Source organism: Falsiroseomonas bella (assembly GCF_003173615.1).
Lineage (GTDB): Bacteria > Pseudomonadota > Alphaproteobacteria > Acetobacterales > Acetobacteraceae > Falsiroseomonas > Falsiroseomonas bella.
This window is the reverse complement of sequence record NZ_QGNA01000003.1, coordinates 840,018-894,875: the sequence shown is the minus strand read 5'-3', so window position 1 is coordinate 894,875 and position 54,858 is coordinate 840,018. Positions and strand designations below refer to the sequence as shown.

Annotated in this window: 53 protein-coding genes and 1 tRNA gene (1 of these 54 cut by a window edge); 27 read left to right on the top strand and 27 right to left on the bottom strand. The window is 70.9% G+C overall.

From position 1 onward, the window contains the following. A protein-coding gene (locus tag DFH01_RS16825; RefSeq protein ID WP_109871584.1) for a CBS domain-containing protein crosses the window boundary here: on the bottom strand, positions 1 to 330 show its 5' portion. It extends 114 nt beyond the left edge of the window; only the first 330 of its 444 coding nucleotides appear in the window; it begins with the start codon at positions 328 to 330; the stop codon falls past the left edge of the window. A gap of 154 nt (positions 331 to 484) precedes the next feature. After that, positions 485 to 2,068 (bottom strand): ABC transporter substrate-binding protein, encoded by a 1,584-nt coding sequence (locus DFH01_RS16820; RefSeq protein ID WP_109871583.1) that lies wholly within the window; start codon positions 2,066 to 2,068, stop codon positions 485 to 487. A gap of 201 nt (positions 2,069 to 2,269) precedes the next feature. Between DFH01_RS16820 and DFH01_RS16815 the strand changes: the two genes are divergently transcribed. The 5 genes from DFH01_RS16815 (at position 2,270) to DFH01_RS16795 (ending at position 7,133) form a co-directional block, all read left to right on the top strand. Next, positions 2,270 to 2,650, top strand: a complete 381-nt coding sequence (locus DFH01_RS16815; protein WP_109871582.1) for a hypothetical protein — start codon at positions 2,270 to 2,272, stop codon at positions 2,648 to 2,650. A 1-nt stretch (position 2,651) separates the two neighbouring features. Then, positions 2,652 to 2,954 (top strand): hypothetical protein, encoded by a 303-nt coding sequence (locus DFH01_RS16810; RefSeq protein ID WP_109871581.1) that lies wholly within the window; start codon positions 2,652 to 2,654, stop codon positions 2,952 to 2,954. Between the two features lie 96 nt (positions 2,955 to 3,050). Further along, positions 3,051 to 4,058 (top strand): TAXI family TRAP transporter solute-binding subunit, encoded by a 1,008-nt coding sequence (locus tag DFH01_RS16805; protein WP_158287793.1) that lies wholly within the window; start codon positions 3,051 to 3,053, stop codon positions 4,056 to 4,058. Between the two features lie 139 nt (positions 4,059 to 4,197). Next, positions 4,198 to 6,105, top strand: coding sequence for a TRAP transporter permease (locus tag DFH01_RS16800; protein ID WP_109871579.1), 1,908 nt, complete (start codon positions 4,198 to 4,200; stop codon positions 6,103 to 6,105). Then, entirely contained in the window at positions 6,102 to 7,133 is a 1,032-nt protein-coding gene (locus tag DFH01_RS16795; protein ID WP_109871578.1) for an amino acid ABC transporter substrate-binding protein, read from the top strand. Before DFH01_RS16800 ends, DFH01_RS16795 begins: the two co-directional genes overlap by 4 nt. A 22-nt stretch (positions 7,134 to 7,155) precedes the next feature. Here the strand turns inward: DFH01_RS16795 and DFH01_RS16790 are convergent, their stop codons facing one another. From DFH01_RS16790 to DFH01_RS16745, 10 genes are all read right to left on the bottom strand, one after another. Continuing rightward, a complete protein-coding gene (locus tag DFH01_RS16790) occupies positions 7,156 to 8,130 on the bottom strand; it encodes an ABC transporter ATP-binding protein (RefSeq protein WP_109871577.1) in 975 nt (324 codons plus the stop codon). Then, positions 8,127 to 9,113 carry an ABC transporter ATP-binding protein gene (locus DFH01_RS16785; RefSeq protein WP_109871576.1) on the bottom strand — a complete coding sequence of 329 codons (987 nt, stop codon included), beginning with the start codon at positions 9,111 to 9,113 and terminating at the stop codon, positions 8,127 to 8,129. Before DFH01_RS16785 ends, DFH01_RS16790 begins: the two co-directional genes overlap by 4 nt. 46 nt (positions 9,114 to 9,159) lie before the next feature. Further along, positions 9,160 to 10,092, bottom strand: a complete 933-nt coding sequence (locus DFH01_RS16780; RefSeq protein WP_109871575.1) for an ABC transporter permease — start codon at positions 10,090 to 10,092, stop codon at positions 9,160 to 9,162. Further along, the gene (locus DFH01_RS16775) at positions 10,058 to 11,017 is read right to left on the bottom strand and encodes an ABC transporter permease (protein ID WP_109871574.1); all 960 of its coding nucleotides are present in this window, start codon (positions 11,015 to 11,017) and stop codon (positions 10,058 to 10,060) included. Before DFH01_RS16775 ends, DFH01_RS16780 begins: the two co-directional genes overlap by 35 nt. A 10-nt stretch (positions 11,018 to 11,027) precedes the next feature. Beyond that, complete coding sequence (locus DFH01_RS16770; RefSeq protein WP_109871573.1) at positions 11,028 to 12,824, bottom strand: peptide ABC transporter substrate-binding protein; 1,797 nt, start codon at positions 12,822 to 12,824, stop codon at positions 11,028 to 11,030. Between the two features lie 131 nt (positions 12,825 to 12,955). Beyond that, the gene (locus DFH01_RS16765) at positions 12,956 to 14,152 is read right to left on the bottom strand and encodes a M20 aminoacylase family protein (protein WP_109871676.1); all 1,197 of its coding nucleotides are present in this window, start codon (positions 14,150 to 14,152) and stop codon (positions 12,956 to 12,958) included. Positions 14,153 to 14,219: 67 nt separating this feature from the next. Then, positions 14,220 to 14,696 carry a hypothetical protein gene (locus tag DFH01_RS16760; RefSeq protein ID WP_109871572.1) on the bottom strand — a complete coding sequence of 159 codons (477 nt, stop codon included), beginning with the start codon at positions 14,694 to 14,696 and terminating at the stop codon, positions 14,220 to 14,222. Between the two features lie 100 nt (positions 14,697 to 14,796). Next, the gene (locus DFH01_RS16755; RefSeq protein WP_109871571.1) at positions 14,797 to 15,003 is read right to left on the bottom strand and encodes a ChaB family protein; all 207 of its coding nucleotides are present in this window, start codon (positions 15,001 to 15,003) and stop codon (positions 14,797 to 14,799) included. 104 nt (positions 15,004 to 15,107) lie between these two features. Continuing rightward, on the bottom strand, positions 15,108 to 16,373 hold the full coding sequence (locus DFH01_RS16750) for a family 1 glycosylhydrolase (RefSeq protein WP_109871570.1): 1,266 nt from the start codon (positions 16,371 to 16,373) through the stop codon (positions 15,108 to 15,110). A gap of 153 nt (positions 16,374 to 16,526) precedes the next feature. Then, positions 16,527 to 17,270, bottom strand: coding sequence for a M35 family metalloendopeptidase (locus DFH01_RS16745; RefSeq protein WP_109871569.1), 744 nt, complete (start codon positions 17,268 to 17,270; stop codon positions 16,527 to 16,529). 180 nt (positions 17,271 to 17,450) lie between these two features. Here DFH01_RS16745 and hpxZ point away from each other — a divergent pair, with 180 nt between their 5' ends. From hpxZ to DFH01_RS16725, 4 genes are all read left to right on the top strand, one after another. Next, entirely contained in the window at positions 17,451 to 17,861 is a 411-nt protein-coding gene (hpxZ, locus tag DFH01_RS16740; RefSeq protein ID WP_109871568.1) for an oxalurate catabolism protein HpxZ, read from the top strand. Then, positions 17,858 to 19,120 (top strand): NAD(P)/FAD-dependent oxidoreductase, encoded by a 1,263-nt coding sequence (locus tag DFH01_RS16735; protein WP_109871567.1) that lies wholly within the window; start codon positions 17,858 to 17,860, stop codon positions 19,118 to 19,120. The genes hpxZ and DFH01_RS16735 overlap by 4 nt, the downstream gene beginning before the upstream one ends. A gap of 103 nt (positions 19,121 to 19,223) precedes the next feature. Beyond that, positions 19,224 to 19,985: a cold-shock protein gene (locus DFH01_RS16730; RefSeq protein WP_158287792.1), complete on the top strand. Its 762-nt coding sequence runs from the start codon at positions 19,224 to 19,226 to the stop codon at positions 19,983 to 19,985. 179 nt (positions 19,986 to 20,164) lie between these two features. Continuing rightward, positions 20,165 to 20,401 (top strand): hypothetical protein, encoded by a 237-nt coding sequence (locus DFH01_RS16725; RefSeq protein WP_109871565.1) that lies wholly within the window; start codon positions 20,165 to 20,167, stop codon positions 20,399 to 20,401. A gap of 28 nt (positions 20,402 to 20,429) precedes the next feature. On the opposite strand, the gene DFH01_RS16720 is transcribed toward DFH01_RS16725, so the two are convergent. Continuing rightward, positions 20,430 to 21,167 carry an aspartate/glutamate racemase family protein gene (locus tag DFH01_RS16720; protein WP_109871564.1) on the bottom strand — a complete coding sequence of 246 codons (738 nt, stop codon included), beginning with the start codon at positions 21,165 to 21,167 and terminating at the stop codon, positions 20,430 to 20,432. A gap of 100 nt (positions 21,168 to 21,267) precedes the next feature. Here DFH01_RS16720 and DFH01_RS16715 point away from each other — a divergent pair, with 100 nt between their 5' ends. After that, positions 21,268 to 22,260: a Bug family tripartite tricarboxylate transporter substrate binding protein gene (locus tag DFH01_RS16715; protein WP_109871563.1), complete on the top strand. Its 993-nt coding sequence runs from the start codon at positions 21,268 to 21,270 to the stop codon at positions 22,258 to 22,260. 37 nt (positions 22,261 to 22,297) lie between these two features. Here DFH01_RS16715 and DFH01_RS16710 read toward each other — a convergent pair whose 3' ends face one another. From DFH01_RS16710 to DFH01_RS16685, 6 genes are read right to left on the bottom strand one after another with little or no spacing between them, the layout of a single operon-like run. Then, on the bottom strand, positions 22,298 to 23,614 hold the full coding sequence (locus DFH01_RS16710; protein WP_109871562.1) for a TRAP transporter large permease: 1,317 nt from the start codon (positions 23,612 to 23,614) through the stop codon (positions 22,298 to 22,300). A 3-nt stretch (positions 23,615 to 23,617) separates the two neighbouring features. Continuing rightward, complete coding sequence (locus tag DFH01_RS16705) at positions 23,618 to 24,169, bottom strand: TRAP transporter small permease subunit (protein WP_109871561.1); 552 nt, start codon at positions 24,167 to 24,169, stop codon at positions 23,618 to 23,620. A 16-nt stretch (positions 24,170 to 24,185) separates the two neighbouring features. Beyond that, positions 24,186 to 25,256 carry a C4-dicarboxylate TRAP transporter substrate-binding protein gene (locus DFH01_RS16700; protein ID WP_109871560.1) on the bottom strand — a complete coding sequence of 357 codons (1,071 nt, stop codon included), beginning with the start codon at positions 25,254 to 25,256 and terminating at the stop codon, positions 24,186 to 24,188. Positions 25,257 to 25,279: 23 nt separating this feature from the next. Beyond that, positions 25,280 to 27,676 carry a xanthine dehydrogenase family protein molybdopterin-binding subunit gene (locus DFH01_RS16695; RefSeq protein WP_109871559.1) on the bottom strand — a complete coding sequence of 799 codons (2,397 nt, stop codon included), beginning with the start codon at positions 27,674 to 27,676 and terminating at the stop codon, positions 25,280 to 25,282. Further along, the gene (locus DFH01_RS16690) at positions 27,673 to 28,146 is read right to left on the bottom strand and encodes a (2Fe-2S)-binding protein (protein WP_109871558.1); all 474 of its coding nucleotides are present in this window, start codon (positions 28,144 to 28,146) and stop codon (positions 27,673 to 27,675) included. Before DFH01_RS16690 ends, DFH01_RS16695 begins: the two co-directional genes overlap by 4 nt. After that, entirely contained in the window at positions 28,143 to 29,018 is an 876-nt protein-coding gene (locus tag DFH01_RS16685; protein WP_109871557.1) for an FAD binding domain-containing protein, read from the bottom strand. The genes DFH01_RS16690 and DFH01_RS16685 overlap by 4 nt, the downstream gene beginning before the upstream one ends. 111 nt (positions 29,019 to 29,129) lie before the next feature. Between DFH01_RS16685 and DFH01_RS16680 the strand changes: the two genes are divergently transcribed. After that, positions 29,130 to 29,861, top strand: coding sequence for a TetR/AcrR family transcriptional regulator (locus tag DFH01_RS16680; protein ID WP_109871556.1), 732 nt, complete (start codon positions 29,130 to 29,132; stop codon positions 29,859 to 29,861). 33 nt (positions 29,862 to 29,894) lie between these two features. On the opposite strand, the gene DFH01_RS16675 is transcribed toward DFH01_RS16680, so the two are convergent. Together DFH01_RS16675 and rpsU are read right to left on the bottom strand one after the other, a co-directional pair. Then, positions 29,895 to 31,196, bottom strand: a complete 1,302-nt coding sequence (locus tag DFH01_RS16675) for an aspartate aminotransferase family protein (RefSeq protein WP_109871555.1) — start codon at positions 31,194 to 31,196, stop codon at positions 29,895 to 29,897. 213 nt (positions 31,197 to 31,409) lie between these two features. Next, positions 31,410 to 31,613, bottom strand: coding sequence for a 30S ribosomal protein S21 (gene rpsU / locus DFH01_RS16670; protein ID WP_007006360.1), 204 nt, complete (start codon positions 31,611 to 31,613; stop codon positions 31,410 to 31,412). A 189-nt stretch (positions 31,614 to 31,802) separates the two neighbouring features. On the opposite strand from rpsU, the gene def reads away from it, so the two are divergent. The 7 genes from def (at position 31,803) to DFH01_RS16635 (ending at position 36,614) form a co-directional block, all read left to right on the top strand. Continuing rightward, a complete protein-coding gene (gene def, locus DFH01_RS16665) occupies positions 31,803 to 32,321 on the top strand; it encodes a peptide deformylase (protein WP_109871554.1) in 519 nt (172 codons plus the stop codon). Beyond that, positions 32,318 to 32,908: a COQ9 family protein gene (locus DFH01_RS16660; protein ID WP_109871553.1), complete on the top strand. Its 591-nt coding sequence runs from the start codon at positions 32,318 to 32,320 to the stop codon at positions 32,906 to 32,908. Before def ends, DFH01_RS16660 begins: the two co-directional genes overlap by 4 nt. 261 nt (positions 32,909 to 33,169) lie before the next feature. Continuing rightward, positions 33,170 to 33,682 (top strand): hypothetical protein, encoded by a 513-nt coding sequence (locus DFH01_RS16655; protein ID WP_109871552.1) that lies wholly within the window; start codon positions 33,170 to 33,172, stop codon positions 33,680 to 33,682. 10 nt (positions 33,683 to 33,692) lie between these two features. Then, positions 33,693 to 34,400, top strand: a complete 708-nt coding sequence (locus DFH01_RS16650) for an ATP12 family chaperone protein (protein ID WP_109871551.1) — start codon at positions 33,693 to 33,695, stop codon at positions 34,398 to 34,400. Beyond that, entirely contained in the window at positions 34,400 to 34,675 is a 276-nt protein-coding gene (locus DFH01_RS16645; RefSeq protein ID WP_109871550.1) for an acylphosphatase, read from the top strand. The genes DFH01_RS16650 and DFH01_RS16645 overlap by 1 nt, the downstream gene beginning before the upstream one ends. A 271-nt stretch (positions 34,676 to 34,946) precedes the next feature. Next, a complete protein-coding gene (locus DFH01_RS16640; RefSeq protein ID WP_109871549.1) occupies positions 34,947 to 36,347 on the top strand; it encodes a DEAD/DEAH box helicase in 1,401 nt (466 codons plus the stop codon). Between the two features lie 84 nt (positions 36,348 to 36,431). Further along, on the top strand, positions 36,432 to 36,614 hold the full coding sequence (locus DFH01_RS16635; RefSeq protein WP_109871548.1) for a hypothetical protein: 183 nt from the start codon (positions 36,432 to 36,434) through the stop codon (positions 36,612 to 36,614). A 4-nt stretch (positions 36,615 to 36,618) separates the two neighbouring features. Here the strand turns inward: DFH01_RS16635 and DFH01_RS16630 are convergent, their stop codons facing one another. Beyond that, on the bottom strand, positions 36,619 to 36,993 hold the full coding sequence (locus DFH01_RS16630; RefSeq protein ID WP_109871547.1) for a group I truncated hemoglobin: 375 nt from the start codon (positions 36,991 to 36,993) through the stop codon (positions 36,619 to 36,621). 120 nt (positions 36,994 to 37,113) lie between these two features. Then, complete coding sequence (locus DFH01_RS16625) at positions 37,114 to 37,806, bottom strand: winged helix-turn-helix transcriptional regulator (protein ID WP_109871546.1); 693 nt, start codon at positions 37,804 to 37,806, stop codon at positions 37,114 to 37,116. A gap of 132 nt (positions 37,807 to 37,938) precedes the next feature. On the opposite strand from DFH01_RS16625, the gene DFH01_RS16620 reads away from it, so the two are divergent. Both DFH01_RS16620 and DFH01_RS16615 read left to right on the top strand, forming a co-directional pair. Beyond that, positions 37,939 to 39,099 carry an acyl-CoA dehydrogenase family protein gene (locus DFH01_RS16620; protein WP_109871545.1) on the top strand — a complete coding sequence of 387 codons (1,161 nt, stop codon included), beginning with the start codon at positions 37,939 to 37,941 and terminating at the stop codon, positions 39,097 to 39,099. Between the two features lie 104 nt (positions 39,100 to 39,203). Then, positions 39,204 to 42,068, top strand: a complete 2,865-nt coding sequence (locus DFH01_RS16615; protein ID WP_109871675.1) for a class I SAM-dependent DNA methyltransferase — start codon at positions 39,204 to 39,206, stop codon at positions 42,066 to 42,068. 57 nt (positions 42,069 to 42,125) lie between these two features. On the opposite strand, the gene DFH01_RS16610 is transcribed toward DFH01_RS16615, so the two are convergent. Together DFH01_RS16610 and lipB are read right to left on the bottom strand one after the other, a co-directional pair. Next, a complete protein-coding gene (locus DFH01_RS16610; protein WP_109871544.1) occupies positions 42,126 to 42,362 on the bottom strand; it encodes a type II toxin-antitoxin system ParD family antitoxin in 237 nt (78 codons plus the stop codon). A gap of 372 nt (positions 42,363 to 42,734) precedes the next feature. Further along, positions 42,735 to 43,412, bottom strand: coding sequence for a lipoyl(octanoyl) transferase LipB (gene lipB / locus DFH01_RS16605; protein ID WP_109871543.1), 678 nt, complete (start codon positions 43,410 to 43,412; stop codon positions 42,735 to 42,737). Positions 43,413 to 43,441: 29 nt separating this feature from the next. Here lipB and DFH01_RS16600 point away from each other — a divergent pair. From DFH01_RS16600 to DFH01_RS16590, 3 genes are all read left to right on the top strand, one after another. Further along, positions 43,442 to 43,527: transfer RNA gene (locus DFH01_RS16600), tRNA-Leu, on the top strand. A 133-nt stretch (positions 43,528 to 43,660) separates the two neighbouring features. After that, positions 43,661 to 46,099, top strand: a complete 2,439-nt coding sequence (locus DFH01_RS16595) for an HWE histidine kinase domain-containing protein (RefSeq protein WP_109871542.1) — start codon at positions 43,661 to 43,663, stop codon at positions 46,097 to 46,099. Positions 46,100 to 46,257: 158 nt separating this feature from the next. Beyond that, a complete protein-coding gene (locus tag DFH01_RS16590; protein WP_109871541.1) occupies positions 46,258 to 48,825 on the top strand; it encodes an HWE histidine kinase domain-containing protein in 2,568 nt (855 codons plus the stop codon). Between the two features lie 42 nt (positions 48,826 to 48,867). On the opposite strand, the gene DFH01_RS16585 is transcribed toward DFH01_RS16590, so the two are convergent. Continuing rightward, positions 48,868 to 49,365, bottom strand: a complete 498-nt coding sequence (locus DFH01_RS16585) for a VOC family protein (RefSeq protein WP_199231251.1) — start codon at positions 49,363 to 49,365, stop codon at positions 48,868 to 48,870. Continuing rightward, positions 49,362 to 50,030: a glutathione S-transferase family protein gene (locus DFH01_RS16580; protein WP_158287791.1), complete on the bottom strand. Its 669-nt coding sequence runs from the start codon at positions 50,028 to 50,030 to the stop codon at positions 49,362 to 49,364. Before DFH01_RS16580 ends, DFH01_RS16585 begins: the two co-directional genes overlap by 4 nt. Positions 50,031 to 50,178: 148 nt before the next feature. On the opposite strand from DFH01_RS16580, the gene DFH01_RS16575 reads away from it, so the two are divergent. The 4 genes from DFH01_RS16575 to DFH01_RS16560 are packed head-to-tail and all read left to right on the top strand — an operon-like array spanning position 50,179 to position 54,777. Further along, positions 50,179 to 52,452, top strand: a complete 2,274-nt coding sequence (locus DFH01_RS16575; protein ID WP_109871539.1) for an NADP-dependent malic enzyme — start codon at positions 50,179 to 50,181, stop codon at positions 52,450 to 52,452. Then, on the top strand, positions 52,449 to 53,348 hold the full coding sequence (locus tag DFH01_RS16570) for a HEPN domain-containing protein (RefSeq protein ID WP_146217077.1): 900 nt from the start codon (positions 52,449 to 52,451) through the stop codon (positions 53,346 to 53,348). The genes DFH01_RS16575 and DFH01_RS16570 overlap by 4 nt, the downstream gene beginning before the upstream one ends. A gap of 16 nt (positions 53,349 to 53,364) precedes the next feature. Next, positions 53,365 to 54,069: a vWA domain-containing protein gene (locus DFH01_RS16565; RefSeq protein ID WP_109871537.1), complete on the top strand. Its 705-nt coding sequence runs from the start codon at positions 53,365 to 53,367 to the stop codon at positions 54,067 to 54,069. A gap of 3 nt (positions 54,070 to 54,072) precedes the next feature. Beyond that, the gene (locus DFH01_RS16560; RefSeq protein ID WP_109871536.1) at positions 54,073 to 54,777 is read left to right on the top strand and encodes a J domain-containing protein; all 705 of its coding nucleotides are present in this window, start codon (positions 54,073 to 54,075) and stop codon (positions 54,775 to 54,777) included. The last annotated feature ends 81 nt before the right edge of the window (positions 54,778 to 54,858 follow it).

The following is a 54,858-nucleotide window of genomic DNA, read 5'->3' as shown; positions in this document are numbered from 1 at the left end:
CGACCCGTCCACCACGGGCAGATGGCGGAAGTAGTGCTCGTCCATCACGCGGAGTGCGGTGTCCACCGGCGTATGCGGGCCGACCATCACGACCTCCCGCGTCATCAGGTCCTCCGCGCGCTGCCCTTCGATGCCGTTGGCGCGCGTGGCGAGTGCGCGCACGATGTCGCGCTCCGAGACGATGCCGAGCACGCCGCCGCGCGCGTCCAGCACCATCACGGCGCCGATGCGCCGCTGCGCGATGACGCGCGCGACCTCCGCCACCGGCGTGTCCGGCGTGACGGAGATGACGGCGTTGCCCTTCTGCTTGAGGACGGCGGCAATGGTCATGGCGGGGCCCCTGTGTCTGCGATGTGGATCGCGACGGGCCTGCATTCCGCCCCTGGCGGCCTTCCTCGGGCGTGGGCTCTATTCCTGCCCACCCGCGCGCGCAACGGCAAAGCGGCGCGCGCGGGTTAATTCACGGTAACCGCCGCGCCTGCGCTCACGCGCGGCGCAGGTTGATCGGCAGCGTCATGCCCTTCTGGTGGCCCGTGATGTCGCGCCGCCACGCGGCGTCGATGAAGTACTGGCCGAGCGGGATGTAGGGCAGGTCCTGCCACAACGTCGCCTGGATGCGTCGCGCGATCCGCTTTTGCGCGTCGAGGTCCGGCGCCTCCAGCCATTCCTCGCGCAACGCCTCGAGCCCGGTGCTGGTCGGCCAGCCGAACCAGGCCTGCCTGCCATTGGCGCGCAGCAGCGGATGCACGCCCGGATTGCCCAGGTCGATGCCGCCGAACAGCACGATCAGCGCATTCCACCCGCCCTGCGCGACCGGCTCCTGCCGCGCGCGGCGCTGCAGCACGGTCGCCCAGTCGCTGTTCGCGCTCTCGGCATTCAGGCCGCTGCGCTTCAGCACGTCGGTCAGCACCGTCGTCAGCGTGTTGTTGTTCACCACGTCCGTCGGGTGCAGCACGACCACGCGCTCGTTGTTGTAGCCGGCGGCGCGGATGGCGTCCTTCGCGCGGTCCACGCTGCGCGGTCCCATCAGCGCTGCGATCCCCTCGTCGTTCGACAGCGGCGAGGAGGTGGGGAAGGCGCCGATGCCGTCCGACCAGCGGTTGCGGTCGTTCCCCATGATCGAGCTCATGAAGTCCGCCTGGTTGATCGAATGCAGCAGCGCGCGGCGGATCGCCGGATTATCGAAGGGCGGGTGCAGCTGGTTGAAGCGCAGATGCGCGACCGTGCCGCCCTGGTCTATGCGGCCCACGACGATGTCGCGATGCCGCTGCAGCACGTCCCGCAGGTCGGGCGCCACCTGCTCGTACATGTCGATCTCGCCCGCCTGCAGCGCCGCGGCGACAGTGCCCGCATCGGGGATCCAGTTGAACACCACGCGCTCGAAATGCGCCATCTTCGCGCCGCCGAGCAGGCTCGGCGGCCGCGGGTTCGGCACATAGCCCTCGAAGCGCTGATAGACCGCGCGCGCGCCGGAAAGCCGCTCCGCCGCCACCCAGCGATAGGGGCCGGAGCCGACCACCTCGGTGAAGGGGCGCGCGGGATCAACCGTCGCGAAGCGCTCGGGGAAGACGAAGCAGGGATAGCTGCTGGGCTTGCCCAGCGCCTCCAGCATCGGGCCAAATTTCTGCTTCAGCCGGATCTCGAAGCGACGGTCGTCCAGCGCGCGCATCTCCTCCGTGCGCGCGCGCAGCGTCTGGCCCAGCGTGTCCCGCGCCGACCAGCGCGTGATGGAGGCGACGGCGTCCTGCGCGCGGATGCGCTCGTTGTCGTGGAAGCGGATGCCCTCGCGCAGCGTGAACACCCAGCGCAGCCCGTCATCCTCCACCACGTGCCCTTCGCAGAGCTGCGGCCGCATGACGAAGTTCTCGTCCGGGCCGTACAGCGTGTCCCAGCACATGTGGCCGTGGTTGCGCACGCCATAGCTGGTGGTGCTCATCGGGTCCACGGCCGTGACATCGGCCTGCGGCATGTAGCGCAGCGTGGTGGCGGCGGTGCCCTGCGCCAGCGCGGGCATGGCGGGCGAGGCGGCGGTGGCGGCGAGGCCGGAGAGCAGGGTGCGGCGGCGCATGGGTTCCTCGAGGAGGGAAGGTTGGCGCAGCATGACGTCATCGCCCGTTTCGGCGCAACATGGCCCGTCGCCGCGGGCTTGAAGCGGGCGCGAGACGGGCCACCTTCATCGCCACGGTCCGGGCCCCTCTGGCGCCTCCCTGCGATGCGCGATGTCGGACCTCCACCTTGCGGCCTCGCCGCGACCTGGAGGAGAGGCGCCATGGCGCGCGCAGCCCTGTGGAACGTGAACTGCGTGGCGCGCGTGCTGCGCATGACGGGCGTCGTGCTGGTTGCGATCGGTGCGGCCGGCTACCTGCTGCCGACCGGCGCGGTTCACTGGACCGCGCTGATCCCCGCCATCCTCGGCGTGCTTGCGCTCGCCGCCTCCTTCGCGCGCAACGCCTTCGTCGCCGCGGCGCTTGGCGCGGTGCTTTGCGTGGTCGCGCTGACCGGTGGCGGATCGGCCCTGCCGCAGGTCCCTGCGCTGCTGGCGGGCGAAGCCGGCGCCGCCATCGCCTCGCGCGCCGCCACCGCCCTCGTCGCGATGCTGGCACTCGCCGGCATGGGCTGGGCGCTCGCCTTCGGCCGGCGGAGCGTCTGACATGATCGAGGGCCTCATCGCCTGGCTCGTCGCCACCTTCCTGCTCGGCCCGATCCAGGCGCAGGTGACGGAGCAGCTGCAGGGCGCGCGCGCGCCGGTGGCAGTGGTGCAGCAGGTGGCGCAATGCGCCGCCCAGGCCGCGCCGCAGCTCGTCGCCCGCGCCGGTTCCGATCCCTGGTGGGCGGTGCGCACCGCGCTCGGTGCCTGGACCGGCGCGACCAGCCCGGAAGCGGTGCTGGCCGATGCCGCGCCGGGTTGCGGCGCGGCCTTCCAGGCGGCGCGGCCCTACCTTGCCGGAAGCTGAGCGGCCGCCGCGCGCAGTGGCGTGACGCCCCGGCGGTTGCGGCCGGGGTGGTTGCTGGTCATGATCCTTCGCCCGAGGAAGGTTGGGAGAGGAAACATGACCCTGTTCATCGCGCGCCGCGCCGCCTTGCTCGGCGCCGCCGGCGCCGCCGGCGCCCTCGCGCTGCCCGGCCTGCGCGCCGCGCAGGCGCAGCAGACGCTCGAATGGGTCGCTGGGTCTGTCGGCGGAGGCTGGTACACCATGGCGGCCGGCCTCTCGGCGCTGATCGCCGAGGAGAACCAGGACCTCCGCATCCGCGTCGTCCCGGGCGGCGGCCTCGCGAACTCGACGCGCGTCAACAACAACCAGTCGCCGCTCGGCTGGGGCATCGACACCTTCACCGCCGCGGCCGCGAAGGGCGAAGACCCCTACAACGCGAAGCATGAGAATCTGCGCAGCCTCGGCACCGGCTACAGCCCGACCGAACACAACCTGGTCCGCGCCGTGGGCTCGGGGCCGGAGGACATGCGCGGCATCCTCACGCAGCGCGGCCTCAAGATCGCCTGCCCGCAGCGCTCGAGCACGGACGAGATGACGCTGCAGCGCATCCTGCGCTTCCTCGGCACCTCGCCCGACCGAATCCGGGCCGAGGGCGGGCGCTACCTCAACGGCAGCTACGCGGATATCGCCGCGGCCTATGCCGACGGGCAGGTGGACTATCTCTACGCCGCGCTCGCCAAGCCCGCCGCGATCCTGACGGAGATCGGCCAGGGCCGGCGGGCCTCGCGCCTCGTCGGCTTCCCCGACGACGTGCGCAAGCACCTGATCGACACCTTCGCCTATGCCGAGGGGACGCTGCCGGCCGCGACCTATCCGACGCTGCAGGACCGCGACCTGATGGTCACGACGATGGACAGCGTGATCCTCGTGCACGCCTCCGTGTCCGAGGATGCGGCCTACCGGATCACGCGGACGCTCATCCGGAACCGCGGTCAGCGCCTCGTCGCGATCCACGCCTCGATGGGCGCGTGGAACCCGGCGACGTCCTGGCGCTACAACGGCGTGCCGCTGCATCCCGGCGCTGCGCGCGCCTTCCGCGAGGCCGGCGTGATGCCGGCGGCGTAGCGCGGCTCACGACGCCGCTGCGCGTCGTCGCGGGGGCCATGGTGAGGCCCCCGCTTTCGGAAGCAGAAGAGCGGCTCATCCGTGCGCGGCGCATCTCCGCGCGCAGGCCGGGGCCGAGCGGCGGGATGGGTGCAACGGCGTGAGGGAATTCTCCGGGCCGCTCAAGTGGCTATGCTGGTGCTGGGCTGCGGCCGCCGCCGCGGTCCATCTCTATTTCGGCGGCTTCGGCTTCCCCGAGCCGATCCAGATGCGCGGCTTCCACCTGCTGATCTTCACGCCGCTGCTGTTCCTGCTCTACCCCGCGCTGAAATCCTCGCCGCGCCACCGCCCATCGGTGCCCGACTGGCTTTGGGCCGCGGCCTCCGCCGCGCCGCATGCCTGGGTGATGTGGAACTGGATGGCGGTCGCCGACCGCATGGAATACGTGGACCCCTTCACGCCGACGATGATGGTGCTCGGCATCACCTGCATCGTCACGCTGCTGGAGGCGATCCGCCGCGCGGTGGAACCCGGCCTCGCCTGGATGGTCGCGGGCTCGCTCGCCTACATGCAGTGGGGCTATCTGATCCCCGGCATCTTCAACGCGCGCCCCTTCACGCCGGCCGAGATCGTGGAGGCGTCCTGGCTGGTGCCGACCGCGGGTGGCGTCTACGGGCCGCTGACGGGCATCGTCGCCACGACGATCGCCGTCTTCATCCTGTTCGGCTCCTTCGTGCAGGGCAGCGGCACCGGGCGGCTGTTCTCGAATCTCGGCGCCGCCGCCGCGGGCCGCTACACGGGCGGGCCGGCGAAGGTCGCCGTCGTGACCTCCGGCCTGTTCGGGACGATGAGCGGGTCGTCCGTGTCCAACGTCATCACCACCGGCGCGATGACCATCCCGCTGATGAAGCGCATCGGCTACCGCCCCGCGGTCGCGGGCGGCATCGAGAGCGCGGCGAGCGTCGGCGGCGCGCTGATGCCGCCGGTGATGGGTGCGGCCGCCTTCGTGATGGCCGAGATCACCAACATTCCCTATGGCGAGATCATCGTCGCGGCCGCGATCGGCGCGGTGCTGTACTACTTCGCCATTCTCGCGGCCGTCCATTTCGAGGCGAAGAAGCTCGGCATCGCGCCGATGCCGCTGAAGGACATCCCCGCCTGGCGGGAGGTGCTGGCCGATGCGCATCTGGTGCTGCCGATCGCCCTGTTGGTCTGGCTGATGACGGAGCGCTGGTCCGGCAACTTCGCCGCCTTCTGCGCCACCGTCGCCATGGTCGCGGTCGCCATGCTGAAGCGGCGCACGCGCATGTCCTGGCGCGACGTCATCGACAGCTTCGCCAATGCCGGCCTCACCATGGCGCCGCTCGCGGTCTCGATCGCGGGGGCGGGCATCGTGATCAGCGCGCTGACCGCCACCGGCATGGTCGTGGCCTTCGGCGGCATCATCAAGCAGCTCGCGGGCGGCAATCTCGGCCTGCTGCTGGTGCTGCTGGCGCTCACGGTGCTGGTGCTCGGCCTCGGCATCCCGACCACGCCCGCCTACATCATCGCCGCCGCCATCGGCGTGCCGCTGGTGCTGGAACTCGGCCGGCCGCTCGGCGTGGACGCGCTGCAGGCGCATCTCTTCACCTTCTACTTCGCGGTGATCGCCGATGCGACGCCGCCGGTCGCCGCCGCCGCCTTCGCCGCGGCGGCCATCGCCCAGGCGAGCCCCACCATCACCAGCATCCATGCCACGCGCTTCGGCATCGCGGGCTTCACCGTGGGCTTCGCCTTCATCTACGATCCCGGGATCATGCTGCGCGGCTCGCTGCTCGACATCGGCCTCGCCACCGCCATCCAGGTGGCGGCGCTGACGCTGATCACCGCGAGCTATGCCGGCTTCCTGCTCGCCCCGCTCGGCTGGCCCTTGCGGGTGCTGACGGCCGCGGCGGGCATGGCCGCGGCCTTCGCGCATGTGCTGGACGACACGACGCGCTTCCTCATGGGCGCCTCGACGCTCGCCGCGGTGGCGGCGCTGCAATGGGCGGCGGCACGCGCCGCCACGGAACAGGGAGAGAAGAGATGATCCGACGCAGCCTGATCGCAGCCGGCGCGGCGCTCGCGCTGGCCCTGCCAGCCGCGGCGCAGACCATGGCGCCGGCCGGGCCGACGCTCGCCTCCACTCGCGCCAAGGGCGTGGTGGATTGCGGCGCGCATCCCGGCGCGCCCGGCTTCGGCGTGACAGACAGCCGCGGCGTCTACCAGGGCCTCGAGGCCGACACCTGCCGCGCCGTCGCCGCCGCGATCTTCGGCGATCCCTCCAAGGTGCGCTTCACCGTGGTGACCTCCGCCGCGCGGCTGCCCGCGCTGCAGGCCGGGCAGATCGACCTGCTGCCGCGCACCACCACCTGGACGCAGTCGCGCGACACCACCAACGGCCTGAACTTCACCGCCGTCACCTTCTATGACGGCCAGGGCTTCCTCGTGCGGCGCAGCGCCGGCGTGACGCGGGCGAACCAGCTCGACGGCGCCTCCATCTGCGTCACCTCCGGCACCACGAACGAGCTGAACCTGGCGGACTGGGCGCGCAGCAACCGCTTGCAGATCCGCCCCGTGGTCTTCGAGCAGAACGACGAGACGCGCATCGCCTATGAAAGCGGCCGCTGCGACGCGTTCAGCACCGATGCCTCCCAGCTCGCCGGCATCCGCAGCGCGCTGCCGCGTCCGGAGGAGCACGTCGTGCTGCCCGACATCATCTCGAAGGAGCCGCTGAGCCCCGCGGTGCGACACGGCGACGACCAGTGGTTCGACATCGTGCGCTGGACGATCTTCGCGCTGATCGAGGCCGAGGAACTCGGCGTCACCCAGGCCAACGTGGACGAGATGCTGAACAGCCAGCGCCCGGAGATCCGCCGCCTGCTCGGCGTCAGCGGCGACCACGGCCCGTTCATGGGCCTCGATCGGCGCTGGGCCTACAACGCGATCAAGGCTGTCGGGAATTACGGCGAGATCTTCGAGCGCCACCTCGGCCGCAACACGCCGATCGGCCTCTCCCGCGGGCTGAACGACCTGTGGACGCGCGGCGGCCTGATGTACGCGCCGCCGGTGCGGTGACGGCGCCGCCGCAGGCGGGGCATCAGCCCCGCTTGTGGCAGGAGACCCAGTGCCCCGGTCGCGCCTCGCGCAGCGGCGGGGCCTCGGTGCGGCAGAGGCCGGCATCGGCGATCGGGCAGCGCGTGTGGAAATGGCAGCCCGAGGGCGGGTTCAGCGGGTTCGGCACGTCGCCCTGCAGCCGGATGCGCGCGCGCTTCAGCTTCGGATCCGGGATCGGCACGGCGGAGAGCAGCGCCTCCGTGTAGGGATGCAGCGGCGTGGTGTAGAGCTCCCGCGCCGAGGCGATCTCCACCATCCGCCCGAGATACATCACCGCGACGCGGTCGCTGATGTGCTCCACCACCGACAGGTCGTGGGCGATGAAGATGAAGGTGAGCCCGAATTTTTCCTGCAGATCTTCCAGCAGGTTCACCACCTGGGCCTGGATCGAGACATCGAGCGCGGATACCGGCTCGTCGCAGACGATCAGCTTGGGCGAGACCGCCAGCGCGCGCGCGATGCCGATGCGCTGGCGCTGGCCGCCGCTGAACTCGTGCGGGAAGCGGCGCATGTGGTCGGCGTTGAGCCCGACCGTCTCCAGCAGCTCCACCACGCGGTCCTCGCGCTCCCGTGCGGTCTTCGCCAGGCCGTGGATCACCAGCGCCTCCGCGATGATCGCGCCCACAGTCATGCGCGGGTTCAGCGAGGCGTAGGGGTCCTGGAAGATGATCTGCATGTCGCGCCGGAGCGCGATCATCTGCTGCTGGTCGAAGCGCGTGATGTCCTGCCCCTCGAACCAGATCGTGCCTTCCGTCGGCTCGATGAGGCGCAGGATCAGCCGCCCTGTGGTTGACTTGCCGCAGCCGGATTCACCCACGAGCCCGAGCGTCTCGCCCGGCGCCAGGTCGAAGCTGACGCCGGAGACGGCATGCACCTCGGCGACCGTGCGGCGCAGGATGCCGCCCTTCACCGGGAAGCGCTTCACCAGGTTGTCGACGCGCAGGAGAGGGCGGTTCATGCGATCTCCTCCGCGCGGATGCACGCCACCTTCCGGCCCGGCGCGATCTCGCGCAGCGGCGGAGGGGCGGCGCGGCAGGCCTCGATGGCGTAGCCGCAGCGCGCGGCGAAGCGGCAGCCCTGCGGCGGGGAGAGCAGGCTCGGCACCGTGCCCGGGATCGCTTCCAGCCGCCGATGCTCCGTGGCGGCCAGGTCGAGGCGCGGGATCGAGCGGATCAGCCCCTGGGTGTAGGGGTGCAGCGGGCGGTCGAACAGCGCCTCCACCGGCGCCTCCTCGACCACCTGGCCGGCATACATCACGATCACCCGCTGCGCCGTCTCCGCCACCACGCCCATCGCGTGCGTGATGAGCAGCACGGCCATGCCGAGCCGCTCCTTCATCTCGTTCAGCAGGTCCAGGATCTGCGCCTGGATCGTCACGTCGAGCGCGGTGGTGGGCTCGTCCGCGATGATCAGCTTCGGGTCGCAGGACAGCGCCATGGCGATCATCACGCGCTGGCGCATGCCGCCCGAGAACTGGTGCGGATAGTCGTGCACGCGGCGCGAGGCGTTCGGGATGTGCACGAGCGAGAGCATCTCCGCCGCGCGCTCCATCGCCGCCTTGCGCGAGATGCGCTGGTGCTGGCGCACCGTCTCCGCGATCTGCTCGCCGACGGTATAGACCGGGTTCAGCGAGGTCATCGGCTCCTGGAAGATGAAGCCGATCTCCTTCGAGCGGATGTCGCGCATCCGCTCGGGCCGCGCCGGCACCAGATCCTCGCCCTGCCAGAGGATGCTGCCGTCCATGATCCTGCCGGGCGGCATGTCGATCAGCTTCAGGATCGTCTTGGCCGTGACGGTCTTGCCCGAGCCCGACTCGCCGACGACGGAGAGTGTCTCGCCCGCATCCAGGCTGAGGTCCACGCCATCCACGGCATGCACCCAGCCATCGTCCGTCTTGAAGTGGACCTTCAGGCCCTGGATGTTCAGCAGGCGGCCAGCCATCACGAGCGTCCCGCCTGCCGGTCGCGGCGCCAACGTGGCAAAAAAATCATTGCACGCGCCTGGGGTCGAGGGCGTCGCGGAGGCCGTCGCCGACGAAGTTGATGCTGACCACCGTCAGGAAGATGGCGAGGCCGGGGAACAGCGCCCAGTGCGGCGCGAAGTCCAGGTTGTCCTTGGCGTCGAACAGCAGGCGCCCCCAGGTGGGGATGTCCGGCGGGAAGCCGAGGCCGAGGAAGGAGAGGGTGCTCTCGGCGATGATGGCGGCCGCCACGTCGATGGTCGCCGCGACGATCACCGGCCCCAGCGCATTCGGCAGGATGTGCCGCCACACCAGGCGCGCGCGGGAGGCGCCGAGGGCGCGCGCGGCCTCGACGAATTCCTTCTCGCGCAGGGAGAAGAACTGCGCGCGCACCAGGCGCGCCACCTGCATCCAGTTGAAGGCGCCGATCACTGTCACGATCAGGATGAAGACGCCGAGCTCCTGCCCGACCACGCCGGTGAGCGCATCGCGGAACAGGTAGATGATCAGCAGCAGCAGCGGTAGCTGCGGCAGCGAGAGGAACAGGTCCGTCAGCCACATCAGCGCCGCGTCGAGCCGCCCGCCCGCCATGCCCGCGATGGCGCCGACCAGCACGCCGACGCTGACCGCGACGGACATCGCCGCGAAGCCGACGGCGAGCGAGATGCGCCCGCCATAGAGGATGCGCGCCAGCAGGTCCTGCCCGAGGTCGTCGGTGCCGAGCGGATGCGCGAGGGACGGGCCCTCCAGCCGCGCGGTGAAGTCGATCTCGTCGATCGGCAGCGACCAGAACAGCGGGCCGATCAGCACGGCCAGGATGATCGTGCCGAGCACGACGGCGGAGGCCACCGCAAGCCGGTGCTTGCGGAAGCGCCGCCAGGCCTCCCGCCAGGGGCCGATGCGCGGACGCGCGGCGGCGGCGGGGCTAGCGATAGCTGATGCGGGGATCGAGCCAGCCATAGATCACGTCGGCGAGCAGGTTGAAGAAGACGACGAGCGCGGCGATGACGAAGGTGACCGCCATGATCACCGGCGTGTCGTTGGCCAGGATGGCGCTGATCAGCAGGCTGCCGATCCCCGGCACGCGGAAGATCTGCTCCGTCACGATGGCGCCGCCGAACACCGCCGGCATCTGCAGCGCGACCAGCGTGACCACCGGGATCATCGCGTTGCGCACCACGTGGCGCAGCGTCACCGCGCGTTCGGGGATGCCCTTGGCGCGCGCGGTGGTGACATGGTCCAGCCGGATCACGTCCAGCACGGCGGAGCGGACGAAGCGCGTCCAGGCCGCGCCCTGGAACAGGCCCAGCACCATGATCGGCATGATGGACTGGCGCAGCTGCTGCCACCACCAGTTCCAGCCGGTGGCCTCGATGTCGGTGCGGAACACGAAGGGCAGCCAGTCCAGGTAGATCGAGAAGAACAGGATGAACAGCAGCCCGGTGAAGAAGGTGGGCAGCGAGAATCCCACGAAGGCCAGCGTGTTGGCGATCTGGTCGAAGATCGAATAGGGCCGTGTCGCGGCATAGACGCCGACCGGCAGCGCGATCGCCAGCGCCACCAGCTGGGACGCGCCGATCACCGCGATGGTCACCGGCAGGCGCTGCAGGATCAGGTCGTCCACCGGGATGCGGCTGACGAAGGAGAAGCCCCACTCGCCCCGCAGCATGGAGGTGAGCCAGGCGAAGTAGCGGATGTGGACCGGGTCATCCAGCCCGAGGCTGGCGCGCAGGTTCGCGCGCACCTCGGGCGGGATCGCCGGGTTGGTCGCCAGTTCCTCGAACGGGTCGCCCGGCGCCAGCGCCAGGACCGTGAAGAGGATCACGCTGATCCCGAGCAGGCTCGGGATCGCGATCAGCAGGCGTCGGACGAGATACTGGGCCACGCGGGGTGGATCAGGTCTCGCGGAACCAGTCGCTGATGAGCCAGTGGGTGTTGTCCCAGGCGCTCAGCACGGTGCTCAGGTTGTTCAGGCTGGCGCTGACCAGCGGGCGCTTGACCAGCGGGATCACGTGGTTGCTGCCCACGATCAGGTCGTTCATGCGGATGAACAGCGCGGCCCGCTTCACCGGATCGAGCTCGCCCTCCGCCTCGCGGAAGATCCGGTCGTATTCCTCGTTCCGCCAGCGGACGATGTTGCGGCCCTGCCAGTTGTTCGCCTTGGAGGAGATCTCCCACGACACGTACTGGTTCATGAACAGCTGCGGGTCCGCCTGCGTCATGGTCGTGGTGTACATCTGCATGTCGGCGAAGAACTTCGTGTAGGTGTCCGGGTTGGCCACGTCGGCCGAGAAGAACACCGAGGCGGTCACCGACTTCAGCTCCAGGTCGATGCCCGCGCGCTGCGCCGCCTGCTTGTAGATCGCCTGGGTCCGCTGACGCGGCGCGTTCACCGAGGTCTGGAAGATGAAGCGCAGCCGGACGCCGTCCTTGGTGCGGATGCCGTCCCGCCCGCGCGCCCAGCCGGCGGCGTCCAGAACCTGGTTCGCCTTCTCGATGTTGAACTCCCAGCGCGTGTTGGGCGAGGCGAAGCGCGGCGGGTTGTTCAGGAAGTTGGAGGTCGCCGGGCCGCCGCGGCCGTAGATGAACCGCTCGATCGAGCCGCGGTCGAGCAGCAGCGACAGCGCCTCGCGCACCGCCGGGTCCTTGAAGGCGGGATGCTCGGTCTTGATCGAGGCGCGCTCGCCGTCAACCTCGCGGTGCGGGTCGGTGACGTTGAGCATCACGAACTCGATGTTGCCGCCCTCGACGATGTTGACCTTGCCGCGGTTGGCCGCTTCCAGCCGCTTCAGGATCTCGTCCTCGACCTGCAGGTTCCAGGCATAGTCGAAGTCGCCGGTCTGCAGCACCGCCCGCGCGGCGGAAACCGCATCGCCGCCGCCCTTCACCTCGATCGTGTCGAAGTAGGGCCGGTTGTTCATGTGGTAGTTCGGGTTCAGCTCGCCGCGCAAATTGTCGCCTGGCGCGAAGCTGACGAACTTGTAGGGACCGGTGCCGACAGGGCGCAGGTTGGCGGGCGCGTCGCGGGCGTTTGTGCCGTTGTAGTCCTTGTAGAGGTGCTTCGGGATCAGCATCCCGCGGGAGGCGACGAAGGCGTCCGCCCAGAAGGGCGTCGGCTTCTGGAACTCCACGCGCACCGTGTGGTCGTCCACCTTGACCACGTTGATGTCGGTGTAGCTGCCGGAGGACACGCCGGCGACGGCCGGGTTCTTCGCGTATTCCCAGTTGAACACCACGTCGTCGGCGGTGAAGTCCTGGCCGTCATGCCACTTCACGCCGCGCTTGAGCTTCCAGGTGACGGTGCGCCCGTCCTCCGACAGGCCCTTGTTCTCGATCGAGGGGATCTCGGCGGCCAGCACCGGATGCAGCGTGCCATCCGCGGCCCAGCCGGCCAGCGGCTCGTAGAAGACGCGGCTGGCTTCTTGGTTGGTGGTGCCGACCGCGAAATGCGGGTTCAGCAACGTGGAGGCCTGCCAGTAGAGGATCTTCAGCGGCCCGCCGCCGCCACGCCGCGTCGGCTTGTAGGCCGGCACGCTCTGCGCCGATGCCGCATTGATGCCGTGCAGCGCGAGAAGCTGCGTCGCCATCGGCGCGGTGAGGCCGAAGGCCGCGAGGCGCTTCACGAAGCCGCGGCGCGAGAGCGAGCCGCGCTTCACCCGCCCGATCATCTGGCGCAGGTCGTCTTCCGTCATTCTTGCTCTCCCAGTCCCTGTCGTTCCGGAGCCGCCGGTGTTCCGGCGCGCTCCGCAGCTTGTTCCACGCTAACCCAAGCCGGCCGCGCAGCGCACCGGAATTCCTATCGGCTTTTCGCCGGGCCGGCGAGTCATCCTGCCGTTGTGCCCAGTTCCTGGTCCACGACGCCGACCCAATAGGCAACGCCGAGAGGAATGATCTCGTCGTTGAAGTCGAAATGCGGCGTGTGGAGGTTGGGCGAGGTGCCATCCGGCCCCTTGCCGCCGCCGATGAACATGAAGGCCCCGGGCCGCTGCTCCAGCATCAGGGAGAAATCCTCGCCACCGGTCACGGGCGCGTGCTCGATCACCTCGGCCTCGCCCACCAGGGTCCGTGCGGCGCTGCGCGCGGTCTCGGTCTGCTCGGGGTGGTTCACCGTGGCCGGCACGCCGCGGTGGTATTCCACCTCCGCCGTCGCGCCGTGCAGCGCGGCCAGCCCATGCGCCAGCTCGCCGATGCGCCGCTCCAGCAGGTCGCGCACCGCGGCGGTGTAGCTGCGCGAGGTGCCGGTGATGGTCAGCTCCGCCGGCATGACGTTGGGCGAGATCGGCGAGCCGCCCTGGATCGAGCCGACGCTCAGCACCGCCGCATCCGTCGCCGCCACGTTGCGCCCGACGATGGTCTGCAGGCCGAGCACGAAATGCGCCTGCACCACCGTGATGTCGGTCGCGAGATGCGGCGTGGAGCCGCCATGCCCGCCGGTGCCTCGGAACACCACCTTGAAGCGGTCCGCCGCGGCCAGCGCCGGGCCGGGGCGGATGGCGAAGCGCCCGGCCGGGATGGTCGGCTTGTTGTGCAGGCCATAGACGGCGTCGCAGGGGAAGCGCTCGAACAGCCCGTCGTCGAGCATCGCCTTGGCGCCGCCGCGGCCTTCCTCGGCCGGCTGGAAGATCAGGTGCACCGTGCCGCCGAAGTCGCGGTGCTGCGCCAGCCAGCGCGCGGCGCCGAGCAGCATGGTGGTGTGCCCGTCATGCCCGCAGGCATGCATGATCCCCGGATGCTTCGAGGCATAGGGCGCGCCGGTCGCTTCCGGGATCTGCAGCGCGTCCATGTCGGCGCGCAGCCCGACGGAGCGGTTGCCCGGCCGGTTGCCGCGGATCGTGCCGACCACGCCGAAGCGCCCGACGCCCTCCGTCACCTCGATGCCCAGCGCCCGGAGTTCGCGCGCGACCAGGGCCGCGGTCCGCGTCTCTTCCATGCCGAGCTCGGGATGGGCGTGGATGTCCTGCCGGATGGCGGCGAGATCCGGCTGGAACGCCTTCACGCCTTCGATCACCGGATGAGCCATGGGCACCCCCCTTTGCCAGACTGCGGCAAGCAGGATGGACTCGCTTGCCGCGGCTGGGGAGGGGGGCTCAGCGGCCTCCGCCGCCTCCGCCTCCGCCTCCACCTCCGCCACCCCCGGGGCCGCCGCCAGGGCTACCGCCGCCCGGGCTGGCTGGCGCTGTGGCGGCGGGCGCCGACCCGAGGCGGTCCCTGTCGCGATCGCGGTCGCGGTCCCGGTCCCTGTCGCGGTCCCGGTCGCCGGTCCCGTCACGCGCCTGGTCGCGGTCGCGGTCGCGGCTCCGGTCGCGGTCCCGGTCCCGCGTCCTGAGCGCTTCCTCGCGTTGGCCCGGCGTCATCGCATCCCAGCGCTGGCGCAGCCCGGCATCGTCGAGGTCTGGCGATCCGCGTCGGAACGCGTTCCGCACGCGCTCGCGCTCCTGCGCGGGAAGGCTGTCGAAGTCCTGGCCGAACAGGGCGCGGTTGGCCTGGGTGGTGCGGGAGGTCTGCGCCAGGACCGCACCGGGCGCGATGGCTGCCGCCGCGATCAGAAGAGCCCGTCTGTTCATCTGCCCGATCCTTCCTTCCGGTTCTGTCGTGGAGGAAGGAACCTAGGAAGGCGCTGACCTGCTGCCCTTGCGGCAGATCAACGCCGGCCGGTCGGCGGGTTCAACTCCGCGGCACCCAGCTTTCGCCCAGCTTCCGATAGCGTCGCTTCACCGCGGCCCAGGCGATCCGATGCAGCACCGCCTCGTCCTGCCCGTAGCGACCGGACTGCCACGCCGCGTTGAAGGCGGCGCGGTAGATGTCCTGGGCATGGTCGGGCAAGGCATGCCGCACGCCGGGCGGCAGGTCCTCGTTCTCCGGATAGGGCATCGGGCCTCTCCGCTGCTGCCCGCGCGGCCGCCGCCGCCGGGCGGAACATCGCGCGTCCCGCCGACCCGATCCAGCGCGGCCGCGCGGCCCCGCCTGCCCGGCCGTCAGCCCGAGAGCGGCACCTGCAGGCACCAGGACTGGGTCGGCAGCACGCTGCGCCAGGCCTCGATCAGGCGCTTGTAGGCCAGCCCCACGCGGCGCGGCCGGCGGTCCAGGTCGAACAGGCCGCGCGGGTTCACGTCGCCCCGCTGCTCGCGCAGCGCATGGTTCCAGTCCACCTGGTCCGTCAGCGAATACCAGGTGAAGCCCAGCACCGGCACGCCGTCCCGGCGCAGGCGCAGGATGCCGGACCACTGCTTCCACAGCCAGTGCTCCGCCTCGTCGCCGCGCGGTCCTTCATCCAGGTTCGTCTCCGTGTGCATCACCGGCAGGCCGTAGCGCGCGTGGTAGTCGCGGGTGACGGTGTCGTAGCCGAACACCTCGCCGGCCCAGCGGCCATGGCCCTCCGCGTTCAGCAGGTGCTCGTTCGTCTGGTACCAGTCATTGCCCATGATGCAGTGGCGCTTCAGGGCAGGGGCCTCGCGCAGGCAGAAATGGTAGTCGGCGCGCGTCATGCCGTTGTCCATCAGGAACTCGTACATCAGGCTGTCCACGCGCCGCCCGTAGTTGAGATCCAGCGTCAGGAAGCGCTCCGCGTTGCGGAACTCGGCATGCGGCAGGGCGGCGGGGCATTCGGCGTGGAAGGCCTCCGTGCTCTCCGACTGGATGAAGATCGCATCCGGCCGCACGCCCAGGATCGCGCGCATCCCCTTGAGATTCGCGAGCACGATGTTGCGGATCGCCTGCACATAGCTGCGGTCGTCATGCCGCTGCTCGTTCCACCAGCCGTATTTCGCGCTGAAGACGGCCGTGATGAACATCTCGTTCACCGGCGTGTAGAGCTGCACCCAGGGAAAGCGCCGCGCGAAGGCCTGGGCATACTCGGCGAAGAGGTCGGGGAAGTCGGGGTTCTGGAAGTCGCCGATCCAGTCCGGCACGCCGAAATGGCAGAGATCCACGATCGGCCGGATGCCGAGGCGACGCAGCTCGGCGAAGGTCTCGTCGGCGAAGGCCCAGTCGTGGCGGCCCGGGCCGCGCAGCGTCGCATGCAGCTGCGGCCCGTAGCGCAGCGCGTCGCAGCCGATCTCCTTCACCAGCGCGAAATCCTCGCGCCAGCGGCCGTAGTGCCCGCATTCGGCCATCTGGTCGCGGCGGATGCGCCCGCGCTCGATGGTGGGGGCGCTGTTCTCGATCCCCGTGGCGAAGAGGAAGCCGTGATGCGGCGCAAGCTGCGCGCGGCTTTCGGGCTGGGCGAGGGCGGCGTCGAGCATGCGGTCTGCTCCTGGGCGCTGGCGTGACGCGGCGCCTGGCCGGTCCCCCCGATCCGGCGCTCACAAGAGATTGTATAAAGTAGACCTCACGCCGCCGTGAAGCAGGATGACGCCCTCGCGCTTCAAAATTCCGCGCCGGTTACGACCTCGCCGCTACGACCCTGGCGCGAACCGCGCCAGCGTCTCCACGAAATACTCGTAGTTGTCGGCATTAAGCGCCGCGCGCGCGGGGTCCTGCTTGGCCAGGATCAGCGCCGAGCGTGGCCCGTAGACGAAATCCTGCGTGCCCGCCGCGAGATGCGAGGCCTCGTGCACCAGGATGCCGAAGCGGTTGTCGAAGCCGTCCATCCGCGCGCGGAAGAAGCTGGGGCACAGACCGACGATGCGCCGCGCCGGCGCCGCATAGGCCATCCGCACCCCGCGGCAGGACGGCGGATCGTTGCACAGCACCTTGAACCGATCCGGCTGGCCGAGCCACTCCGCCGTCTGCCGCAGCCGCGCCGCCACCTCCTCGCGCGGGGCGAAGCCGAACCAGCGCAGCACGGCCTCGCTGTCCGGCTGTGTCTCCACCACGCGGATGCCGACCGTGATGCGCTCCAGCGCCACGGTCCGCGCCTCCTCGATCATCTGGCGATGCTCGGCGACGCAGGCGGGGCCGGGGATGTCGGCCGCGTGGCGCAGCCCGGCCGTGGGCTTGCCGAAGGGGGAGGGCGCCGCCGCGACCGGCGCATCGGACGCGGGCGGCGCCGCGACGACGCCGGGCCCGACCAGCTCCGGCCGGACGCCGTCCGGCACCGCGCAGGCCGGCGCCAGCAGCGCGAGCAGCAGCGCGAGGACGCGCGGCAGCGCCGGGACTCGGCGGGCGGGGCGGGTCTGCGGCGGCGCGGCGACCGGCATGGCGTCTCTCCCGGAAGGCGGCGCGGCCGCTGGGCAGAATCTCAGCTTAGGCTGCGCCGCGATTGTGCGCGAATCATGAAGCCGTTGCGGCGCGCGCATGACCCGGCCGCGCCCCGCTGTCTTTGCAGCGCGCGACCGGCGCGGCAGTCTCGGCGCCGGTGCAGGGCAGGGGGGCCGCGCGTGCAACTCGACGATCCGGCGGTGCTGGCGGAGGTCCGCGCCGTCTTCGACCGCTACGAGGCGGCGCTGATGGCCAACCGCACCGAGGAGCTTGACGCGATCTTCTGGGCCGACCCGCGCACCGTCCGCTTCGGCATCACCGAGATCCTCTACGGCCACGACGCCATCCGCGCCTTCCGCGCCAGCGTAAAGGCCTATGCGCAGCGCATCCAGCGCAAGGTCCACATCGTCGCCTTCGGCCGCGACTTCGCCGCGACCCATCTGGAATACGAGCGCGTCGGCACCGGCCTCATCGGCCGCGAGACCAAGATCATGGCGCGGATGCCGGAAGGCTGGCGCGTCGTCTCGGCGCATGTCTCGCTGCTTGCCGGCCAGGATCCGGGCCGCGCGATGCAGGACAAGCCGGCATGACGCAGCATGTCGCGATCATCGGCGCCGGCATCGTCGGCGCCGCGACGGCGCTGGAGGCGCTCTCCGCCGGCTTCCGCGTGACCCTGATCGAGCCCGGCGATCCGGGCGGGGAGCAGGCCGCCAGCTACGGCAATGGCTGCTGGCTGAGCCCGATGTCCGTCATCCCGCCTTCGGTTCCGGGCCTCTGGAAGAAGGTTCCGAAATTCCTGATGGACCCGCTGGGTCCGCTCGCCATCCGCTGGTCCTACTTCCCGCGCGTCGCGCCCTGGCTGGTGAAGTACCTCCTCGCCGGCTGGACCGAGGAGAAGGTGCTCGCCGCCGCCCGCGCGCTGCGCCCGCTGCTGCAGGGCGCGCCCGCCCTGCACAAGCAACTTGCCGAGCGCGCCGGCGTCGCGCGGCTGATCGAGCAGCGCGGCCTGATGTATATCTACAGGACTCGGGAAGAGTTCGAGAGCGAGGCGATGGCCTGGCGCGTCCGCCGCCAGGTCGGCATCGAGTGGCTCGAGCTTGGCCCGGATGAGATGCGCCAGCGCGAGCCAGAGCTCGACCGCCGCTACGGCTTCGGCGCGCTGGTCGAGGAAGGCGGCCATTGCCGCGATCCCGGCGCCTATGTGGCCGCCCTGGTCGCCCAGGCCCGCGCCGAGGGTGCCGATCTTCGCCGCGACCGCGCCACCGGCTTCCGCATCGAGGGCGGGCGGCTGCGCGCCGTGGTGACCGAGCGCGGCGAGGTCCAGGCGGACCGCGCCGTGATCTGCGCCGGAGCTTACTCGAGAAAACTCGCCGCCGCCGCCGGCTCCGACGTGCCGCTGGAGACCGAGCGCGGCTACCACGCCATGGTGCTGGACAGCGAGACCGGCCCGCGCACGCCGCTGATGCCCTATGACGGCAAGATGTCGGTCACCTGGACCGATCGCGGCCTGCGCTGCGCCGGCCAGGTGGAGATCGCGGGGCTCGAGGCCGCGCCCAACTGGAAGCGGGCGGAGATCCTGCGCGACCACCTGCTGCGCAGCTTCCCCAACCTGCCGCGCGACCTGCCGGCGGAGCGGGTGAAATTCTGGATGGGCCACCGGCCTTCCATGCCGGACGGCCTGCCCTGCCTCGGCCCCGCCGCCGCCACGCCGGACGTTCTGCTGGGCTTCGGGCATGGCCATGTCGGGCTGGTGGCGGGGCCGCGCAGCGCGCGTATCCTTGTTGCGATGCTGGCCGGATCGCCGCCCGAGATACCGGTCGCGCCCTTCGATCCATCGCGTTTTCGTTGACATCGCATTTGTGCTGGCTTTCGGGACGGCCCAATGCCATGTTGCGGAGTGGCGGCCCTGCATCGTGTCGGGTCGTGTCCTTCGTAACGGATTGATAACAGTCGTGCTTCCCGATAGCGAACAGGGTGATGGCGGCCCGATCGAGGCCGAGGTTAAGTGGTACAATGCTCGAAAGGGGTTCGGCTTCGTCCTCGGACCGGACGGGCAGGACGTCTTCTTCCACGCTTCCGCACTGACGGAAGCCGGCATCGAGCCGCCGGACACCGGCGACAAGCTGAACTGCGAGATCGGCGAGGACCGTCAGGGCCGTCGCCTGGTCACGCGGATCCACAGCCTCACCAAGGGCCCCGGCGGCGGCGATCGCCCGCGCGGCGGCTTTGGCGACCGTCCTCCCCGGCGCGACTTCGGTGGCGGCGGCGGCTTCGGCGACCGCCCCCCGCGGCGCGACTTCGGTGGCGGCGGCGGCTTCGGCGATCGCCCCCCGCGGCGTGACTTCGGCGGCGGCGGCGGTGGCTTCGGCGGCCCGCGCGGCGGCGGCTTCGGCGGCGGCGGTGGCGGCGGCTTCGGCGGCCCGCGCGGCGGCGGCTTCGGCGGCGGCGGTGGCGGCGGCTTCGGTGACCGTCCGCCCCGGCGCGACTTCGCCCGCGACGAGGGCGGCCCCACCTATGCCATCAGCGGCACGGTGAAGTGGTTCGACCAAGTCCGTGGCTTCGGCTTCGTCACGCCCGACGATGGCGGCCAGGACGTGTTCCTGCATTCCTCCGTGCTGCAGCGCGCCGGCAAGCAGGACGTGCAGCAGGGCGAGAAGGTCGCGCTCGACGTGCGTGACGGACAGCGCGGGCGGCAGGCGGTCAGCATCAAGTAGGCCGCAGCCCCGCAACCAGACTGAGGGCCCCGGTCGCTGCGCGGCCGGGGCTTTTTTCTGCCCGAGGGCGTTAACCACTTTCGGTGCCGCGCCGCCCGATCGGGCGATTCCGTTTACCCTTTCTTCACTCCCGCAATGTGACGAAGGCTGGGCGCCTCCCCGCGCGAAGGAGAGTCCCGATGCCGTCACCGCTGCCCTACCCGGTGCCCTGGTCCACGCCGCTCCGACCGCCCGGACTGGGCGACGCGCTGGACCCGCCGGGCGGCAGCAAGCCGCGCGTGGTCCCCTCCCTGATCCCAGCGGTCGCCGCCGTCGTCGCGATCGCCGCGGAGCGCACCCGTGCCAGCGGCGAACTCCACGCCCTGCGCGACGCCATCGAGGCGGTGCTGGACAAGGCGGCGCGGGAGGGGCGCTGACGCGGCCCGCCCGCGGTGACGCCTCGCGTCAGAACGCGCGCGGCCGCAGCCCGCCGTGGAACCAGCTCACCAGCGTGTAGATGTCGTACACCGGCAGCCCCAGCGCAGCCTGCAGCGCCGCGGCGTAGGGCGGCATGTTCGTGCATTCCAGCACGATCGCGCCGACCTCCGGGTGGCGCGAGACCAGCCGCCGCCCGGCCTCCAGGATGTCCTGCTCTGCCAGCGCGACATCCATGTCCTGCTTCTCGCCGCGGATCAGCACGCGGAAGAATTCGCGGCCATCCTCCGTGCCCTCCACCGGGACGTCGCGTGGCACGCCGGCGGCATCCAGATGCGCCGGCGTCAGGCTGCCGCGGCTGACCGTGATCACGCCAACGCGCCGCCCCGGCGGCAGCGTCGCCTGCACCCAGGGCACCTGCATCAAGGACGATGTCGCGACCGGCACCGCCACCGCCGCCGCCAGCTCCGCCTGGAACAGCGAGAGGAAGCCGCAATTGGTGGTGATCGCCTCCGCGCCGAGATCCACCAGATCCTGCGCCGCCGCGACGAAATCCGGCAGCAGCCCGCGCGCACCCTGCAGCACCACCTTCTCCGGGCTCGCGCCGCGCACCACGCGGAACAGCACGGGAAAGGGCCAGGTCGCCGCATTCCCCATGTCGCCCGGGATGCGCGGGAAGCGCGCCTCGAGCATCAGGATGCCGAGCGGCGCGCCATAGATGGATTTGCCGCCGCGCGCGATGCGCGGTGCCGGGGCTTGCTGCGTCATGCGCCAAGCCTAGCCGGTGATCGCCATTGCGGCGAAGGGGGTTGCCATGCCCGCCCGCACGCCTTCAAGTCGCCCGGCAAACATCGGGAGAAGACCGCAGATGAGACTGTCACGCCGCCTCCTGGCCCTGCCGTTCGCCGCGCTGCTCGGCGCGGCGCCCGCCGCCGCGCAGGCCCCGCAATGGCCGACGCGCCCGATCGAGATGGTGATCGGCTTCCCCAACAGCTCCGGCGTCGGCATCTATGCTCGCAAGCTGGCGGATCCGCTCGGCCGCGCGCTCGGCCAGGCGGTCGTGGTCAATCCGCGCACCGGCGCCGGCGGCAACGTCGCCTCCGACTTCGTCGCGAAGGCGCGGCCCGACGGCTACACGATCCTGTTCGGCACCGCGGGCACGCATGCGATCAACCAGGCGCTCTATCGCCGGCTGCCCTTCAACGTGCTGAACGACTTCACCGCCATCGCCCATCTCGGCGACGTGCCGAACATCCTGACCACCTCGATCGAGCATCGCCCGCAGTACCGGACCTGCATGGACGTCATCAACGACGCCCGCGCGCGGCCGGGCGCGCTGAACTACGGCAGCACCGGCAACGGCGCCTCCACCCACCTCGCCGCCGTGCGCTTCGCCAAGGCGGCGAATCTCGACATGGTGCATGTGCCCTTCGTCGGCCAGGCCGGCGTGGTCACCGCGCTGCTCGGCGGGCAGATCGACCTCTTCTTCAACCAGACCGGCCCGGCGATCCCGATGATCACCCAGGGTCAGGTGCGCGGCCATGCGGTGACCACCCGCGAGCGCATCCCGGCGCTGCCGAACGTGCCGACCGTGGCCGAGGCCTGCGGCCTGCCCGGCTTCGAGAGCACCACCTGGTACGGCATCTTCGGCCCGGCCAACCTGCCGCCCGCCATCACGCAGCGCCTGAGCGAGGAGATCGTGAAGATCATCTCCGCGCCCGAGTTCCGCACCTGGCTGATCCAGGACCAGGGCATCGACCCGCCGACCGTCACCACGCCCGCCGCCTTCCGCGCCGTGCAGGAACAGGACGTGGCGCGCTGGGCCGAGGTGGTGCGCGACGCCGGCGCGACCGTGGATTGATGCAGCCGCGGGCGCCGGCTTCCCGCCGGCGCCCCGCTCAGTTCACCAGCACCGTCGCCAACCCGGGCACCAGCGCGATCGCCACCAGCGCGAGCCCCATCACCGCCACATAGGGCAGCGCGCCCGCGAAGATCGTCTCGATGCCGACGCGCGGATCGGCCAGCGTCGCCTTCACCGTGAAGACCGAGATGCCGAAGGGCGGCGTCAGCAGCCCCATCTCCACCGCGATGATGACGATGATGCCGAAGTGGATCAGGTCGAAGCCCATCGCCGCGGCGATGGGCGCGCCGATCGGCACCATGATCAGCAGGATGGAGGTGCTGTCCAGGATCATCCCCATCAGCAGGATGATGATCACGAACACGGCGAGGAAGCCGTAGGGCCCGAGGCCCAGGTGCTCCACCATCTCGCCGATCGCCTGCGGCACGCCCGCCATGGACAGCATGCGCGAATAGAGCCCCGCCGCGATCAGCAGGAACAGGATCGAGGCGGAGACCAGCCCCGTCTCCTTCAGCACGCGCCAGAACCGCGGCCCGTCCAGGCGCCGGCGCACCACGGCAAGCACCAGCGCCCCGGCCGCGCCGACCGCACCCGCCTCGGTCGGCGTGAAGAAGCCCGTGTAGAGCCCGCCCAGGATCAGCGCCACCAGCGCCATGATCGGCACGGACTTCATCGCCATCTCGCCGCCCGCCATCGGGCGCTGGCTGAGCTCGGGCTGCGTTGCGCGGGTCATGATCCGCGACGGGAAGAAGGCGGCATAGACCCAGATCAGCACGGCGAAGCCGAGCGCGATCATCACGCCCGGTATCACGCCGGCGACGAACATCTTGCCGATCGAGACCTCGGCCAGCACGCCATAGACGATCATGAGAAGGGAAGGCGGGATCAGCATGCCGAGGATGGAGGACCCCGCCACCGTCCCGGCGGCGAAGCGCATCGTGTAGCCGTGGCGCACCATCTCGGGCACCGCGACCTTGGTGAAGACGGCCGCCGAGGCGATGGAAACGCCGGTGACGGCCGCGAAGACGGCGTTGGCGCCGACGGTCGCCATGCCGAGCCCGCCGCGTATGCGCCGCAGCAGCGCCTGCGCGACCTCGAAGGTGTCCTTGCCGATGTCGGAGACGCTGACCAGCAGCCCCATCAAAACGAACAGCGGGATGGTCGCGAAGATGTAGTCCTGGATGCCGGAATAGGTCGCCATGGCCGCGAAGCGGAAGGCGAGGTCGGGATTGTCGCGGATCAGCCAGACGCCGACCGCGCCGGTCGAGATCAGCGACACGCCGATCGGCAGGCCCAGCACGATCAGCGCGACCATCGCGCCGATCAGCGCGAAGCCGATGTTCACGTCGTCCATGGCTCAGCTCCGGCCGCCGAGAAGACGCCGCGCCTCGACGACGAACAGCGCGAGATAGGCGAGCGCGCCGGCGACGCCGCCGAGCACGATCAGCGCGCGGAACGGCCATGTCGGGACGGTGAAGATGCCCTGCACGCCGAAGAACTCCCGCGCGCCGAGCGAATTCCACACCCCAGGCCAGGCAGCCTGCGCGATGAAGCCCATGACGGCCGCGCCGAGCAGCAGGAACACGATCTCGATCAACCGCGCGAGGCCGGGGACGGAGCGGTGCAGGCGCTCGATCAGGAAGTCGGCGCGCGTCATGCGGCGGCCATAGATCGTCGCCCCGATCTGCAGGAAGACGATGCCGACGACGGAATGGGCGGCGATCTCCGCGACCCCGGTGATCGGCGCGTTGAGGAAGCTGCGCCCGATCACGTCGGCGCAGATCAGGCACATCAGCCCGAAGGTCCAGATCGTGCCGATCGCCGCCAGACCGTCGAGAAGCAGGCGGACCGGGTCGAAACCCTGCGGGGCGGCGGCGTCGAGCGCCGCCATGTCGATGTCATCGGCCATGGCGGCGCCGCTCGCGTCAGGAGGTCAGTTCGCGGTCCCAGTTGCGCCCGGGCGTCTGCCCGGCGCCGCGGATCGCCGCGAAATAGGCGTTCAGCACGTCGCGCGCGGCCGGGCCGGAGCTGTCGGCCCAGGTCTTCGCGAGGTTCGGCAGGCCGCGGATCCAGCGCTCGCGCTCGGCCGCGGGCAGCGTGGTGATGATCGCGCCCTTCTGCGCCATCTCCGACTTCGCATTGGCGATGCGGGCGGAGACGTCCTCGATGTGCTTCTCGGTGGAGATCTTGCCCGCCGCGACCATCGCATTGCGGACCGGCGCCGGCCAGCGTTCCATCCGCTGGCGGTTCGCGGCGATGCCGCCGACATACATCGCGCCGATGTCGCATTCGGTGACGTATTTCGCGACCTCGTACACGCGGGTCGGCAGGATGCCGACATAGAAGGACAGCGCGCCCTCGATCACGCCGGTCTGGATGTCCGTGTAGTACGTCGTCAGCGCGCCATCCACCGGCGTCGCGCCCGTGCCCTGCAGCCAGCCCGCGCTCGTGCCGGGCGCGGCGAGCTTGCGGTTTCGCAGGTCGTCCAGCGTGCGGATCGGGAAGTTCGACCAGATGTGGTAGGTGTCGGTGATGAAGGAGGAGAGCGGGATCATGTTCAGCCCGTTCCAGTTCTGGCGGATCGCCGGAACCGTCTCGTTCATCTGCTCGAAGGCGCGGGCCACGACGCCGTGGTCGCCGGTGGCGAAGGGCGTGAAGTAGGTCACGTTCTGCAGCGGCATCGTGCTGCCTTCCCACAGCGTGCCGACATAGCCGATGTCCGTGATGTTGTCGCGCACCGCCTCCATCGTGTCCTGGAAGCGATAGAGCGTGCCGCCATAGGCCTCGCGCCAGTTGATCCGGTGCGTGTTGCCGTTGTCGCGCAGGTGCTTCTCCACCTCCGGCTGGAACACGTTCTTCATGTTGGCGACCCAGTAGTTCGCGACCGGGTGGCTGGAGGCGATGGTGATGTTGAGCGCGGTCTGCGCGCGGCTCTCGATCGAGAACAGCGGCAGCGCGGCGGTGCCGGCCAGCAGGCCGCGGCGACGGATGGTCATGGTCGTTCGTCTCCCTGGATGCTTCAGATCTTCCCCAGTGCCTGCAGGATGCAGGCGGGGGTGAAGGGCTGTTCCGTCACGCGCGCGCCCAGCGGGCGCAGCGCGTCGTTGATCGCGTTCATCAGCGCGGCCGGCGCGCCGGCGGTGCCGGCCTCACCCGCGCCCTTGGCGCCGAGCAGGGATTCCCGCGTCGGCGTCTCCACATGGCCGACATGGATGTCCGGCATCTCGGCCGACATCGGCACGAGGTAGTCGGCCATCGTCGTCGTCAGCAGGTTGCCCTGCCCGTCATACACGCAATGCTCATAGAGCGCGCCGCCGAGCCCCTGCACGATCCCGCCGCGCACCTGCTCGTCCACCAGAAGCGGGTTGATCACCCGCCCGCAATCCTCGACGCACCAATGCTCCAGCACCGTCACCAGGCCGGTCTCGGCGTCCACCTCGGCCCAGCAGGCCTGGATGCCGTTGGTGAAGGCGAAGGGGTATTCCTTGGTGATGAAGTGCCGCGTCTGCACCAGCTCCCGCGGCAGGTCTTTTGGGAGCGTGTCGCCGCGGAAATAGAGGATGCGGCCGAGCTCGCCGAGCGGCATGCGTTCGCGGCCCGTGGCCTTGTCCACCACCTGGCCGAGCACGATGTCGAGGCTCTCCGGGGCCGCCTGCAGCATCGCGCCGGCGACGACCAGGATCTGCTGCTTCAGCGCGATTGCGGATTGCAGCGCCGCCTCGCCGCCGATGCCGGCGCCGCGGCAGGCCCAGGTGCCGCCGCCATAGGGCGTCGTCTGCGTGTCGCCCGTCACCACCTTCACCCGCTCCAGCGCCACGCCGACGCCATGCGCGACGATCTGGCGCAGGATGCCTTCCGTGCCCTGGCCCTGCTCCGTCACGCCGGAGAGCACCACCACCGAGCCATCGGGGTCCATCCGCACCGTCGCGCCGTCCTGCGCCGAGATGCGGGCGCCGCCGAGCCCGTACATGAAGGGCGAGGGGTTGGTCAGCTCGATGAAGCTCGCGAAGCCGAGGCCGCGATACACGCCCTTCTTCCGCTGCGCCTCCTGGTCGGCGCGGATCTTCGCGACCGGCACCATCGCCAGCAGCTTCTCCAGCGCGGCATGGTGCGACAGCCCCTCGAACCGCATGCCCGGCGGCGAGGTGTAGGGATAGGCGTCGTCGCGGATCAGGTTGCGCCGGCGGATCTCGATCGGGTCCATCCCGAGCGCCTCCGCGGCGAGGTCCACCAGCCCCTCCGTCACGGCCGTCGCGATGGGATGGCCCACGGCGCGATACTGGCAGGTCGGCGTCTTGTTCTGCAGCACCACCGTCGTCGTGCAGCGGTAGTTCGCGAAGTCGTAGGGCCCGCCGCAGAGGTTCACCACCTGGTTCCCCTCCACCGCGCTGGTGCGCGGATAGACGGAATAGGGCCCGATGCCCGTCAGGTCGTCGATGTCGAAGGCGAGGATCTTCCCCTCGGCATCCACCGCGATGCGGCCCTTCAGCCGGTGGTCGCGCGCATGGATGTCGCTGACGAAGCTCTCGAAGCGGTCGGCGACGAACTTCACCGGCCGGCCCATCACCTTGGCGATCGCGGCGACGGCCACCTCGTCCGGATAGACATGCACCTTGATGCCGAAGCTGCCGCCGACATCCTTGCAGATGACGCGGACCTGGCCTTCCTCCATCCGCAGCTGCTTCGCGAAGACGCCCTGCATCATGTGCGGCGCCTGCGTCGAATGGTGCGCGGTCAGCGTGCCATCGGCGCGGTTGTAGTCGGCGATGATGCTGCGCGGCTCCAGCGTGACGCCGGTATGCCGCCCGGTGACGAAGGTGGCCTCCACCACCTTGTGCGCGGCGGCCATCGCCGCCTCCACATCGCCCTTCGTCGCGGTGCGCGTGAAGACCAGGTTGTCGCCGAGCGCCGGATGGATCAGCACCGCGCCCGGCGCCAGCGCCGTCTCCATGTCGAGCTGCGCCGGCAGCGGCTCCCATTCCACCGCCAGCGCCGCGACGCCGTCCTCCGCCGCCGCGCGGCTCTCGGCGATCACGGCCACGACCGGCTCGCCCTGCCAGGTCGCGCGCTCCAGCGGCAGCGGGTGCTGCGGCGCCGACTTCATGCCCTTGAGGTGATCGAGCGTCGCCACCCAGGGATCGCAGACCTTCGCGAGATCGGCGCCCGTGAACACGCGCAGCACGCCCGGCACCGCCAGCGCCGCGGCGCTGTCCACCTTCACGATCCGCGCATGCGCGTGCGGGCTGCGCAGGAAGGCCGCATGCACCATGCGCGGCAGAGTCACGTCGTCCGTGTAGCTCGCCAGCCCCTGCACCAGCTTCGGCAGGTTCGGCCGCGGCACCGATCGGCCGATATAGGAATTCGGCAGGTCCTCGCGCGAGAGCCCGATGTTTTCGGGCGTCGGAATCTCGTTCATCGCCGGGACTCCAGGGTCTCCGCAACCGCGTCCACGATCGCCTGGTAGCCGGTGCAGCGGCAGTAATTGCCCGAGAGATGCTCACGGATCGCCGTGCGGTCCGCATCCTGGTGATGCCGCAGGATGTCCGCCGCCGCCATCACCATCCCGGGCGTGCAGAAGCCGCACTGCGCCGCGTTACGCGCGACGAAGGCGGCCTGGAGGTCGGCGACCTCGCCGCTCTCCGTCAGGCCCTCGATGGTCGTCACCTCGGCGCCGTCCAGGCTCGCCGCCAGCACCAGGCAGCCGCGCACGATCTCGTCATCCACCCGCACCGTGCAGGCGCCGCACACGCCGTGCTCGCAGCCCGCATGGCTGCCCGTCAGCCCGAGGTCGAGCCGCAGGAAGTCGATCAGGTGACGCCGCGGCTCCACGCTGCGCGACACGCGTTCCCCGTTCACCCGAAGGGTGATCTCCACGCGCTGGCTCATGCGGCGATCTCCGTCGCGGGCAGGAAGCGCTGCAGCGCGCGCGCGGTCAGCACGCGCGCGAGATGCAGCTTCATCGCGGGCGGCCCGTGCAGGTCCGCGGGCGGATCGAGGTCGCCCGCCAGCGCCGCCTGCGCCGCCGCGATGCTTTCGGCGCCCAGCGCGCGGCCTTCCAGCGCCGCGGCGGCACGCGCCGCGCTCACCGGCCCGTTGCCCACGCCGAAATAGACCAGCCGCGGCGCCGACACGCGCATCCCCGTATCGAGCGAAAGCGCCACCGCCAGCCCCGCCATCGCATAGTCGCCGCTGCGCCGCGCCACCTCCACGATGGCGCTGCGGCGCGAGGCATCCGGCAGCGGCACCTCGATCGCGGCGATCAGCTCGCCCGGCTCCAGCGCGGTCTGCAGCAGCCCGGTGAAGAAGTCGCGCGTCGCCACGCGCCGCTCGCCACGTGCCGAAACCAGCACCAGCGTCGCATCCAGCGCCACCACGCAGGAAGGCAGTTCCGCCGCCGGGTCGGCATAGGCAAGGCTGCCGCCGATCGTGCCGCGGTTGCGGATCGCGGGATGCGCGATGAAGGGCACCGCCTCGGCCAGCAGCTTTGCATGCTGCGCGACGAGCGGATCGCGCCCGAGCTCCGCATGGCGCGTCAGCGCACCGATGCGCAGCCGCCCGCCCTGTACGGAAATGCCGCGCAGCGCGGCGATGCGCGTGATGTCCACCAGCACATCGGGTTCGGAAAGCCGGAAGGCCAGAGTCGCCAGCAGCGTCTGCCCGCCGGCCAGCACCCGCGCGCCCTCGCCATGCTGCGCCTGCAGCCGCCACACCTCGTCCAGCGTCGAGGCCCGCACATAGGCGAAGGCCGGCCATTTCATGGGCGGTGTCCCCCCTGTCCATGCCCCGTCCGATGCGGGTGCGTTCCTTGTTGATCATCTGATCAGCAAAAACTAAACCGCTGTCAAGCAAGCCCGCGCACGCAGCGCGGGATGAGGGAGGATACAGTGGACGGCAGCGTGCGACCGGCACGAAGGCTCGATCCGGAGGCGCGGCGCGAGCAGATCGTCGCCGCCGCGGTCTGCTACTTCGCGGAGGTCGGCCTCGGCGGCACCACGCGCGACCTGGCGCGCCGCGCCGGCATCACCCAGGCGCTGCTCTACCGCTACTTCGCCAGCAAGGACGAGCTGGTCGAGGCGGTCTACCAGCGCATCTTCCTCGGCCGGCTGAAGCCGCACTGGGCGAACGAGCTGCGCGACCGCAGCGTGCCGATCGAGAGCCGCATGCTGCGCTTCTACCGCGACTACGCCACCATCTTCACCTATGAGTGGATCCGCATCTTCATGTGGGCCGGCCTGGCGGGCCAGAAGCTGAACCAGCGCTACATGGGCCGCGTCACGACGCAGCTGCTGGGGCCGCTGCGCGAGGAGATCGCCGCCGATGGCCGATACCGCGCGCCGGCCATGGAGGAGCTCTGGGCGCTGCATGGCGGCGTCGTCTATCTCGGCATCCGCCGCCACATCTACCGCCTGCCGACGCCGGAGGATGACGGCCCGGTGGTGGAGGCGAATGTCGCCCGCTTCCTCGCGGGGCTTCTGTCGAAGAAGACCCCGCCGGATCCTATAAGGCGAGACATGCGGCCCGCGGAGCGGGCCGAGGCGCCGAACGGCGCCCGCCGCAAGTGCGGCGCAGCCAAGCGCGCGGAGGCGCGCGCCGGCGATTGAGGGCGGATCGGGCACGATCCGCACGCACCAGCATCAACGCCCTGGCAGCGTCCGTAGTGCGCGCCCGAAGGCCTCCAGCGTCTGCTCCACGTCGCGATCCTCATGCGCGACAGAGACGTAGAACTTGCTCTCGCCCTTCATGATGCCGCCCTCGCGCAGCACGCGGTTCACATGCGCCTGCACGGCGCGGTCTGCGCGCAGCGTGGCGCGGTAATCGGCGATCGCGCCATCCGCATAGACCACGTCGAACAGCGGCGGCTCGCCGACGATCTGCGCCGGAAGGCCGGCGCGCGCGATCCGCTCCTCCATCCCTTGCATCAGCGCGCGGCCGGTCGCGAAGGCGCGTTCGTACGTCCCGGGGCGGCGCAGGATTTCCAGCGTCTTCAAACCCGCCACCGCGGCCACCGGATTGCCGCTGAGCGTGCCGATCTGTATCAGGAACCCGTCGTCGCCGACCAGCGCGCGGTCGAAATGCGCCATGATCGCCGCGCGCCCCGCCACCGCCGCCAGCGGAAACCCGCCGCCGATGATCTTTCCCAATGTGCAGAGGTCGGGGGTCACGCCGTAGTAGCTCTGCGCGCCGCCATAGGCGAAGCGGAAGCCCGTCACCACCTCGTCGAAGATCAGCACGATCCCATGCGCGTCGCAGAGGTCGCGCAGTCCCTGCAGGAATCCCGGCGCGGGCGGGATCAGGCGCTGCAGCGGCTCCACGATGATGCCGGCGATCTCCGCCGCATGCGCCTCCACCAGGCGCGTCACGGCGTCCAGGTCGTTGAAGGGCGCGACCAGCACCTCCTCCTGCACGCTGCGCGGAATCCCGGCGGAATCGGGCACGGGGCGCGGGAAGTTCGCCAGCACCTTGGGCGCCAGGCTCATCAGCCCGTAGTCGCTCATGCCGTGGTAGCCGCCCTCGAATTTCAGGATGCGCTCGCGCCCGGTGAAGGCGCGCGCCAGGCGCATCGCATAGAGGTCGGCCTCGGTGCCCGATCCCGTGTAGCGCACCTGCTCCGCGCAAGGCATCGCCTCGACGATCGCCTCGGCCAGCGCGATGCCGTGCTCGTTGTTGGCGAAGAAGGTGGTGCCGCGCGCAAGCTGCTCCCGCACGGCCTCCAGCACCTCGGGGTGGCCATGCCCCAGGAACATCGGCCCGGAGCCCAGCAGGAAGTCCACGTATTCGCGGCCTGCAACGTCCCACACGCGGCCGCCGCGGCCTTCGCGCAGGATCACCTCGGGCGCGAAGTTGCCGAATCCGCCGCCGGGCAGCACCCGCTTCGCGCGGCCGAAGAGGGCCGCTTCGTCGCTTGTGGCCTCCGTGGTCGTGGAAAGCCCGTCCATAGCCTGTCCTCCGCTGCCGCGCGGATCACACGACGCAGCAGAGCGGGGGGCAAGGCCTGTACGCAGGAGGATCGGGCGCCCTGCGGACGCCTCAGGCGTCCGAGGCGCCGAATGGCGCCCGCCGGCAGTCCGGCGAGCCAAGGCCGCGGAGCGGCCGCCCGGCGCTTGAGGGCACGAAAAACGAACAGCGGCCATTGAAAATGGCCGCTGTGCTCAGAAGCCCTCGCGCTCCAGGCGCTTGCGCTCCACCTTGCGGGCGCGGCGCACGGCCTCGGCGGCCTCGCGGGCGCGGCGCTCGGACGGCTTCTCGTAGTGACGACGGAGCTTCATCTCACGGAACACGCCCTCACGCTGCAGCTTCTTCTTCAGCGCCTTCAGGGCCTGGTCGATGTTGTTGTCGCGAACGACGACCTGCACGCGGCTCAACCTCCTGGTTGGTGTTGACGAATCGATGGATAGGCAAAAACGGGGCAGCCCCGGCTCGGTCCCGAGGCCCCCCGACACAAGAGGCGCGCTCCTTAGCATGTGTCCGCCCCCCGAAGGAAGGCCCTCCCGCAGACGCCGCGGCGCATTACCTTGGCAGGAACAACGCCGGATCACGCGCCGATGGCCATCCTGAAGATCGCCCGAATGGGCCATCCCGTCCTGCTGCGCCGGGCCGACCCGGTCGCGGACCCCACGGATCCCGAGATCCACCGCCTCGTTGCGGACATGGCCGAGACAATGGAGGATGCCGGCGGCATCGGCCTCGCCGCCCCGCAGGTGCATGTTCCGCTGCGGCTTTTCGTCTGGCGCGGCGGCGCGGGGAACGTCATCGCCCTGATCAACCCCGAGATCGAGAAGGTGGGCGAGGAGACCGAATCGGCCTGGGAGGGATGCCTCTCCATCCCCGGCCTGCGCGGCAGCGTCCCGCGCGCCGCCCGCATCCGCTTCCGCGGCGTGGATATCGCGGGGAAGCCGGTGGAGGGGGAGGCCGCGGGCCTCGCCGCGCGGGTGATGCAGCACGAATACGATCACCTGGACGGCATCCTCTACCCGATGCGCATGACAGATTTCTCGCTGTTCGGCTTCACGGACGAATTGTCGCGCGCCGCCGCCCGCGCCGGGGAAGGGGAGAAGGCATGATCGAGCGCAGCGAGGAGCGCGATTCGGCCATCCGCGCCGCCCTGGCGCATGTGCCGGCGCTGGGCTGGACCCGCGCGGCGCTGGAGGCCGGGCTCAGGGATCTCGGCCGCGACCCGCTGGAGGTGGAGTGGCTCTTCCCCCGCGGTGCCATCGAGGCGGTGGAGGCCTGGTGCGACCTGGCCGATCGCGAGATGGAGGCCGCCGCGGCGGCCGAGGACCTCGCGCATCTCAAGATCCCCGCCCGCATCCGGCGCGTGGTCGAGCTGCGACTCGAACAGGCGGAGCCGCACCGGGAGGCCGTCCGCCGCGCACTCGCGCTGCAGTCGCTGCCCTGGAACGTCGCCTCCGCCATCCGCACGGTTGGGCGGACCGCCGATTCGATGTGGGCCGCGGCCGGCGACACCTCGGCCGACCTGTCCTGGTATACGCGCCGCGCGACCCTGGCCGGCGTCTATGGCGCGACCCTCGCCTTCTGGCTGCAGGACGACGAGCCGGGCTTCCCGGCGACCCGCGCCTTCCTCGAGCGGCGCCTCGCCGATCTCGGCCGCATCATGCGGCCGCGGCGCGGCGCGAAACGGGCCGCCTGACCGCGCGTTGCTGCCGGGCAACGACCCGGAGGCTTCCCATGCGCGGCATACTTCTATGGCTGGTCGGCATCCCGATCCCGATCATCATCCTGCTATACTTGTTTGGGGTGCTATGAAGACTCTCGCACTCGCCCGCTGGCTGGAGTAGGCAATAGGCGCTTCGCGACGCCGCGGGGGCCGGGGGGCCCCGGGCCCGGCCTTCCGCCGGGCATAGGCGCGCCCCAGGGGAGATCACCGCCCATGCGCCAGGGAAATCGCCGCATGACCAGTTTCCGACTGCTGCTCGGCGGCCTTGCCGCCGTGATCGCCGGGCCCGCGATCGCGCAATCCTGCGTGCAGAGCGCCGAGCGCACCGCCTTCGACGTCCGCGCGCTGCAGAGCCAGCTGATGGTCGCGGCGCTCGCCTGCAACAAGGACGGCGAGTACAACGCCTTCGTCCGCAAGTTCCAGCGCGACCTCGCCGCGTCCTACCACGGCATGGCGGGCCATTTCCGCCGCACCGCCGGCGGCGCCCACCAGCGCGAGCTCGACGGCTTCATCACCCAGCTCGCCAACGCGCAGTCGCAGGACGGGATCCGCGCCGGCTCGCACTACTGCCCGCTGGTCACGCCGCTGTTCCAGGTCGCGCTCAACGCCCGCGACGTCGAGGAGCTGGCGCGCATCTCGGAGGAGCGGAACGTGCTCAACCCGCTGAACGCGCCGACCTGCACGACCAGCGCGCCGCCGGCCACGCGCCGCGCCGCCACGACCCGCACGGCCGCCCGGTCCCGCTGACGCGCTGCCGATGAAGCGCTTCTGGGACGCGGCGGCCATCGCCGAATCCGGGGGGCGCTTCACGGTCTCGCTCGATGCGCGCCCGGTCCGTCTGCCGGGCGGCACGCCGCTCACCGTCGCCTCGCGCCCGTTGGCGGAGGCGATCGCGGCCGAATGGAACGCGGCCGCCGGCGGCCGGAAGGAAAGCCCCTTCACGCCGGAGGAGGTGCCGCTCACCCGCCTGGTCGGCACCGCCGCCGAGCGCATTGCGCCCGACCCCGCCGCGACGGTCGGTGCGCTGGCGAAATACGGCGAGACGGACCTGCTCTGCTACCGCGCGGATGATCGTCGCCTCGCCGAGCGGCAGGCCGCCGAATGGGACCCGTTGCTCGACTGGGCGACGCTGACGCTGGATGCGCCGCTGCGCGTCACCGCCGGCGTGATGCCGGTGGCGCAGGACCCGCAGGCCCTCTCCGCCCTTCGCCGCGCCATTGAGTCCTATCCGGCGCTGGAGATCGCGGCGCTGGGCGTCGCCGTACCCGCGCTCGGCTCCCTCGTGCTGGGCCTGGCGCTGGCTGCCGGCCGCCTGGATGCCGAGGCCGCCCACCGCCTCGCCACGCTGGACGAGCGGTTCCAGGAGGAATTCTGGGGCCTCGACGCCGAGGCCGAGCAGCGCCGCACCCGCCTCGCCGCGGAGGTCTCGCTCGCCGCCCGGCTGATCGCCCTGGCCCGCGGCTGATGCCGGCGCGCCTGCTCCGCATCGAGGGGCGGGTGCAGGGCGTCGGCTATCGCGACTGGCTATGCCGCGAAGCGGCGCGCCTCGGCCTGCATGGCTGGGTGCGGAACCGGCCCGATGGCAGCGTGCAGGCCCTGGTGGAGGGGGAGGAGGGTGCGGTGCGCGCCCTGCTCACCGCCTGCCGCCGCGGCCCGGTTCTGGCCCGCGTGGACCGCATCGAGGAACGCCTGGCCGAGCCCCCCGGGGAACCCGGCTTCCACCGCCGCCCGACAGGGTGACGGGCGACCGCCCCCAGGCTTTCGCGCGTTTTCCCTTGTTCCGTCACCCTTCCTGCCCTATCTAACCCTCGTCAGCGGGGACATCCCGCCGCGCCCGGTTGCGTGATCGGACCCCTCCGCGGGCCCGGACCAGGGCGCACCAGTCACGGGCTTCCGCCTTTCGCCGAAGCCGGCTTCGACACTTCTCTGGCGCGCTCGCAGCACGCGGGGCGCACCGCACCCACCGCCCGCAGGCTTCGCGCGGCGGCATGAGCGGATTCGATTTCTCTCCATGTCCTTCGACACTCTCGGTCTTGACGGCCGCATCCTCCAGGCACTCGCCGAGGAGGGCTACACCACTCCCACCCCGATCCAGGCCCAGTCCATCCCGGCGATTCTCGCCGGGCGCGACCTGCTCGGCATCGCCCAGACGGGCACCGGCAAGACGGCCGCCTTCGGCCTGCCCCTGTTGCACCGCCTGGCCCAGGGCGGCGCGCGCCCGCCGCGCGGCGGCTGCCGCGCCCTGATCCTCTCCCCCACGCGCGAGCTCGCCAGCCAGATCGCCGACAGCCTCAAGGCCTATGGCCGCCATCTCGGCCTCTCGGTCGCGGTGGTGTTCGGCGGCGTCGGCTACGGCCCGCAGCGCAGCGCGCTGGCGCGCGGCATCGACATCCTCGTCGCCACCCCGGGCCGGCTGCAGGACCATCTCGACCAGGGCACCGCGCGGCTCGACCGCGTGGAGGCGCTGGTCCTGGATGAGGCCGACCAGATGCTCGACAAGGGGTTCTGGGCCGCCATCCGCCGCATCCTCCCGGTGCTGCCGAAGCAGCGCCAGACGCTGTTCTTCTCCGCCACCATGCCCGCCGAGGTCGCCAAGCTCGCGCATGAGATCCTGCGCGACCCGGTGCGCGTGGAAGTGACGCCCGTCGCCACCACCGCCGAGAAGGTCGAGCAGAAGCTCATCCTGGTCGAGCAGGGCGGCAAGCGCGGCGTGCTGGCCGAACTGCTGCGCGCCGATGGCGTCGGCCGTGCGCTCGTCTTCGCGCGCACCAAGCACGGCGCCGACAAGGTGGTGAAGAACCTGGCCGCCGACGGCATCGCCGCCAACGCGATCCACGGCAACAAGAGCCAGCCGCAGCGCGAGCGCGCACTGGCGGAGTTCCGCACCGGCACCGCCCCCGTCCTCGTCGCCACGGACATCGCCGCGCGCGGCATCGACGTGGACGGCGTGACGCATGTCATCCAGCACGACATGCCGGACACCGCGGAAGCCTATGTGCACCGCATCGGCCGCACGGCGCGCGCGGGTGCGAGCGGCATCGCGATCGCGCTGTGCAGCCCGGACGAGCGCGAGAAGCTCTGGCAGGTCGAGAAGCTGATCCGCCAGGAGATCCCGCGCGAGGATCGCCGCCAGGACGTCTCGGCGCCGATGCACCGCACCGCCGGCCGCCCCGACGCGGTGAAGCCCGCCGGCGGCGGCCGCGGCCGTCCGCAGCAGCAGCAGCGGCGCCCGCAGCAGGGCCAGGCCCAGCGCCGCGACGGCCACGCGCCGAAGCCTCAGGCCCGCGGTGGTGACGCCCCGCAGCGCCGCCCCGCCGCCGTCGCCCAGCCGGACCGCAAGGACCGGAGCTGGCGCGAGGCCGATTTCCGCGACGGCGGCAGCGCCCCGGCCTTCCTCCGCCGCGGACGCTGAACGCAGGGATCGGGGGCGCTGCCCCCGAAACCCCCGCCGGGGACGATGATCGTCCCCGGGCCCCTCCATCCGTCAGAACACCCCATGCGCGAAACCGTCCTGGCGAAAGGCGAGCTCGCCACCATCGTCATCGTCACCACCGACGCCGGCACCGAGGTGCTGGACGGCGAGGACGAGCTCCTCGAATCCCACCCCGAGGACCGCCACGCGGAAATCCTCGCGCGCTACCTCGCCGAGGGCTGGGAGATCGAGGAAGACGGCCCCTGAGCCGTCACACGCGCAGGATCTCGCCCTTCAGCGAATAGGCGATCGCCAGAACGTCCTTCCGCGTCTGCTCGTCCACGCCGTGCTTCGTCAGCACGCCGAGGATGTCGTCCATCGCGGCCATGTACTCCTCGGCGCCGATGTTCATCCCGCGATGCGCGCCGACCATGCCCTTGCCGTCGTACTGCTCCGGCCCGCCGCTTCCCATGCCGAGGAAGTCGCGCAGATGCCGCTTCACCGCGGCCAGGCGCTCCGGCTGCTCGCGATAGGGCAGGAAGCGCGCCTGGATGAGCGGATTGGCCATGTGCGCCTCGACGATGTCGTCCACCAGGTGGCCGATCCCCGATGCGCCGCCCAGCCGTTCATACATGCTCGTGCCCATTGCTGCCTCCACGCCGCGTGGCGCGCCCCGGGCGTGTTGCCGGGGCGGGCGGGGCCGGTCCGGTCCCGCGGCGCGGAGCCTGCGCGCCCGCGTCGCTCAGCCTCCAGTTCAGGATCTGAACTACGCGACCTTCCGAGTCTCTCCTGCAAACGGGCTGAGCCCCAGCCATTGCTCGATGCTGCGCGCCAGCATGGCGTCGCCCAGCAGTTCCAGTTGCTTCGCCGCGACCTCCCGCCCCACCGTCGTCAGCCCCATCCAGATCGCCGTCAGCGCGCGCAGCGAGCCCACGACATAGAGGTCCACCTCGAACCCCGGATCCACCGAGCACAGATCCACCGCGCCGCCATTCACCACCAGCCACCAATGCCGCCGGTTCTCCGCGAGCTCTGGATACTGGAAGGCGATGGTGCAGCGCCGCGGCGGCATCGGCTCCACCCGCAGGTTCCGCCGCATGTCCCACATCAGCAGCGAGGGATCGAGGTTCTTCAGCGACAGCTGGCTCTCGATCCAGCGCTGCCCCCAGAACCCCATCCCCATCACGATCGGCCGCAACTCCTCCCCGGCGGGCGAGAGTCGATACTCCACCACCCCGCGCTCCCCCGGCGCCGCCACCACGACCCCGGCCGCCTCCAGCTCCTTCAGCCGCTTCGACAGCAGGGCAGGGGACATGCGCGGCACCCCGCGCCGCAACTCGTTGAAGCGCGTGGAGCCCGCCAGCATCTCCCGCAGCACCAGCACGGTCCAGCGCGAGCAGAGCACCTCCGCCGCCATCGCCACCGGACAGAACTGCCCGTAGCTGCCCTTGTCCTCCATGGCCCGTCTCCCCGTGTTGCGCAGCATCCTACCAGTGCCGGACCGCCCGGCGGCAGTTCATTTCCTGAACTGGATTCGGAAGGCCCCGACACGTGATGCTCCCCTGGCCAGAAAGGCACGGGAGCAACCGCCATGAACGTCATCGCCACGCCGGCCAAGCCTGACGCGATCCTGACCGAAGGCCCGATCGCCGAGCGCGCCCACCGCCTGGTCCCCCACCTCGCCGCCGGCGCCGCCGAGGCCGACGCGCAGGACCGCTTCGTCGCCGAGAACTACGCGTTGCTGAAGCAGGCCGGCCTGGTCGAGGCCGGCGTCCCCACCGAGCTGGGCGGCGCCGGCGCCGGCGTGCGGGAGCTGGCGGAGATGCTGCGCATCCTCGCGCATGGCTGCTCCTCCACCGCGCTCGCCTTCTCCATGCACACCCACCAGGTCGCGGTGCCGGCCTGGCGCTGGCGCCACCAGAAGCTCGCCGCGATGGAGCCGCTGCTGAAGCGCATCGCCGCGGAGCGCATCATCCTGCTCTCCTCCGGCGGCTCCGACTGGCTGCCCGGCTCCGGCAAGGCCGAGCGCGTCGAGGGCGGCTACCGCATCACCGCCCGCAAGGTCTTTTCGTCAGGCGCCCCGCTGGGCGACCTGATGATGACCGGCGCCGTGCTGCATGAGGACGGCGCCGACCACGTGCTGCACTTCGCCGTCAACATGAAGGCGCCGGAGGTGAAGGTGCTGGACACCTGGCGGGCGCTGGGGATGCGCGGCACCGGCTCGCACGACGTCGCGATCGAGGGCCTCTTCATTCCCGATGCCGGCGTCGCGCTGAAGCGCCCGGCGGGCCAGTGGCACCCGCTGTTCCACATCATCGCCACCATCGCCTTCCCGCTGGTCTACGCCGTCTATCTCGGCGTCGCCGAGCAGGCCCGCGACCTGGCCGTGACGCTGGCGAAGCGCCGCGTGCCGACCGAGGACGTCCTCCACCTCGCCGGCCGCATGGACACGTCCCTGCGCGCCGCGCGCCTCGCCCATGACTGGATGCTGCAGACCGCCGAGCGCAACGCGCCAAGCGCCGACAGCATCAACGACGTGATGACCGGCAAGGCCCTCGTCACCGAGCACGCCATCCGCACCGTGGAACTCGCGCTCGAACTGTCCGGCGGCGCCGGCTTCCACCGCGCCGCCGGCCTGGAGCGCCTGTTCCGCGACATCCAGGGCGCCCGCTACCACCCGCTCCAGGCCGGCCCGCAGGCGCGCTACGCCGGCGCGATGGCGTTGGGGGCGCCGGTGGACCGGATCTTCTGAAGGGCGGGGGCGCTGCCCCCGAACCCCCGCCGGGGACGATGATCGTCCCCGGACCCCTCCATCCGCCTATGGACCTTCAACCCCGCGCGCGGGACCATGCGCGCATGACGCCGGAACAATTCATTGCCAAGTGGCAGGGCAGCGCCCTGCGCGAGGACCAGGCCTCGCAGTCCCACTTCAACGACCTCTGCGCCCTGCTCGACGAACCCACCCCGGCCGCCGCCGACCCCAAGGGCGAATGGTTCTGCTTCGAACGCGGCGCCAACAAGACCACCGGCCAGCGCGGCTGGGCCGATGTGTGGAAGCGCGGCCATTTCGGCTGGGAATACAAGGGCAAGCGCAAGGACCTGCGCGCCGCCTTCGTCCAGCTCCAGCAATACGCCCTCGCGCTGGAAAACCCGCCGCTCCTCGTGGTCTCCGACATGGAGACCATCATCATCCGCACCAACTGGACCAACGCCGTCAGCGAGACCCACACCGTCACGCTGGAGGAGCTGCGCGACCCCCGGCGCCGCGCCCTGCTCAAGGCCGTCCTCTCCGATCCCGACCGCCTCCGCCCCGAACGCACCCGCCAGGCCATCACCGAGGACGCCGCCGGCAAATTCGCCGAACTCGCCGCCCGCCTGCGCGCGCGCGGCCACGATCCGCAATTGGTCGCGCATTTCGTCAACCGGATCGTCTTCTGCCTGTTTGCCGACGATGTCGGCCTGCTGCCCGCCGGCGTGCTCGACAGCCTGCTCGCCACCACCCGCAAGAACCCCGCGCGCTTCCCCGATCTCGCCGGCCGCCTGTTCCGCGCCATGAAGGACCCCGGCGGCACGCTCGATTTCGTCGAGATCGACTGGTTCAACGGCGGCCTGTTCGACGACGACACCGCCCTGCCGCTGACCGCCCAGGACATCGCCGCGGTGCAGGAGGCCGCGCGCCTCGACTGGGGCGAGATCGACCCGACCATCTTCGGCACCCTGTTCGAGCGTGGGCTCGATCCCGAAAAACGCGGCCAGCTCGGCGCCCACTACACCGACCGCGAGAAGATTTCCCTCATCATCAACCCCGTCATCATCCGCCCGCTGGAACGCGAATGGGCGGAGGCGCGCGCGCGGATCGAGGCGATCATGGCTGCCGTGCCGAAATCCGGCGTCGCGCCCGCGGAGATCGCGCGGCGGCGCGAGCGCGCCCGCACCCAGGCGACGCCGATCTACCGCGCCTTCCTCGACCGTCTGCGCGCCTACCGCGTGCTCGACCCCGCCTGCGGCAGCGGAAATTTTCTCTATCTCGCGCTAATGGCGATCAAGGATATCGAGCTGCGCGCGGGGCTGGAGTCGGAGGCGCTCGGCCTGCAACGCCAATTGCCGGAAGTCGGCCCGGAAGTGCTGCTGGGCATCGAGCTGAACGCCTATGCGGCGGAACTGGCCCGCATCTCCGTCTGGATCGGCGCCATCCAATGGGCGCGCCGCAACGCCATGCCCCAGCCCGGCAACCCCATCCTCAAGCCGCTGAACACCATCGAATGCCGCGACGCCGTGCTGAACCCGGATGGCAGCGTGGCGGATTGGCCGAAGGCCGACGCCATCGTCGGCAACCCGCCCTTCATCGGCGACAAGGCGATGATCGGCGCACTCGGCGAGGACTACACGGCGCGGCTGCGCAAGGCGTATGCCGGTCGCGTGCCGGGCGCTGCGGACTTCGTCTGCTATTGGTTCGAGAAGGCCCGCGAGCAGATCGAGAACGGCGCGACGACGCGTGCGGGGCTCGTCGCGACCAACAGCATCCGCGGCGGCGCCAACCGCCGCGTGCTGGATCGCATCACCGAGCAAGGCGTCATCTTCGATGCGTGGTCCGACGAGCCCTGGACGCTCGACGGTGCAGCGGTGCGAGTGTCGATAGTCTGCTTCGGCGACGGGAATTCTGCTGGCTCACCAAGCCTAGACGGCTATACCGTCACTACGATCTTTGCTGATTTGAGCGCGGGCGACTTCGACCTGACGACGGCGCAGCCGCTCGCGAATAACCGTGCGATCGCGTCCAGCGGCGTCACAAAGAAGGGTGCGTTCAACATCGATGGCGACCTCGCACATGCGTGGCTCGCTGCACCCAGCAATCCCAATGGCCGGAGCAACGCCGAAGTTCTTTCGCCTTGGTACAACGGCGAGGATGTCACTGGCCGCCATCTGAACCGCTGGATCATAAATTTTGGCGATATGCCGGAAACGCAGGCCACATTCTTTGTTCAGCCTTTCGCGCACGTTGTGCTGCACGTGCAGCCCGCTAGATCGAAATCTGGCTCCCCGTCCGAGCGTCGCCACTGGTGGCTGCTGGCGCGTCGCGCACCTGCACTGTTTCAGCGCCTAGACGGCCTCGCGCGGTTCATCGCCACGCCAGAAGTCTCGAAGCACCGGGTCTTTGTCTGGCTCCCGAAAGCAGTGACTCCAGACAAGAATCTGGTGGCCATCGCCCGCGACGACGACACCAGCTTCGGCATCCTGCACAGCCGCTTCCACGAAGCCTGGGCGCTCCGCCTCGGCACCTCGCTGGAGGATCGCCCGCGCTACACCCCCACCACCACCTTCGAGACCTTCGCCTTCCCCGAAGGCCTCACCCCGAATCTCCCCGCCGCCTCCTACGCCGCCGATGCGCGGGCCATCCGCATCGCCGACGCCGCCCGCGCCCTCGTCGCCGCGCGCGACCGCTGGCTCAACCCGCCCGAATGGGTGGAGGAGGTGCCCGATGTGCTGCCGCATCTCCCGCCGCGAAAAATCCCACGCGACGCCGCCGCGGCAAAGCAGCTCAAGACCCGCACGCTGACCAACCTCTACAACCGGCGCGGCACGGGGGAGGGCGCCTGGCTCGATGCCCTGCATGCCGATCTCGATCGCGCCGTCGCCGCCGCCTATGGCTGGCCCGAGGATATCGCCACCGACGACGCCCTCGCCGCCCTCCTCGCCCTCAACCGCGCCCGTACAGGTTGATCGGCGCGGCGTGTCGAGCCGCTTCGACCGCCGAGGGTCGGCGGCCGCCAGCTCACGTCACCTGTGATATGTCGCGGCGCGCTTGCGCATCTCCACCAGCATCTCGTCCGAGCTGATGTCACTGACGCCGCTGTTCATCCCGTCCTCGATCAACTGGCGGAAGGCGACGCGTTCCTGGTCGCGCCGGATCAGATCGCGGACGTGGTCGCTCGCATTCGCATGGCGGCCGGAGCGCGCCTGCTCCTCGACCCAGGCCTTCATCTCGTCAGGAAGCGAGACAGTCATTGTCGCCATGCCGCCTTTTCTCCGCGCGCCACCGACATTGGCAGTCTTTGCCAACGGATTGCACCGCCCGCCAGCGCCCAGGCCAGAGGCGGGGGTTCCCGCGTTTTCCGCTGGCTTCCCCCGCACCGACCAGCTATCCTAGGAATTCAGTCCGCGCCACCCGGCGCGGGCCGCCGCTCTTTCACCCCCGCGAATCCGCCGCTCGCTCTCCCGAAAAATTCCCCGACCGCTGAGCCGGTGAATTTTTTCGGTTCGCTGGCGCAAACCTGACCGCGCGATCAACCAACCCGGCAATTTGTCCGAAACCGCGCGCCGGCATCCCAGGGGAGTTTGTCCGAAACAAGAAATCCCACCGCCGCGCCGTTACAATCGCCCGTGGGCCTACCCGAAAACCTCCGCCCACGCCGCCATCAGCGCCGCGTCGGCCTCTTCCATCGTCGCCAGAACGCCCAGCCGGTGCAGGCTCGTCACCCCATGCTCCGCCACCCCGCAGGGCACGATGCCGCCGAAATGCGACAGGTCCGGGTCCACGTTCAGCGCCACCCCGTGCCAGCTCACCCAGCGCGTCACCCGCACGCCCAAGGCGCCGATCTTGTCCTCGGTCCCGCGCGCCCGGTCCGCCACCCAGATGCCCACGCGCCCCTCGCGGCGCTCGCCGCGGATGTTGAACCGGTCCAGCGCCCGGATCAGCCATTCCTCCAGGCCATGCACATACTCCCGCACGTCCCGCGCCCGCACGGACCCGTGCGGCCGGGTCAGGTCCAGCATCACGTATCCCGTCCGCTGCCCCGGCCCATGATAGGTCCATTGCCCCCCTCGGCCCGCCGCGAACACCGGGAATCGCCGCTCCAGCAGGTCGTCCGGCCGCGCGGAGGTGCCGGCCGTGTAGGTCGGCGGATGCTCCACCAGCCACACCAGCTCCTCCGCCTCCCCGGCGCGGATCGCCGCCACGCGCGCCTCCATCGCGGCCATCGCCTCGGCATAGGGCGTCAGCCCCTCGGTGATGCGGAACGCCACGGAGGAGGCTGTTTCCGGGGGCGTTGTCGGGTCGAATGTCATGGTCTATACGCCGCGCCTCTACCGGTTTTGCGGTCGTGGCGGAATGGTAGACGCGCCAGCTTGAGGTGCTGGTGGGGGCAACCCCGTGGAAGTTCGAATCTTCTCGACCGCACCATTGCCGCGCAACGGCGGGCACCGGCCCGACATTTCCTCACGATCTTCACGGGAAGTTGAGCCGCCCCGCTCGGCGCCCCCTCCCGGATTTGCGGTAAGCCTGTTCCCGTGACGCGCCGCAGGGCCCACGCGCCATGTCCCCTGATACGAGCCTGCCGCTGAGCGCGCTCGCCGCGCCGGCGCCAACCGCCCCGGCGATGACCGGCGGCGGCGCCGGGCTGCTCGACCAGGAGCACCTCCCCGCCGGCATCCACCCGCACGCCCTGCTCCTCGTTCTGCATCCCGCCACGCTCGACGTGCTGCAACTGGCCGGAGACGGCGCGCTGCTGGGGGCGGAGGCGCGGCCCGGCCTGCCGCTCGCCGCCCTCGTCCCGCCGGAGACGCGCGCCGAGATCGCCCGCCTGCTCGACCAGCCGCCGGAGGCCGAGCTGCACGCCGCCGGCATCGCGCTGCCCGACGGCACCCGGCTCGACCTCACCGTCCAGCATGGCGAGGCCGGTGTGCTGCTGGAGATCGAGCGCTTCCCCGCCGCTCCCGCCGCGACGGAGCCCGCGCCCCTGGCCGCGCTTGCCGCCATCGCGGCGCGCCTCGAAGCGGTCCCCGGCCGCGCCGCCCTCTGCCAGGCCGCCGCGCAAGAATTGCTGGGGTTCTCGGGCTTCGACCGGGTCGCGCTGCACCGCTTCACGTCAAAGGGCGGCAGTGAACTGGTGGCCGAGGCCCGCGCCCCCGGCACACCCCCCGGCCCGCCGCCGCGCGACCCCGCCGCCGATGCCCCGCGGGAGGCGCGGGAGAGCGCGCTGCAGGGCTGGTCCCGCTTGGTGCCGGACTCCACCCGCGCCCCGGCCCCGCTCGAGCCGCCGCTGTCGCCGTTGACCGGCGCGCAGACGGATCTTTCGCTCTCGCGCCTGCGCAGCGCCCCGCAGGCGCAGCTTGAGGAGCTTGCGCGCCAGGGCGTGCGCGCCGCGCTGTCGCTCTCCGTGGTGCGGGAGGGACGGCTCTGGGGCGTCTTCGCCTGCCATTCGGACCGGCCGCGCCACCTGCCGGTCGCGATGCGCGCGGCCTGCGAGCTCTTCGCCCAGCTCTTCTCGCTCCAGCTCGAAGCCGCCGCGCAGGCCGAGGACGATGTCGAGGCCACGCGCCTCGTCGCGGCCGAGCATCGGCTGATGGCGGCGCTGGCCGCGGCGCCGGGGCAGGGGCTGCGCGCCGCGCTGCCGGCGCTCGCCGCCTTCCTGCCCGGCAGCGGCGTCGCCCTGTTCCTGGGCGACGCGCTGCACAGCGAAGGCCCCGTGCCGGCCGAGCAGGTGTTGCGGGGACTCCGCGATGCGCTGGCCGGCGGCGCTGGCGTGGTGGCGCTCGATGCGCTCGCCGAGGGCTGGCCGAAGGCGGAGCCGGCGCTGGCCGAGGCCGGCGCGCTCCGGCTCGCCCTGCCGGATGGCGAGGCGGTGCTGTGGTTCCGCGACGGCCCCGCGCCCGGCCGTCGCTGGACGGCGATGGAGATCGAGGCAGCCGAGGCGCTGCGCATCGCGCTGCTCGACGACGTGCTGCACCGCACGGAAGACGTCGCTCAGGCCCGCGCCGGCGCGCGCCAGCGCCAGGAGATGCGCCTCGGCGAGCTCGACCATCGCGTGGAGACGCTGCTGGCGAACCTGCAATCCCTGGCGCGTCACGGCGAGGCCGCCGCGCCGGGGCTCGAGGGCCTGCTGGCGCGGCTGCTCGGACGGCTGCGCGCCTGGGCGCAGGCGCATGGGCTGGCGGCGCTCGGGCGGTGGGACGGCGTCTCGCTGCGCGGCCTGGCGCAGGAGCAGCTGCGCACGCATCTCGCGGACGGCCCGGCCGGCTGCATCGTGATCGAGGGGCCGGAGCTGCGCCTGCGGCCCCGCGCGGCCCTCGCCCTCGGCCTCGCCCTGCACGAGATGGCCACCAACGCCGCCAAGCATGGCGCGCTTTCCGCGCCCTCGGGCCGGGTGCGGCTCGGCTGGAGGGTGGAGGATGGCTGGCTGCGGCTGGACTGGACGGAGCAGGGCGGCCCGCGCGTCGCGCCGCCCGCCCGCCGCGGTTTCGGCTGCCTCGCGATCGAGCGGGGCCTCGGCGAGGAACTCGGCGCGGACAGCCGGCTCGCCTTCGCGTCGGAGGGGCTGCGCTGGCATGCCGCGATCCTGCTCGCCGCGCTGACGGAGCCCGGCGCCGCGCCGGCGGCGCAGCCGGCCCGCGGGCTGGAGGGGGCGCTGGTGCTGCTGGCGGAGGATTCCGTCCTCGTCGCCATGCAGATGGCCGATGGCCTGGAGGCCGCGGGCGCCGAGGTGCTCGGGCCCGTGGCGCGTATCGCGGAGGCCGAGGCGCTGATCGCCGAGCGCCAGCCGGACGCCGCGCTGCTCGACATCGACCTCGATGGCGAGCCGGTCTTCCCGGTGGCGGACATGCTGACGGAGCGCGGCGTGCCGATCGTCTTCACCACCGGCTACGAGCCGCGCCTGGTGCTGCCGCCGCGCTACGCCCGCGCCGCGGTGCTGCCCAAGCCCTGCCGTGGGGACGAGGCGGCGGCGGCGGTGCGGCTCGCCCTCGCCGAGCGCTGAGGCGCATCGCTGTCTTGTGAGCGGCCGCGAGGAAGGAAGCGTCCGCGGCCCGGGCTAGGGTGCGCCGCACGCAATGTTCAACACCTCGGTCCGGAACCGGTGATACGCCTCACGACACTCGCGCGCCGGCCGCCGCCGCTTCGCCGGATCGCCTGCCGATGAGCGCGCTCCCGCTGCCTGCCTTTGGCGAGGCCGACCTTTCCAACTGCGACCGCGAGCCGATCCACATTCCCGGCTCCGTCCAGCCGCATGGCCTGCTGCTGGTGCTGCATCCCGAGAGCCTCGAGGTGCTGCAGGCAGCCGGCGATGGCGGCCTGCTCGGCGCCGGCGCGGCGCCCGCCGCCGGGCAGGCGGCCGCCGACCTGCTGCCGGCGGCGGTGCTGGCCGAGATCGCCTCCCTGCCCGAGGAGCCGGCGCCGACCGCCGGTCGCGCGCTGGAGGCGGCCCTCCCCGGTGGTGGAGTGCTCGATATCGTCGCGCACCGCACGCCGGCCGGCATCATCCTGGAGATCGAGCCGCTGGAGGGCGCGGGCGGCGCGGTGCGGCCGGGGCCGCTGCCGGTCGTGCTGTCGATGATCGCGCGGCTCGGCGAGGCGGGTACGCTCGGCGCCTTCTGCCAGGCCGCCGCCGACGAGGTCCGCCGCGTCACCGGCTTCGACCGCGTCATGGTCTACCGCTTCGCCCCCGACGACAGCGGCGAGGTGATCGCGGAGGCGCGGGATGCGGGCATCGGCGCCTATCTCGGCCTGCACTACCCGGCGAGCGACGTGCCGAGGCAGGCGCGCGAGCTCTATGTGCAGAACTGGCTGCGCATCATCCCGGATGCGCGCTACGTCCCGGCGCCGCTGGTGCCCCCCGTCTCCCCGCTGACCGGGCGACCCACGGATCTGTCGTGCTGCGCGCTGCGCTCCGTCTCGCCGCTGCATCTGGACTACCTGGCGAACATGGGCGTGCGGGCCTCCATGTCGCTCTCCATCGTGCAGGGCGGGCGTCTGTGGGGGCTGATCGCCTGCCACCACCGCACGCCGCATCGCGTGCCGGTCGCGATCCGCGGCGCCTGCGAGCTCTTCGCGCGGATGTTCTCGCTGCAGATCGAGGCGAAGCAGCGCGCCGAGGACCACGCCCATGCCGAGCGCATGCACCGCGTGCACGAAGGGCTCGTCCGCGTCATGGCGCGGGAGGACAACCTGGCGCTCGGCCTGATCCGCCAGCGCCCGAACCTGCTCGACTTCATGGACAGCGCCGGCGTCGCGCTGCTGATCGAAGGCAACTACGCCGCGCTCGGCCGCGTGCCGGAGGAGGAGCAGGTGCGCGCCTTCGCGGCCTGGGCCGGCAGTCGGGCCGAGGATGGCGTGCTGGTGCTCGACAGCCTGGCGGAGGCCTTTCCGCCGGCGCGCGGGTTCGCCGCGGTCGCGGCGGGCGCGCTGGTGCTCTCCCTCACGCGCGATCCGCGCGACTGCATCATCTGGTTCCGGCCCGAGGTCGTGCAGACCGTGACCTGGGCGGGCAACCCGAACAAGCCGGTGGAGGTTACGGGCGGGGGGGCGCGCGTGGCGCCCCGCCGCAGCTTCGCCGCGTGGCGCGAGACGGTGCGCGGGCGCTGCCGGCCGTGGCGGGCCATCGAGGTGGAGGCGGCGCAGGCGCTGCGCGTCTCCCTGCTCGAGGTCGTGCTGCGCCGGATGGACGAGGTCGCGCGGGAGCGCGCGGAGGCGAGGCAGCGGCAGGACCTGCTGCTCGCCGAGCTCGATCATCGCGTGAAGAACACGCTGGCCAACATCCAGGCGCTGGTCCGCCATTCCAGCCGCAACGCGGGCTCCGTCGGCGGCTTCGTGACCGACCTGCATGGCCGGCTGCGCGCGATGGCGAAGGCGCATTCGCTGCTGTCGCGCAGCCGCTGGGAAGGGGCGGGGCTGCGCAGCCTGGTGGAGGAGGAGCTGCACCCGCATCTCGGCGCCGAGGGCGGCATGCCGCGCATCGGCATCGTCGGGCCGGACATCAGGCTGCGCCCCAAGGCGGCGCTGGCGGTCAGCCTGGCGCTGCACGAGCTGGCGACGAATGCGGTGAAGCATGGCGCCCTCTCGGTGCCGGCCGGGCGGGTGCAGGTCTCCTGGCGGGTCGCGGAGGGAAAGTTGCTGCTGGAATGGCGCGAGAGCGGCGGACCGCCCGTCGCCGCCCCCGGGCATCGCGGCTTCGGCAGCATGATGATCGAGCGGAGCCTCGCCTATGAGGTGGGCGGCACCACGAAGCTCGACTTCCGCCCCGAGGGCATCCTCTTCCATGTCGAGATGCCGCTGCGCCACGTCGCGGAGGCAGGCGTGGCGCCCGATGGGCCGGGCGCGGGGCAGGACGCGGCGCCGGCGCTGCGCGGGCTGCGCGTGCTGGTGGTGGAGGATTCCGCGCTGGTCGCCATGGAGCTCGAGACCGCCCTGCGCGCCCAGGGAGCGGAGGTGATCGGCCCTGTCGCGCGGATCGAGGAGGCGGCCGCGGCCATCCTGCCGGTGCCGCCGGATGCGGCGCTGCTCGACATCGACCTCGACGGGGTGGCGGTGTTCCCGCTGGCCGATGCGCTGGCGGCGGCGGGCGTGCCCTTCGTCTTCACCACGGGCTACGAGGCGCGGCTGGTGCTGCCGCCGCGCTTCGCCGGGCGCCCGGTGCTGGCCAAGCCCTATCGCGGCGAGGATGCGGCCGCGGCGCTGGCCGCGCTGCGCCCCGCCGGCGCCCGGTAGTGCCTGCGTCGGCGGGCTGCAGGCGCAGCCCGCCGGACCCACTCAGGCCGCCGCCGCCTTCCGCCGCGTCCAGGCGTCGAGCGTCGCCCGCGCGCCGTTGGTCGCCGGGTCCATGTCGGCGTCGTGGCTCGGCGTCTTCGCGGCGAGTTCCACCACGTAGCCGTTCGGGTCGCGCAGGTAGATCGAGTGCATGATCCCGTGGTCGGAGGGGCCGCGCGCCTCCATCCCCGCGGCCTTGGCGCGGGCGAGGACGGATTGCAGCTCCTCCGGCGTGGTCTCCATCGCGACATGCAGGTCGAAATCATGCTGCGTCTTGAAGTCGAAGGCGCCGTCCGGGACTTCGAAGAAGGCGAGGTAGCTGCCGTCCTTCAGCCGGTAGAAGCTGTGCAGCACGGAGGCGTCGCGGCCCGTCGCGGTGCGCTTGATCTCGAAGGCCTGCGCCAGCGGCATGCCCAGGAAATCCTCGTAGAAGGCGCGCGTCGCCTCGGAATCGCGGCAGCGATAGGCGACGTGGTGGAACATCGAGGCCGGGTTGCTCATGCCGCCTGCCCCCGCACGGCGTCGCGCCAGCCATGGAAGCCGACATTGCAGGGATTCCAGGACGGCCGCGCCTTCATCGCCGCGATCCAGCGCGCCACGCGCGGCCAGCGATCGAAATCCCAGCCGACCAGCTCGCCGAGCGTCGCGTAGCAGACGCCGAGGAAGTCGGAGAGGTCGGGCTCCGCGCCGCCGAGATAGGGATGCGCGTCGGACAGCATGTGGTCGTTCAGGATGCCGAAGAGCCGCTCCGATTCCGCCTTGGCGCGGGCCAGCGCCGCCGCCTGCATCGCCTTGTCCTCCCAGGCGAGGTAGGGCAGCAGTTGCGGATAGGCGTAGCCGTAGCCGAAGCTGCGCAAGAAGCCGGTGTTGAACCAGTCCATGCGCGCATTCACCGCGGCGCGGGCACGCTTGTCGGCCGGCCAGGCGGCGTGCCCGGCGACATCGGCCAGGTACTTCAGGATCGCCGAGCATTCGATCAGGCGATGGCCGTCATCCTCCTCCAGCACGGGCACGAGCTGGTTCGGATTGACCTGCGTATAGGCCTCGCCCTTGTGCTCGCCGCCGAACAGGTTGACGGGCGCAAGCTCCAGCGGGATGCCGGCCTCCATCGCGAACATGGCGATCGGGCGGCATGTGGTCGAGCCGTCGAAGAAATGCAGCTTCATGGCGGGGGTCCTTCCCTCCCTTGGTATCCCGGGCTGGGATGCATCATCGCATGCCATCCCGGCAATCCCGCAAAGTTCCTGCCGGGCCGGGAGGGCGAGGTCGCTTCCGCCGCGGAACCCGCCTAATCTGGCAACGGAGGTGCCGGGCATGGACGAGGATTTCCGCAGGGCGGCGTTGGATTATCACCGCCTGCCGCGGCCGGGGAAACTCTCGGTCGAGCCGACGAAGCGGATGGCGACGCAGCGCGACCTGGCGCTGGCCTATTCGCCCGGCGTCGCCGCCGCCTGCGAGGAGATCGCCAGGGACCCCGACAAGGCCTGGGACTACACCACGCGCGGCAACCTCGTCGCGGTGATCTCGAACGGCACGGCGGTGCTGGGGCTGGGCGCCATCGGCGCGCTGGCCGGCAAGCCGGTGATGGAGGGGAAGGCAGTCCTCTTCAAGAAATTCGCCGGCATCGATTCCATCGACCTCGAGGTGGATGAGCGCGACCCGGAGCGCTTCATCGAGGCGGTGGCCGCGCTCGAGCCCAGCTTCGGCGCGATCAACCTCGAGGACATCAAGGCGCCGGAGTGCTTCGCGATCGAGCGCACGCTGCGCGCGCGGATGAAGATCCCGGTCTTCCACGACGACCAGCACGGCACGGCCATCATCGTCGCCGCCGCGGTGCGCAACGGGCTGCTGCTGCAGGGCAAGCGGCTGGAAGACGTCCGGGTGGTGAACACCGGCGGCGGCGCGGCGGCGATCGCCTGCCTCGACCTGCTGGTCGCGATGGGGCTGAAGCGCGAGAACGTCACCATCTGCGACATCGACGGCGTGGTTTGGAAAGGGCGCCCGAACACCGATCCCTTCAAGGCCGCCTATGCGCAGGAGACCGCCGCGCGGACGCTGGAGGAGGTACTGGAGGGGGCGGACATCTTCCTCGGCCTCTCGGCGCCGCGCGTGCTGAAGGCCGAGTGGCTGCACAAGCTGGCGCGCAAGCCGCTGGTGCTCGCGCTGGCGAATCCGGAGCCCGAGATCCTGCCGGAGGCCGTGCGCGCCGCGCGGCCGGACGCGATCGTGGCCACCGGGCGCAGCGACTATCCGAACCAGGTCAACAACGTCCTCTGCTTCCCCTTCATCTTCCGCGGCGCGCTGGATGCCGGCGCGACGGAGATCAACGAGGCGATGAAGGTCGCCGCGGCGGATGCCATCGCCGCACTCGCGCGCATGGAAGCGAGCGAGGTCGTCGCCGCCGCCTATGGCGGGGAGGCGCCGGTCTTCGGCGCGGACTACATCATCCCGAAGCCCTTCGACCCGCGGCTGATCCTGGAGATCGCGCCGGCGGTGGCGAAGGCCGCGGCGGAATCCGGCGTGGCGCGGCGCCCCGTGCCCGACCTCGCCGCCTATCGCCGCGACCTCGAGAAGTTCGTCTTCCGCTCCGGCAACCTGATGCGCCCGGTCTTCGAGGTGGCGCGCCGCCAGCTCGCCCGCGTGGTCTTCGCCGAGGGCGAGGACGAGCGGACGCTGCGCGCGGTGCAGACCGTGCTGGACGAGGGCCTGGCGGAGCCGATCCTGATCGGGCGGCGGGCCGAGATCGAGGCGCGGGCCGCGGCGATGGGGCTGCGCATGGACTTTCGCGAATCCGTGCGCGTTCTCGACCCTGTCGCCGATCGCGACGTCTTCGAGAGGCTCGTGCCGCTCTACCAGGGCAAGGTCGGGCGGCGCGGCGTGCCGCCGGATGCCGCGGCGCGGCGCGTCGGCAACCGCCCGACCGTCGCGGCGGCGCTGCTGCTGGAGGCCGGAATGGCGGATGCCTGCCTCTGCGGCGGCACCGGCGACTGGCTGAGCCACTGGCACCACGCCTATGACGTGATCGGCAAGAATCCCGACGTCACGCGGGTCTATGCGCTGTCGGCGCTGATCCTGCAGACCGGTCACCTGTTCTTCGTGGACACCCACCTGACGGTGGACCCGACGCCGGAGCAGCTCTGCGACATGACGCTGCTGGCGGCCGAGCAGATCCGCGCCTTCGGCATCGCGCCCAAGGCGGCGCTGCTGAGCCATTCCTCCTTCGGCGCCTCGGGCGCGCCGGGGGCGGCGAAGATGCGTGCGGCGCTGAAGCTGCTGCGCGCGAAGCGGCCGGATTTCGAGGTGGATGGCGAGATGCACGCGGATGCGGCGCTGGTGCCGGCGATCCGAGACCGGGCGGTGCCCGATTCGACGCTGACGGATGCGGCGAACCTGCTGGTGATGCCCGGCCTCGATGCCGCGAACATCGCCTTCAACCTGCTGAAGGCGGCGGCCGAGGGGCTGCAGGTGGGGCCGATCCTGCTGGGGATGGCGAAGCCCATCCATGTGCTGGTGCCGTCCGTGACGGCGCGCGGCATCGTCAACATGACCGCGCTGGCGGCTGCGCAGGCGAATGGGCTCAAAGCTTGAGCGATAATTCCTACCAAAACAAACGAGTAGGCGCGCTCAAACACTGGGTTATCAGCAGAATGTTCTTGCAGACTGCCGACGAAAATTACATCATGGCAAGAACGTCATTTTTCTCCGGATTTGGAGAGAATTTTTTCTGGATGGCAAACCATGCCATCGAAAAATACCTAAAAGCGCTAAATCTATTTCTCGGCGGCCATGCGAACTATGGGCACGAAATCGAACCTATCTACGCAGCCATTTTAGCGCAGAATTCCGATCTAGAGATAAGAAAATTTGAATATCCGCCAAGCTACCTCGAAGAATACAAATTTGCCGAGTCGCCAGATAGTTTTTTGGCGCGTCTAGGAAAATATGGTTCTGCCGACAATAGATATGGCACAATAGGATATCGAATATTTCCTGACGATCTTCACAAGGTAGATCATTGTGTATTTCACTTCCGTCGCTTCTGCAGGTCGCGATATACATACCATCTCTGGGATAATGGTCGCGAAGAGAGAATTGATTGGTACGAGCTTACTTGGAGAGGCGGATTTTGGTCAATTGACCCTCTTGGGATCCTTGAACAGGCCTTAAAGGGTGATCGGCGAGTCCAGACATGGGTAATCGAAAGCGCGCAAGCTGCAAACTGCGCGTTTCTACGCGATATGGCGCCAGAGCCAGCACAACTGCCCTCCAGAGTGCGCGCTGGCGCCTTTGTGGACTGGATGTTTCCGCTGGATGCGGCTGAATCATCAGAAGAAGATGTGGAGATTTCTGAGCGAGTATTGGAGTGGGCGCTCAAGAACATTCGGTTCTCGCGGCGGGATACCGATGCGTTCCGCCTTGCCTTGAGGCAAGCGAGCAGGACCACGAAATCGCTCGACGCGCCGCCTAGCAGTGACGGCCCATAGGCACCACGTTGCCCGCATGAGCAAGCTGCCCGAGAAGACGGGCAACCCCGCCGTCGCCGCCTTCCTCCACAAGGTGGCGTCCATGCCCGCCGTGCGCCCGGCTTCGGGGAAGCCGGGGCGGCTGATCTTCGCCATCGACGCCACGGCCTCCCGCCAGCCTTCCTGGGATCGGGCCTGCCAGCTGCAGGGCGAGATGTTCATGGCGGTGAAGGATGTCGGCGGGCTGGCCGTCAGCCTCGCCTATTACCGCGGCTTCAACGAATTCGCGGCCACGCCCTTCCTGACCAATGCGGACGACCTGGCCCGACGCATGACCGGGGTGAGCTGCCTCGGCGGGCATACCCAGATCCTGCGCACCCTGAAGCACGCCCGCGACGAGTCGCAGCGCGAAAAGGTCAATGCCGTGATCCTGATCGGCGACGCGCTGGAGGAGGATGTGGACCCGATCTGCCATGTGGCGGGCGAACTCGGCCTGCGCGGCACGCCGGTCTTCTGCTTCCAGGAGGGGAACAATCCCATCGCGGGCAATGCCTTCCGGCAGATCGCGAAGCTGTCGGGCGGCGCCTGGGCGCCCTTCGATTCCGCCAGCGCCGGGGCGCTGCGCGACCTGCTGCGCGCGGTGGCGGTCTTCGCGGCGGGCGGGCGGCAGGCGCTCGCGCGGCTGACCTCGGCCTCCGCGCGGCAGATCGCCGGTCAGCTGCCGGCGCCCAAGGCGCGCTGAGCGATGGCCTATCTGATCGTCGGGCTGATCGCCCTTCTCGCGCTGCTTGGGCTGCTGCGCGCCTTCGCGGATGCGAAGCCGGCGCAGATCAAGTCGGCGGCGATCTGGGGCGGGGGGCTGCTCGGCGCGGTGCTGCTCGTGGTGCTGCTGGCTTCCGGCCGCGGGCCGCAGGCCTTCTGGGCGCTGGCGCTGTTCGGGCCGATGGCCTGGCGCTGGATCCAGGGCATCCGCGCCGCCCGCACCTTCGCCCGCGGCGGCCAGGCCAGCACCGGCCAGGCGAGCGATGTCGAGACCGAATACCTCGCCATGGGCCTCGATCACGACAGCGGCCAGATGTTCGGCCGGGTGAAGGCCGGGCGCTTCGCCGGGCGCGACCTGGGCGAGCTGGACCAGGGGCTTCTGCTGGACCTCCTGGCCGAGCTCGCGGCGCGGGACCCGGAGGGGGTGCCGCTGCTGGAGGCCTGGCTGGACCGCGCCCATGCCGACTGGCGCGACGCGGCCCGCAGCCGCCCGCCGCCCGGGCGGCCCTCTGGCGGCCGCATGACACGGGAGGAGGCGCTGGCGGTGCTCGGCCTGGCAGAGGGCGCGGACGCGGCCGCGATCCGCACCGCGCACCGTCGCCTGATGCGGGCCAACCACCCCGACCAGGGCGGCTCGGACTGGCTCGCCGCGCGGTTGAACGAGGCGCGGGACGTGTTGCTCGGCTGAGCGGCAGGGGCCGGCGGGCCGCTCACGGTTCCGCAGGTGGACGCTCATGGCCGTCCGTGGCAGTTGTGCCGGCCGAAATCG

Bases quoted from the DNA above. Each gene is read 5' to 3' on its own strand.
- DFH01_RS16820 (WP_109871583.1), bottom strand. From the start codon at position 2,068: ATGCGCCGCCGCACCCTGCTCTCCGGCCTCGCCGCCACCGCCGCCTCG.
- DFH01_RS16815 (WP_109871582.1), top strand. From the start codon at position 2,270: ATGGCGCGCGCAGCCCTGTGGAACGTGAACTGCGTGGCGCGCGTGCTG.
- DFH01_RS16810 (WP_109871581.1), top strand. From the start codon at position 2,652: ATGATCGAGGGCCTCATCGCCTGGCTCGTCGCCACCTTCCTGCTCGGC.
- DFH01_RS16805 (WP_158287793.1), top strand. From the start codon at position 3,051: ATGACCCTGTTCATCGCGCGCCGCGCCGCCTTGCTCGGCGCCGCCGGC.
- DFH01_RS16795 (WP_109871578.1), top strand. From the start codon at position 6,102: ATGATCCGACGCAGCCTGATCGCAGCCGGCGCGGCGCTCGCGCTGGCC.
- DFH01_RS16790 (WP_109871577.1), bottom strand. From the start codon at position 8,130: ATGAACCGCCCTCTCCTGCGCGTCGACAACCTGGTGAAGCGCTTCCCG.
- DFH01_RS16785 (WP_109871576.1), bottom strand. From the start codon at position 9,113: ATGGCTGGCCGCCTGCTGAACATCCAGGGCCTGAAGGTCCACTTCAAG.
- DFH01_RS16780 (WP_109871575.1), bottom strand. From the start codon at position 10,092: ATGGCTGGCTCGATCCCCGCATCAGCTATCGCTAGCCCCGCCGCCGCC.
- DFH01_RS16770 (WP_109871573.1), bottom strand. From the start codon at position 12,824: ATGACGGAAGACGACCTGCGCCAGATGATCGGGCGGGTGAAGCGCGGC.
- DFH01_RS16765 (WP_109871676.1), bottom strand. From the start codon at position 14,152: ATGGCTCATCCGGTGATCGAAGGCGTGAAGGCGTTCCAGCCGGATCTC.
- DFH01_RS16760 (WP_109871572.1), bottom strand. From the start codon at position 14,696: ATGAACAGACGGGCTCTTCTGATCGCGGCGGCAGCCATCGCGCCCGGT.
- DFH01_RS16755 (WP_109871571.1), bottom strand. From the start codon at position 15,003: ATGCCCTATCCGGAGAACGAGGACCTGCCGCCCGGCGTGCGGCATGCC.
- DFH01_RS16750 (WP_109871570.1), bottom strand. From the start codon at position 16,373: ATGCTCGACGCCGCCCTCGCCCAGCCCGAAAGCCGCGCGCAGCTTGCG.
- DFH01_RS16745 (WP_109871569.1), bottom strand. From the start codon at position 17,270: ATGCCGGTCGCCGCGCCGCCGCAGACCCGCCCCGCCCGCCGAGTCCCG.
- DFH01_RS16735 (WP_109871567.1), top strand. From the start codon at position 17,858: ATGACGCAGCATGTCGCGATCATCGGCGCCGGCATCGTCGGCGCCGCG.
- DFH01_RS16725 (WP_109871565.1), top strand. From the start codon at position 20,165: ATGCCGTCACCGCTGCCCTACCCGGTGCCCTGGTCCACGCCGCTCCGA.
- DFH01_RS16720 (WP_109871564.1), bottom strand. From the start codon at position 21,167: ATGACGCAGCAAGCCCCGGCACCGCGCATCGCGCGCGGCGGCAAATCC.
- DFH01_RS16715 (WP_109871563.1), top strand. From the start codon at position 21,268: ATGAGACTGTCACGCCGCCTCCTGGCCCTGCCGTTCGCCGCGCTGCTC.
- DFH01_RS16710 (WP_109871562.1), bottom strand. From the start codon at position 23,614: ATGGACGACGTGAACATCGGCTTCGCGCTGATCGGCGCGATGGTCGCG.
- DFH01_RS16705 (WP_109871561.1), bottom strand. From the start codon at position 24,169: ATGGCCGATGACATCGACATGGCGGCGCTCGACGCCGCCGCCCCGCAG.
- DFH01_RS16700 (WP_109871560.1), bottom strand. From the start codon at position 25,256: ATGACCATCCGTCGCCGCGGCCTGCTGGCCGGCACCGCCGCGCTGCCG.
- DFH01_RS16695 (WP_109871559.1), bottom strand. From the start codon at position 27,676: ATGAACGAGATTCCGACGCCCGAAAACATCGGGCTCTCGCGCGAGGAC.
- DFH01_RS16690 (WP_109871558.1), bottom strand. From the start codon at position 28,146: ATGAGCCAGCGCGTGGAGATCACCCTTCGGGTGAACGGGGAACGCGTG.
- DFH01_RS16685 (WP_109871557.1), bottom strand. From the start codon at position 29,018: ATGAAATGGCCGGCCTTCGCCTATGTGCGGGCCTCGACGCTGGACGAG.
- DFH01_RS16680 (WP_109871556.1), top strand. From the start codon at position 29,130: ATGAGGGAGGATACAGTGGACGGCAGCGTGCGACCGGCACGAAGGCTC.
- DFH01_RS16675 (WP_109871555.1), bottom strand. From the start codon at position 31,196: ATGGACGGGCTTTCCACGACCACGGAGGCCACAAGCGACGAAGCGGCC.
- def (WP_109871554.1), top strand. From the start codon at position 31,803: ATGGCCATCCTGAAGATCGCCCGAATGGGCCATCCCGTCCTGCTGCGC.
- DFH01_RS16660 (WP_109871553.1), top strand. From the start codon at position 32,318: ATGATCGAGCGCAGCGAGGAGCGCGATTCGGCCATCCGCGCCGCCCTG.
- DFH01_RS16655 (WP_109871552.1), top strand. From the start codon at position 33,170: ATGACCAGTTTCCGACTGCTGCTCGGCGGCCTTGCCGCCGTGATCGCC.
- DFH01_RS16650 (WP_109871551.1), top strand. From the start codon at position 33,693: ATGAAGCGCTTCTGGGACGCGGCGGCCATCGCCGAATCCGGGGGGCGC.
- DFH01_RS16645 (WP_109871550.1), top strand. From the start codon at position 34,400: ATGCCGGCGCGCCTGCTCCGCATCGAGGGGCGGGTGCAGGGCGTCGGC.
- DFH01_RS16640 (WP_109871549.1), top strand. From the start codon at position 34,947: ATGTCCTTCGACACTCTCGGTCTTGACGGCCGCATCCTCCAGGCACTC.
- DFH01_RS16635 (WP_109871548.1), top strand. From the start codon at position 36,432: ATGCGCGAAACCGTCCTGGCGAAAGGCGAGCTCGCCACCATCGTCATC.
- DFH01_RS16630 (WP_109871547.1), bottom strand. From the start codon at position 36,993: ATGGGCACGAGCATGTATGAACGGCTGGGCGGCGCATCGGGGATCGGC.
- DFH01_RS16625 (WP_109871546.1), bottom strand. From the start codon at position 37,806: ATGGAGGACAAGGGCAGCTACGGGCAGTTCTGTCCGGTGGCGATGGCG.
- DFH01_RS16620 (WP_109871545.1), top strand. From the start codon at position 37,939: ATGAACGTCATCGCCACGCCGGCCAAGCCTGACGCGATCCTGACCGAA.
- DFH01_RS16615 (WP_109871675.1), top strand. From the start codon at position 39,204: ATGACGCCGGAACAATTCATTGCCAAGTGGCAGGGCAGCGCCCTGCGC.
- DFH01_RS16610 (WP_109871544.1), bottom strand. From the start codon at position 42,362: ATGGCGACAATGACTGTCTCGCTTCCTGACGAGATGAAGGCCTGGGTC.
- lipB (WP_109871543.1), bottom strand. From the start codon at position 43,412: ATGACATTCGACCCGACAACGCCCCCGGAAACAGCCTCCTCCGTGGCG.
- DFH01_RS16595 (WP_109871542.1), top strand. From the start codon at position 43,661: ATGTCCCCTGATACGAGCCTGCCGCTGAGCGCGCTCGCCGCGCCGGCG.
- DFH01_RS16590 (WP_109871541.1), top strand. From the start codon at position 46,258: ATGAGCGCGCTCCCGCTGCCTGCCTTTGGCGAGGCCGACCTTTCCAAC.
- DFH01_RS16585 (WP_199231251.1), bottom strand. From the start codon at position 49,365: ATGAGCAACCCGGCCTCGATGTTCCACCACGTCGCCTATCGCTGCCGC.
- DFH01_RS16580 (WP_158287791.1), bottom strand. From the start codon at position 50,030: ATGAAGCTGCATTTCTTCGACGGCTCGACCACATGCCGCCCGATCGCC.
- DFH01_RS16575 (WP_109871539.1), top strand. From the start codon at position 50,179: ATGGACGAGGATTTCCGCAGGGCGGCGTTGGATTATCACCGCCTGCCG.
- DFH01_RS16565 (WP_109871537.1), top strand. From the start codon at position 53,365: ATGAGCAAGCTGCCCGAGAAGACGGGCAACCCCGCCGTCGCCGCCTTC.
- DFH01_RS16560 (WP_109871536.1), top strand. From the start codon at position 54,073: ATGGCCTATCTGATCGTCGGGCTGATCGCCCTTCTCGCGCTGCTTGGG.